Below are 57671 nucleotides of genomic sequence, written 5' to 3' on the forward strand. Positions count from 1 at the left end.
TGTCGCTCGGCTTTCCAGCCGATTGCGTTCATTCATCCGAATGCAAACCGCTTCATCGGCAGCCCGCCGTGGAACTCGCGAGTATGCGAGGGACAAAGGCAGCGACGAGTGTTTTTTGACAGACGAATAAGGGGACAGACGAATGAATCCAGAGCGACGATTCGGCTGTCCCACATTCGGCTGTCAAAAGTGCTTTGCGTCCGTTCCTTTCGCGAGAAATTGACTGGCACCCCGCCAACCTTTGCCGCGACTCAGCATTTCAAACCCGAGTACGATTCGGCAGGCGAATTGTTGTCGAGCCGAGTCACGATCGCCGTGCAGAACGGAGATCGTCCGATCTATTTCACCGGCATCATCGCGACGATGGAGCGACCAGGATTTGTGACGCTATCGATTCCGCCCGAGGAGCAGTGGAGCGACTCACTCCGTTGGCTCACACGAGAGCAGCAAGAGCGATTCGCTACCGCGGAATTTTTCAAAATGTTACAAACACAAATCACCGGCCGATATTTGAAACTCCCTCCACGTTCGCCACAGTCGTGAGCTGCATTTCGGAGGTTGCAGCTCAACGAGTCAGGAAATAACTTCGTAACCACAAACGAGCTGTACCTCGCCAGTAAAAAATGGATTAAAATCAAGGCAACCAGAAGCGAGTCTCCAGCGTGGAGTCTCCTCCCCATAAAGTACGTCACCGAGTCGTACATTGTAACATTAGGCGGACACACGCGTTTCCTTTCATTTTCTGGTACACACCGTATGATGACACGACATCGCTCGTATCGCTTCATTGAAGGTGTACTCCTCAGGCTCACCGGTGTTATCGCATTGCTGCTCGCGTCCCGCCCGAAGTGGGGCCATGGTCCGGATGACTTCTACCTAGGATATCCATACCGTTTCTATATCACCCAGTCTGATGTGGCTTATCCGTACGTTTCGGTTCCATGGTTCTTGCTCGATGTCACACTGTTTGGCGTCCCTCTGTTTGTGACCACTATCGTGATTTTGTACGGTGTGCGCAAACTTCTGCGTTTGGAACACGATCGCGAGCAAATTGCGGAACAATAGAGTGAGTGTCCGCCAACATGGTTTTTACGCCAGTCGCTGTGCGATCACCTTCGTTGTTTGGCGACGTGCGTTGGTGTTGGTAGAATTTCTCTCACTCAAAGTCACTCGCTTCGTTCATGGCGGTGACGGATGTTCTTCCCGTTGTCCGCACCTAACCGCAAGGACTCCTGTGGCTGACGTTTCCCTGCGATTGCTCGTCCTCAAGACTCACAACGTTGGCTCTGTGTGCGCGTTCTACGGTTCTCTGGGCCTGACCTTCACCGAAGAACAACACGGCAAGGGGCCGCTTCATCACTCGGCCCCGCTTGGCGATGGTATCATCGAGATCTATCCGTTGCCTGACGATCAAACCGTCGATTCGACGACGCGGCTTGGTTTCGCGATCGCTGACCCTGATGCTGCGGTCGAATCTGCTGCGTCACTCGGTGGTCGCGTCATCAAATCCGGTCGCGACACGCCATGGGGCTATATGGCATTGGTGGCCGATCCCGATGGTCGCACCGTCGAACTCTACCGCGCGTGATGCACTGAGCTTGCAACCGTCAATAAGTGGATGCTTTTCACGCGATTCGCCGATCCTGCAACATGGTTTTTACGCTAGTCGTCACGCGATCGCTCCGATCCCTCTCGCTTAGCGTTTCTGCTGATCAGCTCGATCTTTCGATTCAATTCATCTACGACGACACCCGTGCTGATGATGAGCTCGAAGTCACGTCTATTGTCGCCGCTGATTGGCCTGATCCCAGGCCCAATGTTCAAGGCGAGCCGCTTCGTGGCGGGAGGCGGCTGGATCGTCGACGCGACGTCGTTTTGCATTGCCAAACGCTCGTGGGGAGTGCGGCTCGATGCATCGCAGTGCCCCAGATCGCAGTGCCCCAGAGGGAGTGCTGCAGTCAGAAGAAAACAGGAAAATGGGTGACAGAAAAATGGTGATTCTGCATTTAGGGACTGACCATTTTTCTGTCCCTCATCTTCCTGTAAATTCACTTTTGCTTGGTTGATCAATGAAGCGATGCTTCGCGAGGTCAATTCCTACACACCAAACTGATTAGCAACCCACAGTACCTTGCCAGCAACAATGGAATAGAATCGAGGCAATCAGAAGCGAGTCTCCAACGTAAAGTCTCCTTCCCATAAAGTACGTCACCGAGTCGTACATATCGACGTTGGCGGACATTATTGCTTTGACTCCGATGGTTGACTTGTCAAATCCTGGATTTTGCGAGATGGTTAATTGGCCGCGGCTGTCATGGCTCGGTAGTCGAACACTCTGATGAAGCGACGTTGGTGCATCGATGCGGCTCATAGCTCTCCTGCTTACTTTGGCGTTTACTCATAGCTGCATTGGTGGTCAGCCGGCCGCGGGTGGCCGGGTTTATTCGGTATACTTCAACACCTCCTGTCAAATGCCGGTCTTCACGGTGAGTCCGGAATATGAGCCTCTGGTGAATACCCTTCAGTGGACGGTTGGGAACGTTCCAGAAGGGATGCAGCTAGTCGCCGCCATTGGACTGTTGGCGGATCGGTTTGGATTGAGTCCGACGCAAGCGATCGACCTTCAAAACGGCTTTGGCGAATCGTATAAGGCGATGAATAACGACCCTCAGTGCGAGGGGCTGACCTCCGCATTGGATGAAATCTTCGCAACGGATCCGGAGCGTCAGGGGCATTACTTTGTTTATGTCCCAACGGAGCCCTCTGTTGCTGCGCCGACCATCTTGTTTCTGCACGGCTACGGTGGCAATTTGAAATACTATATCTGGGCGCTGAAAGTGGCGTTTCCGGATTCCGTTATTGTTGCACCAACTTGGGGGATCGGTTGGCACGATGGTGATGTCGTTTATGTCGATGAAGTATGCCGGAATGTCGAAACGCAATTCGGGATCTCATTGGGGAACAAATGGGTCATGGGATTATCCGCTGGCGGCCCTGCCGGATTCCGTGTGATGAACAGGAAACCATCTGATTACCAAGGCTATATCTGCATTGCGTCAGGACTGTCTCAGCAGCGAGCTGCTGAACTGTCGTTTACGGAGCCCATCCTGATGCTCAACGGAATCAATGACGTCCGGTTCCCGATTCAATTTGTCAGGAGAGGCATTGCCGAGATGGAATCGCATGGTCTTTGTGTGGAACAGGTGGAATTAGATCGAGACCACTTCTTCCTGTTGACTCAACGTGTTGAGACGTTTCAGATTATTGAATCGTTTATACAGAAACACTCGGCAGTTTCCGTGACCTCGCCAAACATTGACAAGTCGCACTGGATGTTAAGATTGCTCCGACCATGGGGATTGGTTTTTTTGGGGCTGCCCATTCTCTGTTTAGTGGCATTCAAAAAATTGCGGGGCCGGCGCAAGAGGTTGTTGTGATTGCTCGGAACATATGTGTTCGTAGACTGGCACCGCGCCGGACAACATGGTTTTTACGCTGAGGCCTTCGGCACCCCTTCGTTTGTGATTCAAGCGGCGTCGGCGTATTATCAGCTTCTCGTAATTCAAGCTCCACCGCTTCGGTAACGGCTATGTCTTAAAACCCGCCCGTTGGCGGATCGAGTTCCGTTTTTCGTATCGACGTATGGCCGCAGATCACGACATCGAACCTCCAATCGCTCCGCGCGTCGCTCGCCGCGCGATGGTGCTTGCTGCTGTTGCGTGTCGTAGCTTATCGGATCACGATCCCGAAAATGCAGACGCAGAAGACTTGTGGCAACGTTTGAAGGATTGGATTCAGTCGCTTGACGTGGATTCTGAAATCGAACCCCACGAGACGCAGATCATCTACAACCCGCTGGGTTCCCTCTCGGACCAAGAGAAGCTTGCAGGCGCATGGGGCGTTGAGGGATTGGCTATCCTGGCTTGGGCGCTTGGGTTGCTTCCGTTTCCTGCGCACGATCAACAAGTGGACCCTTACGAGGTAACGGATGCTCTGGCATTGCTCAATCCAGAGGCCACGGACATTATCAATGCGGCGGATGTGCGGACAAGCAAGGAACTTTCCGCGTGTCGAGAGTTGCTTTATGCCATCCATTGCCGCTTGCGGCAATTCAATCGTGACCGATCATTTCATGACATTTCCCAATGGATTGAGAGCGAGTGGCTGCAAACGCTTGGAATTGACAGCGTCCTAGCATCGAATGGAGATTTGGCTGTTGGTGGCGTGCCTTTGACGGAAAGCCGCGAAAGTGCTCGGAGATCATGCGAGTCGGTGACTTTCGAAAGGCATCGCGCAGCAATCTGGCTGATGGGCGAATACGGCCCTATCTATTCGAAAGTTCCCGTAGACACATGATGCAGCGCCAACCAAATGCGTCGCCATTTCTGCTGGCGAGTCTTTTCTTTCGGAGTGTGGCGGATTCGTGCTGGGGTCGAACATTACCTACCATTGCGGGCGGTGCGGCAGACGCATGCCGGTGACAAAGCGACGGTTTGACTGTTTTGCACCCCAGCGTCAATACCGTAGGTGATGTCCTGCCCCGCAATTCCCTTTTTGGGTTGCCCATCCTGCCGAACAGCCTTGTTCGGGTGCATCTCGCTTGTTCGGGTGCATCTCGCTTGTTCGGGTGCATCTCGCTTGTTCGGGTGCATCTTGCGATTTTGGGGGGGCAAGCATCGCGAAGGAGTTGTGAATCGAGATCCGATGCCAGCGGTTGGATCTGCCAGTCATGGCGGGGGGGAGCGTCCATCCCGTTGCATCGAGCTGCATCGTAATTATGGTTTTGGAATCAAAGGTTCGCACAGAGCCGGTTGGTTTATGAATCAACGTTGATCCGCTGCTGGGGTTTGGAATTGATCTTTCCTTGCCTGGTCGTTGAGGGTCGGCGAAAAACAAAGAGATAAGTGAACTTGAATATCCCACCCTTTAAGACTGTCCATAATCCCCTGCCCCTCTTTGGACTGCTGCCCGCCCCTGCGTTGTTCGGCATCACAGTGGTGTTGTGTTGTGTTCTGCTGGGCTGTAATCGCACGGCTCCTGCCCCCCCCGAAATGCCTCCGCCGACCGTGACCGTTGCTAAACCGGTGACGAAGAAAATCGTCGAGTGGGACGCGTTTACGGGGCGACTAGAGGCGGTGGATTTCGTCGAAGTCCGTGCACGTGTCAGCGGTTATTTGAAGTCGATTCATTTTGACGAAGGCCAGATTGTCGACGCTGAGGATCTGCTGTTCGTGATCGACCCGCGCCCCTTCGAAGCGGAGCTGAATGGGGCGATCGCGGCATTGAATCAAGCCGAGTCGCAGTTAAAACAGGCCAACGCGGGTCTCGAGAACGCGAGAGCACAGCATCATCAATCCGAAGCGGGGCTACAGTTAGCGAAGACGCGAATCGAGCGAGCACGGACACTTGAAGCACAGAACGCGGTTTCGATCGAAGAACTCGATCAGCGTTCCGCCGAGTTTTTGCAGGCCGAAGCGGACTTGGAAGCCAGCAAGGCGGGGATCAGTTCGGCGGAAGCGGCGATTGCGACTGCCGAGGCAGCGATCGAATCGGCCCAAGCCGGCGTCGAAACCGCAAGGTTGAACTTGGATTACACTCAAATTCGTGCTCCGGTTAGCGGACGAATCAGCCGCCAATATGTGACCGAAGGCAACCTCGTCAGCGGTGGTACCGCGACGTCCACTCTATTGACCACGATCACCTCGGTCGACCCGATCTACTGCACGTTTGATGTCAACGAACAAGACGTCCTGAAGTACATTCGGTTAGCCCAAATCGGCGAACGCAAGAGTTCGCGTGAAGTAAAGAATCCCGTGTTCCTCGGCTTGGTGGACGAGTCCGGATTTCCTCACGAAGGCCACATGGACTTTGTCGACAACCATTTCGATGTCGACACCGCCAGCATGCGGGCACGCGGCGTGATTCCCAATCATGACCGAGTGCTGCTGCCCGGAATGTTCGCGCGGATTCGGATTCCTGGCAGTGCCGCACACCAAGGCGTGCTGGTGCCTGATTCGGCGATCGGTACTGACCAAGCGTCTCAGTACGTTTATGTCGTGGTGGACAACGTGATCCAGCGACGCAGCGTCAAGCTTGGTCCGATGGTCGATGGACTTCGCGTCGTGCGTGAGGGATTGGGCGGCAGTGAAACTTTGGTCATTCAAGGATTGTTGCAGTCGCGGCCCGAGATGACGGTTCAAGTCCAACAGGGGACGATCGAAGTCGTCGAGGACGGATTACCAGACGATTACCAGCCGTTGCCTCCAGAGAAGTGGATGTCGCGGGTGCCTGATCCTGAGCCGGTTTCCGGCTTGATCCAAGCCAACGCGACGATCGGTTTCGACTCGACACTGCCGCCTATGGGAGAAGCACGATGAAATTCCCCCATTTCTTTATTGAGCGGCCGATTTTTGCCACCGTACTTTCGTTTGTGATTGTACTGGTGGGCGGCATTACCTATTTCTCGCTGCCTGTTTCGCAATATCCACCGGTGGCTCCGCCGCAGATCGTTGTTCGTGCCAGCTTTCCTGGTGCGACCCCCGACGTGATCGCCGATACGGTCGCGACCCCGATCGAACAAGAGATGAACGGCGTCGACGACATGCTCTATATGGAGTCGTCTTCGAGTGCCGACGGCACAATGCAGTTGACGGTGACGTTCAAGCTCGGGACCGATCTTGATGATGCTCAGGTCTTGGTCCAGAACCGTGTGGCGGTCGCCGAGTCGCGGTTGCCCGAACAAGTCCGTCAAATCGGGGTGACCACCAAAAAGCTGATTCCCGACATGTTGATGGTGGTGCATCTGAACTCACCAGATGATAGTCGCGATCAGCTTTATATCAGTAACTACGCGTTCTTGAACGTTCGCGATGCGTTGATGCGGCTCGATGGGGTCGGCGATATCCGGATTGCTGGCGGCAACGAGTATGCGATGCGGATTTGGTTGGACATCGAAAAGATGACCCACGTCGATCTGACGGCCGGAGACGTCATCGATGCGATCCGTCAGCAAAATGTGCAGGTCGCAGCGGGAGTGATTGGCCAGCCGCCGATCGATCAGACGGGGGCGTTTCAGTTGAACGTGACGACCCAGGGACGGCTGCAAGAAACGGATGAATTTGGCAACATTATCGTCAAACGTGGCAGCGACGGACGCGTCACGCGGTTAAGTGACGTGGCGCGGATCGAATTGGGCGCTCAGGACTATTCGCGGCTCAGTTATCTGGACGGCAAACCGGCGATCGCGGTGCTGGTGTACCAGCGACCGGGGACCAATGCCGTCGATACCGCCGAAGAAGTGAAGCGGACCATGACTGAGATGGCTGCCGATTTTCCCGAGGGCATCGGGTACGAGATTGCCTACAACCCGACCGATTTTGTGGAAGAGTCGATCTCGGAAGTTTTTAACACGCTGTTCATCACAACGGCGTTTGTGGTGTTGACGGTCTTTCTGTTCCTGCATGGTTGGCGGCCGACGTTGATCCCCGTGATCGCGATTCCAATTTCGTTGATCGGTACCTTTGCTGCGATGCAGAGTCTCGGTGTCACGCTGAACACGTTGTCGTTGTTTGGGTTAGTACTAGCGATCGGGATTGTCGTGGACGATGCGATTGTGGTCGTTGAAAACGTCGAACGGCTGATCGCCCAAGGCATGTCGCCACGCGCGGCCACGCATAAAGCGATGGACGAAGTCGGCTCGGCGTTGATTGCGACGACGTTGGTGTTGATTGCGGTCTTTGTTCCGACCATCTTTGTTCCCAGTATCAGTGGCCAGTTCTATCAACAATTTGCACTCACGATTGCGATCTCGACTGCCTTTTCCACCTTCGTTTCGCTCACGCTCAGCCCCGCGTTGTGTGCGATATTGTTGAAACCCAAGGGAACCGAGAAACATGGCATCTCGAAAGTGGGCGACTTTCTGTTTGGTTGGTTCTTTCGACTCTTCAACCGCTTTTTTGATGTGACCAGTAATATTTACGCCGGGATCGTCGCGCGAATTGTTCGGATGACCGCGGTATCGCTACTGCTTTATGCCGGATTGCTGGTCGGCACTTGGTACAGCTTCGGAATGGTCCCCAAAGGCTTCATTCCACAGCAGGACCAGGGGTATGTGATCGTCAGCATTCGTCTGCCCGACGGTGCGTCGTTGGCCCGGACCGACGCAGTGACCCGCCGCGTTGCCGATCTTGGCGGCAGCATCGACGGGGTCGCGCATGCGGTGGGAATCGCAGGGCTTTCGGGGTCGACGTTTACGATCAGCCCCAATGCGGCCGTGACGTTTCTGCCGTTAGAAGATGCAAAAGAAAGAGCGGCACGCGGTCGCGGCATCGATGCGATTGTCGCCGATTTGCGACATAAAGTTTCGGACATCAACGAGGCTCAGGTCTTTGTGATTCCACCACCGCCGGTGCGAGGCATCGGTCGCGGGGGCGGATTTAAAATGTATATTCAAGACCGCCGAGGCGCCGGCACCGATGTGTTGAATCAGGTGACCGAAACGATGGTCGCACAAGCCAACCAACAACCCGGTATCACGCAGGCGTTTTCGAATCTACGCGTCAGCGTGCCGCAGATCTATACCGACGTCGATCGCGACAAGTCCGAAATGCTGGACGTGCCAGTGAACAACGTGTTCGAAGCGCTGCAGGTTTATCTGGGGTCGTTGTATGTCAACGATTTCAATTTTCTGGGGCGTACTTATCGCGTGACGGCGCAGGCCGAACCGGAGTTTCGAGATGAGCCAAGTGACATTCTACGTCTGCGGACTCGCAGTGCTCGCGGGGCTTCGGTTTCGCTTGGTTCGATCGTGGAATTAAAGCAAATTGCCGGTCCCGATCGTTTGGTGCGATACAATCTGTATCCAGCGGCCGACATCAACGGCAGCACGGTTCCCGGATTCAGTACCGGTCAGTCGCTGACGACGATGGAGGAGCTTGCGGCGGTCAATCTTCCTCCGGGCTTTGGTTTTGAATGGACGGAGCTTGCGTTTCAGGAGCGTCAGGCTGGAAACACGATCATGTTCCTGTTCCCGCTTGCGGTGTTGTTCGTGTTCCTGGCGCTGGCAGCCCAATACGAAAGTTGGCTGTTGCCGCTGGCGATCATTTTGATCGTGCCTTTGTGTTTGTTGTTTGCGATTCTCGGCGTCTGGTTCCGAGGAATGGAAAACAACATTTTGACCCAAATCGGTTTTATCGTGCTTGTCGGATTGGCGTGCAAGAACGCGATTCTGATTGTGGAATTCGCCAAGGCCGAAGAAGATGCAGGTAAGGATCGATTTCAAGCCGCGATCGACGCGTGTCGATTGCGGTTGCGTCCGATTTTGATGACGGCGTTTTCGTTCATCTTAGGAGTCATTCCCTTGTTGATCGCCACGGGGGCTGGATTCGAAATGCGACGCGTTTTGGGAACTGCCGTATTTAGTGGCATGTTGGGCGTGACCGTCTTTGGTCTGTTTTTGACTCCGGTGTTTTACGTCGTGTTACGTGGCTTCGCACGCAAAAAGTCAGTCGTGTTGCCATCCGTCGGCAACGCGGTGCTCAATGAGTCCGACGTCCCAGCATCGCAAGTGTCTGCTTCGGAAACTCGTGAGACTCACCTCGATTCGGCCGCCGCCGTTGCAGTCACGCCAGTTGCGAGTGAATCGGTAGCGAGTGAATCGAAATCCAGCGAGTGAATCGCGATTCCCCGAGTTGGCGACCCTTCTCAAGGGACGATTGAAGATTCGAACTCAACGGGCCAAGAATCGAGATAACCGAACGTGGCATTCGTGTTTACGAATACTTTCGGTTTTTGGGTGATCAAGGGTGCACGCATCCTTTGTCGTGTCTCGGGCTTTGTCGCATCTCGGGTTCGATTGCGAGATTTCTAGGCGGTTTTTTTGACGGTGATGAGTCGAACTACGTCCAGTGCCAGCCAAAACATCCCTCTTTTGCATGCTTAAGTGTAATGGAACGGGAGAGAAGGCTTTCTTATTTGCAATCTACGGAGAGATTCAGTACAATCCCCCCGGTCGGGTCGGCTAACGCGGCGCTTCCGAATCCCCCCAAGGGGCTTTTCAATTCGGATTCTAAACTCATCAATCGGGCAGCAGTGTAGATAAGGCAGGGAAGCATCACTTTCTAGATGATTTCCCAAAGCTTGAGCACGAAGGCGTTTTCACGCTCGACGGCTTTAGCTTGCTGCGTCTCTATCCGTAGGGACGCCGCGTCATCCGTTTACGGGACGCGACGGACTGCGAACAGGAGTCAAACTTAATGCGAAAAAGCAAGAGCCAGCCTTGGATGTTAGGACGTGTGCCACACGGTTTCTGGGACCTTGCCGAAAACCGTTTGGCCTACATGCATTGGCTCGGAGAGCAGCTCGGCTATGAGAAGCCCGATGATTGGTATGGGATTCAGCAGAAGCATTTCAAACAGAATTATGGCGGCGGCTTGTTGGCATCCCACTACAGTGACTCGCCACAGAATGCGGTCCGCGAGTTCATGCCAAGACGCAAGTGGCATTCGTGGTTGTTTTCTCGCGCTGCGAACGGGTATTGGCAAAAACCCGAAAATCGCCGTGAGTTCATGTTGTGGCTTGAAAAGCAACTGGGAATTCAGCGCAAGGAAGACTGGTATCGCGTGACCAAGAATGACTTTACTCGTCACGGCGGTTTAGGGCTGCTGAACAATTACTATGGTTGTAGCGTCGCGGCGGCGCTACATGAATTCAAGCCGCTGATGCAATTGGATGAATGGCGATTCGAGACCGTACCCCAAGGGTTTTGGAACTCCGCTGAAAACCGTAGTCGCTACATGGATTGGCTAGGTTTTAAACTCAAAATTCGCACGCCCGAGTTATGGTATGGCGTCACGGTGCACGATATCCGAGAAAATTACGGGTCTACGCTGTTGACCATGTGCGGTGGGTCAATCTATCGCATGGTCAGCGAGTACTTGCCAAATTTTCAGTGGAAACCGTGGCTGTTTCACTACACACCAAGCGGTTTTTGGGAAGACGACAAGAATCGAAAAGAGTATCTGCAGTGGCTCGGCAAGGAACTGGGATATCGCACTCCCAAAGACTGGTATCAGTTACGTGAGCATCACTTTCTGCGGTCGGGCGGCAGTTGGTTGTTTGCCAAGTACTACGGTTACTCGCCGCTGCGAGCTGCGACCGAGCGATACCCGAAATTCAAATGGAATCCGGATCGTTTCCGCTCGGCGAGTAAAGCTCGCACGGCCGAGAAATCTCGCCGCAATTCAGTGGCGGGCTGTGTCGCTTGAGCGATTGAGAACAGCCGCTGCTATTCCCGCCCGCTCGTCCAATCCTGCTATTCCCGCACGTCCCGCGTTACTGGCTCGACAGATCGAGAGAGCCACCGCATGTCGCCGCGGATTGAGCCGATTGTGCATAACTTCGATTGGCTTGTTTGGCACCGTCACTGCGGCGGATTTGTTCTTCGATCGCGCCTCGATTTTTCGTCAACTGTTGCTCGCAATCACTTTCGATTTGCATCAGATCCAGCAGCATTGTTTCGGTTTCTTCGTGTTGCGCTCGGCATTCGCTCCGCATTTCCCCGGACGCCCATTGCCGCGTTTCAGGATCGTCCCCGATCGCGGCATGTAGTCGTTTCGAAAGTTCACTGAGGGTGCTCAGCGGTTGTTGTTTCTGCGACAACAGCTGCATCAGTTCGTTCATGCGGCCGGATTGCACCGCCGCTAATTGAGCGTGCCCAAGTTCGAGCAATGCGACCGCTGCGGCGTGACGTTGTTGGACTAGGCTGGCAAGTTCATCACTGTTCATCGTATCGACGCTTGGGTTCAATGGATGGGGGTAATGGATCAAATTCGAGAATCACGCAGACCGGGTCGTACCGCAGACCGGGTCGTACCGCAGTTGGGCTCTAGACGCCACCGCCGGGATCACGCATGCCTGCGGTCATCCAAGCGATCATCTTTTCCCAGCCCGTGCGGTCGTAGCGGGTGGTTCGTTTAAACTCGTCGTCCAATTTTGGCGGAATCTGTTTCAGCACCACGCTCGCTTGCCGGATCAGCAGGTCGGCTTCGCGTCGTCGTCCCAGTTCGCGGACGCAGCGTGCTTGGCCAAGAATCGCCTCCAGAGCAGGCGGTTGGTTCATGTATCGCAGCGAAACGGTTCGGTACGCGGTAGCCGCTTCTTCGAGTTGCCCCATTTCTTTGAGCGTATCGGCTTCGGCCATCATGCAATTTCGCAGCAAGGCTTGCGCATCGTTGGTCAATTTCTGTTCTTCTTCGCGGCGCAAAATCCGTTCTTTCAAATCGCGGAACCCGGCCAACGCCGCATTCAATTCGGATTCGACCTTGGTTCGCATGGCGCGACGAGCCGCATCGAGAATGTCGGTCGATTGTGCTTCGAGTCGTGGCCACTGGGCCGCCAAAATATGCGAGCGTGCTGCCAGATAGGCGGCGCTGTCGGCACGCGGTGCGGGCTGATAACGCAACACGGCTTCATCCAATCGGCGAATTGCGGCGTCAAGAATCGGTTGGTTTTCTTGCAGCAATTTCGCTCGCTCGGGTGGATCGGCGTGTTCTGCGAGCAGGTGATTCTTGTAGCTTTTTTGATAAAGAATTTCGGCCAGGGTGAACAGCGAATCTCGCCACGCGGGACTTTGCGGTGTCAATTCACCATCTTGCAGATTGTCGATCAGGTAGGCACGTGCTTTTTCAATATCGCCAGTTTCCGAATACGCCAGCGCCATCAACAGTCGTGCATCGTAGCGAAGCGGGTCGCGTGGGTACTCGATGATCACCGTTTCCAAAGCTTCGATCGCAGCGACAGGCTCGCTCTCGGCCAACAACGCACGTCCCATCGCGATCAATCCACGGGGTTGGCGTTGTCGTTCCTCGTAGCGAAGGTAGGATCGCAGCAAGCGAATGCTCCGTTCAAAATGACGGCCTTGCTGATACGAATCGATTGCCGCCCACTGGGTTTTGATGTAACGGGTTGTGTCGAAGTCAAGCTCGGCGGCTTGGGTAAACGCATCGCCGGCTTGGCGAAAGCGTCGGCGCGCCAGTGAAGCGGCTGCGGACGAGACCTCGCCGTTTAGCTGGGTGCCTGCACGCAGCGTGCTGGCCGCCCACTCGCGAAAGGCAATGCCTTCCTGCATCAATGCCGCCGAACGCGTGAAAATCGGCGGCAAGCTGCGGGCCACATCAATCGTTTCTTGATAAGCAGATTGATCACGCAGTTTTTCAAGTGCGGCGATCAATCGGCGTCGAAATTCGACCAGCGAAACCATCGTCGGGTCAAAACCACGCAGATCACCCATCTCACGCATCATGTAACGAATCGTTTGGACTAGTTCGACACCAAGTCCGAGTGCCGCGAGCTGCTCGATCTCTTCGAGTCCGCTGATGATCGCAGCGCCACCAAATGGTCTCTGTTGGCGGGTGGCACTCCACTGCGATAGCGCTTGATTCGGCATGCCCTGGCATTGATAGGCTCGTCCCGCCCAGATCCTCGCCTCGGATGCGATCCGTGGCGAAGCTTCACGCTGCAGATCCAAAAGCGCCATCATGGTCGGGGCTAATGCGGCGATGACTTCTTCACGGCTATCCGATGGGTTGACCGGTTGTTTACCGTAACGCCCGATCGCTTTGCGGATTTGCACCACGCCTTTTGCTAATTTGAAACGATGTTGGAATCCGATATACGAGGCTTGTTTGGTGACATCGGCTGCGGCGATCGCTTGTCTTCCTCGCTCGATCGCCGCCTCGGCTTCGTCGTACCGTCCCAATCGCGTCAACGCATCCACTTGGATCAAGTTGGCTTCGAAACGCTGTTCCGGGCGGAGCGTTTTGTCGGCCAGGATCGCTTCGATCGTCTTGAGTGCGATCTCGGGTTTGGGTTCGCGGATGCGAAGCAGCGTTTCAGCCAAAAGCGGCAAGAGTTCCCGCCGCAGCGTCGGGTCCAATGTAATCAATTCTTCGAATAGGGCCGCTGCACGATCGAATTCGCCCAAAGAGAAATAGGATTCGGCAAGCAGTCGTTTGCCTTCGACCTCGCGGCCCACCGGCAAGCCCTTTTCTACGGCCGCTTTGAAATCGGGGATCGCGGCGATCAAGATTTCGCGGCGCTCACGGATTTCGTCGGTCCCGCGAGCCCTCACCACCTCGCCTGCACTGATCAGGAATTGACGCAGTTTTCGCCACTCGGCAAGCGGATCTTTGTTTTCGTCATCGCCGGTGGCCGCTTTTCCGCTGGTGTCGTCCTCGGGCAAGTCTTCCCCAAGATCTACCGATTGAGCAAGTCGGCCAGCAATGATGGCATTGCCAGCAATGTATTCACGTGAGGCGATTTTTAACGTTTCAATCGCATCGGGAGGACCGTTGCCGAACCAGATCGAGAAGACGGTGCCAAATCCCAAAACGGCGATCGCTGCAGCAAGCACCATCAGCGAAGTGGTGATCTTGTCACGACTCACCGTCGATTGGTTCGCATCGGTTGGATCTGCCTTTTTTTCAGCCACCTTTGACTCAGGACCGTTTGCTGGGTTGGGATGCGTGGGGGACGCGCTGCCGTTTCTCACCGGATTGTTTGAAAGGGTCTGCTAGAGATGGACCCTTTGACTCGTTGGGAATTAGCAGAAAACCGCCTGCGCGGTCAAGTTGTCCTCCCCCACACCTGCAAATCGCTTCGCGTCCGTATGGCTTCGCATCCTCGTTGTCTGACGTCCCCTTTTCTCTAGCGACCGAAGATGCTCGCTCCCGCTCGAATCGCGATCCGGCGAGGCACCACGGCAACCGAATCCATTTCGGCACATCGCAGCAAATCGGCTTCGTAGCCCGCTCGGACCAAATTTTTGCCCCCTCGTGATTGCGACAACCTGGCGGCCAACGCGGCAGCATGTGTCCGAGACGGTTCCCCCATGGCAGGGCCGAACCAGGATCGCCACATTTCGCTGGCGATCTGCGATTCGTCATTCAGTTCCAGCGTGGGCAGCTGATGTTGGTCGAATTGGGATTGAAAATGACTGACGATCGCTCCGGCGAACAATACGTCCTCGAGCGTCACGAAACCATCGGTCCCGGCACAGACCAAAGCAACGCTTGCATTTGGATCCAAGGATGCCGCGACAGCCCGTCGATTTAAAAAACTGCCCAACAAAACTTGTTTTGCTAGCGAAGCGGCTCCAATTGCCTTGGTGCCGTTGGTGGTGGTGACGACGAGATGGCGGCCGGCGACGCGGGGGGGCGAGTATTCGGCAGGTGAATTGCCGCAGTCAAAGCCTTCGATGGGCACACAGCTGCGTTCTCCGCACAGCAGCGGTCGCGGGGTGATGGCGTCGGCCATTTCGCGTGCGGTTTGGACATCACAGGTCGTCGTGATTTCTTTCGCACCATTGGCGATCGCTACGGTCATCACGGTCGTAGCACGCAGGATATCGATCACGACAGCGATATCGGTCGTTTCGTCGATCGGATTAGTGGAGGGAAGAAACGAGGTCGACAATCGCATTGAAAAAAAATTCCTAAAAATGATCCTGTTCGGGTTCGGCCCAGACGCGGGCTTCGTCCTCGAGCCAATCGACGTGAATCACGTTGGGGTTGCAACAGACCGGGCAATCTTCGACGTATTCTTGTCGGGTTCCGGAGGAAGGGTCCAGCGGAATGACAATTTCTTCGCCACAAGAATCGCAAACGTAAGAGGATTCGCTGTCCATTTTGACAATCCTGGCAGGTAAAAAGGGTGCCCGATGGTAAAAAGGCGGAACGTGTGCAAACGGCTTTGGGCGTTCTCGATGAAGTGCCGATGCTACCCTATAATCAAGCCGACGATGAGTATCCCCCGTTCTTTTCTTGAGTGCCATGCCCGGACCCGCAATCTCACGATCCGTTTCGTCCGGTAATAACGCGTCGGGCAGAAACGTCGATCCGACCGTGTTGCTCGCTCGGTTTGGTTTAACCCAATTTCGTCCCGGTCAACGTGATGTCGTTGACGCGGTCGCCCAGGGGCACGACGTGATGTGCGTGATGCCCACCGGGGGTGGTAAAAGTCTGTGTTATCAATTGCCAAGTTTAGGCCGCCCCGGGACGACGATTGTCGTGTCTCCGCTGATCGCGTTGATGAAGGACCAAGTGGATACGCTGAAGTCGCTGAACATCAATGCCAAACTGCTCAACAGCACGCTTAGCATGTCCGAGCAGGTTGATGTGATGCAGCAGATGTCACGAGGCGAGTTGGACTTGGTGTACGTGGCTCCGGAGCGACTTCGCAACACCCGTTTTCTCGAAGCGGTCGCGACCGCCGAGGTGACATTGTTGGCGGTCGATGAAGCCCACTGTGTCAGCGAGTGGGGGCACGATTTTCGTCCAGACTACTCGCGATTGGGACGATTCCGGGATCGTTATTTGGCGAATGTACAAACGATTGCATTGACAGCGACCGCGACGCCCGCGGTACGGCAAGACATCATCGATTTGTTGCGGCTACGCGAACCGAAAACGTTTGTCACCGGTTTTGCCCGCACCAACCTGCGATTCAGTGTGCAGCATTCCAAGGGAGACCGCGAGAAAGACGAGCAACTTGTCAAATACGTCAACCAATGTGAAGGCACGGGGATCATCTACGCGGCGACACGAAAACGTTGCGAGGAAATTGCGAGTTGGTTGCCAGAGAAAACACGACGTCCCATCGGAGCCTATCATGCGGGCTTGGAACCGATGCAGCGGCAACGCATCCAAGACGACTTTATGTCGGGAAAACTTTCCGCGATCGTGGCGACCAATGCGTTTGGAATGGGGATTGATAAATCCGACATCCGCTACGTGATCCATTACAACATGCCGGGCACGTTGGAAGCGTATTACCAAGAGGCGGGGCGTGCCGGGCGGGATGCAAAAGACAGCGATTGTTTGATGTTGTTTTCTTACAACGATCGCTATATCCAAGAATTTTTTATCGAAAACCGCTACCCTTCGCGTGAAACCGTATCGAAGGTTTACGAATTTTTGCTGTCTCGCGAAGAGGACCCGATCGAGTTAACGCTTGAGCAAGTTCGTGCGGCGATTGACGTCAAAGACGGCAGCGAAGCGATTGGCACCTCGCAAACCTTGTTGGCCAAGGCGGGAGTACTGAAGCGGCTGGACAGTTCGGCAAATAATGCGATTGTTCGCATCGATAGCAACGCGCCGACGATGCTGGATTTTCTGCCGCGAGAGGCAAAAATTCGCCGCCGCGTGATGATGGCCGTCGAAAAAGTGATTGGCAAACAACGCGGCGAAGATGTCTATGTGACCGTCAAACGATTGACCGAACTCGCCAACGTCGACCGCGACCAACTCGCCCGGACGCTTCGCGAATTACGGCGTTTGAAAGGGTTCGATTACGTGCCGCCATTCCGCGGACGTGCCGTTCATCTCGTCGAACGCGACATCCCCTTTGATTCACTCGAGATCGACTTCGAAGAACTCGAACGACGTCGTCAAGCCGAGCACGCAAAGCTGGATGCTGTGATCGGATTTGCGCGTAGCAATGGTTGTCGCCAACGTGTGATCTTGGATTACTTTGGCGATCCCGAAAGCAAGAATTGTGGCAATTGCGACCGCTGTAATCCCGAGGGACGGCGGGCCAACGCGGCGGTGGATCCGGCGGAGGTTGCCAAAGCATTTGCTGGGGTCGATCGCGATGGATTTGTGCGAGGCGTGCGTGTGGTGCTCAGTGGTGTGTTCCGCATGCATGCACGGTTTGGCAAAAATCTAGTGGCCCAGATGTTGTGTGGTTCGAAGAACAAGAAGTTGCAACAGTGGAAACTGCACCGGCTTAGTACATACGGTTTGTTGTCGCTGTTAAAACAGTCCGAAGTGGTGGCGGTGATGGATGCGTTAATCGAACGCGGGCTGCTCGTTCAACGCGAAGTCGATGACCGCCGTCCCACCGTCGATCTGAGCGACTATGGCAGTTTGGTGATGCACGCCAAAGAACCGATCAATGACACGTTGGGGATCAAGTTTCCGCTGGTCAAACGGTTGTCGGCAGCAGCGAAAAATCTCGAAGCCGCCGATGTTCATGAAAAATCGAGCCCCACTCTGGACGATCCCGAAACGTCCGAGGATGCCGCACCGCCATCGGCATCGGACGAATTGAAGTCCGAATTAAAGGATCGGCTGAAACGGTGGCGTCAAAAATCCTCCGCCGCGCTCGCGATTCCGGCTTATCGCATTCTGAGCAACGCGACGATTGACCGCATCCTCGATTCGATTCCTGGATCGACCAGCGAGCTCGAGAAGATTTCCGGAGTGGGGCCCGCGACGATTGAACAATTTGGTTACGACATCATCCAGTTGATCGAGTCGGTAGTCGCTGAGCATGCTTGTGCCACGCAGCCCACCCCGGATCCGTCGCCAGCCATCACACCGGCCAACATGCCCGCCATCACGCGGGCATCGGAATGGATCGAGCAGGATGCCGCGGACGACGACGAGGCCGAGCATCGGCAGCGAAATCACGAGGAGGACCCGATCGATTCGCAAAGCGATCGATTGGACAACCCGGTTGTGAGTAGCCCGGTTGTGAGTAGCCCAATTGCTAGCAGTGATCCGAACCTTCGTGACAAGGATGGCAGCGAGAACGTTGGTCCTAAGGAAACGAGTCACAAAGAGAAAAACGTCGATTTCGATGCTTCGTGTTTTCAAACCGAGCTTTTTGAATCCGAAAACGCGGACGTGGGGCGTGGGGACACTCCGCAGCACCGCCCCCCTGAGATTTTGGAGCTCGATTCGGTCGGCCCGCTCGGCACAGATCCGGCTTTGACCACCCCCGCCGCCGACGAAGCCGCAGACGCTTATTGGACTTGGCGGCTGTTCCGCGACGGGTACACCGTGTCTCAAGTGGCGTTAATTCGCCGTTGTCCCGCAGCAACTCTGGCTCGCCAGTTGGAAATTGCAGCTGCGGTAGGGCATCCCATTGACTCCGGTTGGCTGGAGGCGGCGCGTGCGGTGAAGTCTTAGCGGGCGAGCAAGCCCGCGCCCCGAGCAAGCCCAAGCCGAGCAGGCCCAAGCCGAGCGAAACCTGGTCTGCGGATGCTTCTGCCCCCCCCGCGACAACGATTTGAGCAATCCTCTCGGCGTGACGCGCAATTTACTGGCAGACTTGACGTCCACGGGAAACTACAGCGAAGCGCGAGCTTTGCAATTTTGGTCGGTTAGTCATCCAGCGTTACAGTCGATACAATCGGGCCGGACTACCTGCGATGCGACGAACCTTGGGGTAAGAAACGATTGCCCAATTGGCTTCTTGAGCAAGCATTTACAGTAAAAGGGTGTGTCGGGCTGAAACAATCGGCATGCAACGTGCACCCCAGTCAAATGGGGCTGCAGGTATGACAATTTTAACAACAAAAAACGCTCGTTAGCACGGGGGTTGGCGTGATCGCCAAGCCAATGCGGGATGACGAGTGAGCAAGAGAATAAACCTCCGGGTGAAGGCTGACAAAGGAAACCGATGGATAAAAGGTCCGACGAGAAAGATTCGGAAAAGGGTGGCAGCGGCGCGAACAAGCGTGGCAACAACACGTTTCTGATCGCGTTGGTGGTCGCAGGATTGATCGCCATGCTGTTCATGAATCGTGGTGCGAACATTGCCGAGGTGTCCACCAGCTTCTTCCTTGATGAACTCGCTAAAAACAACGTCGAAGCGGTCCAGATCGGGGATCAGCGAGTCTATGGAACGTTCAAGGTTCGCCCCGAAGCCCCGCCGGTGATCGAGGATGGCAAGCTAAAGCCGCAGGTCGATGACGAGGGTAAACCGGTCCGGTTGGCCAAAGAGTTCGTTTTCCGCCAGTCCAACGATGCGGGGGCGACGGTTCGATTGCAGGAGCGATTGGAGGCGGCCGATGTCGATTTTCGCGTTTTACCCCCTGATAATTCGCAGCAGATCATCAGCATCATCGCGTTTATCATTTTGCCATTGGGAATCGTTTTCTTTCTGTTCATGATGCTCCGCCGCACGCGAAGCGACATGATGGGAGGCGGTTTTTTGTCAGGATTCAGCAAGAGTCCAGCAAAGTTGTTCGAAGCATCCGACAAAATGATCACCTTCAACGAGGTGGCTGGACTCGAAGGAGTCAAGGCGGATCTGCAGGAGATCGTCGAATACCTCAAAACGCCTGAAAAGTTTCAGCGACTCGGCGGATTTGTCCCCAAGGGCGTGCTGTTAAACGGACCTCCTGGTACCGGTAAAACCCTGTTGGCTCGCGCCGTGGCAGGCGAAGCGGGGGTGCCGTTCTTTTCGGTTAACGGTAGTGAATTCATTCAAATGTTCGTGGGTGTCGGCGCCAGTCGCGTTCGCGATCTGTTCCGCACCGCCAAAGAAAACAGTCCTTCGATCATTTTCATCGACGAAATCGATGCGGTTGGACGACAACGTGGCGCCGGCGTGGGCGGAGGTCATGATGAACGCGAGCAGACGCTGAACCAGATTCTCGGCGAAATGGACGGCTTTACGCAAAGCCAGACGGTGATTGTGATCGCCGCCACCAACCGTCCCGACGTTCTCGACCCGGCCCTGCTGCGTCCTGGACGTTTTGACCGTCACGTCACCGTGGGGCGTCCCACGATGAAGGGACGTGAGGAGATTTTTAAGGTTCATGTTCGCGATGTGCCGCTCGGGGACGATGTCGACCTCAAGCGACTCGCCGCAGGAACGGTTGGTTTGACCGGTGCCGACATTCGGAACATGGTCAACGAAGCGGCGTTGTGGGCAGCTCGGCAAGATAAAAAACTTGTCGAAATGAATGACTTTGATTTCGCTCGCGACAAAATCCTGATGGGGGCCAAACGCGAAGAGGTCTTGCAAGAGAGCGAGAAGGAAAAGACCGCCTATCACGAGGCCGGGCACACGTTGACCGCATGGCATCTCGATGGAGCCCACGTGGTTCACAAGGTCACGATCATTCCACGTGGTCGCGCCCTCGGTGTGACACAGTACGTGCCCAGCGAAGATCGTTTAAGTATCAGCAAACGAGAGCTCGAACATCAATTGATCGTGTTGTTGGGCGGCCGTGCGGCCGAGAAAATTGTTTACAACGAAACCTGTGTTGGGGCCGAAAACGATCTCGAACGCGCCACCAGTATCGCGCGGCGAATGGTCACCCACTGGGGCATGAGTCCCAAGGTGGGGCCGGTCAGCTACAAGACCAGCGACGAAGATCCGTTCTTGGGCCGTGAAATTCACCAATCACGCCAATTCAGCGAGCATACGCAAGAATTGATCGACGAAGAGGTCGCAAGGATCCTGTTGGAAGCCGACCAGAAAGCCGAGCAGTTGCTGCGTGAACATCGCGGTGAACTCGAGACGATCACGCGTTCGTTGCTGGAGCACGAAGAGCTTGGCGAAGCAGAATTGACCGATCTGATCGGGGTCTCGATTCAAGTTCGCAATCGCAAGAAAGGTGATCCGCCACCGGTCGAGCAAACGCTTGCTCCGGAAAGTGGTGCTGACCATAGCCCCGGTTCGGCCGTCGGAGGTCATTCCAATTCGTCACCGCAAGAGAGTTAGCGGATGGCGTCTTAATGGCCAAAAAGAAACGCGGAAAACAACGCACTGACTTTCGTAAAAAGTATCAGGGGCGAGTTCGCCAAGGCGACGTGACGCGAACCTTCCAGCAAGGCGATGTGGAAAAGCTTGCGGATGTGGTGCATGGGGAACGCGTCAGCGGCAAAGGCGAGCTGACGCGAAAGCGGACCGTCAACAATCCGACGATCGAGCAGGACGCGGACGGCGTAACCTCGTCGCCGGATCAATCGCTGATCAAAGGACGTGTAATCAGCGTTCATGGGTTGCGCAGCAAAGTGCTCGGCGAAGACGGCGTGTTCTATGAATGCGCGATCCGCCAAGTGCTGAAATCGCTCAGTATCGAACAACGCGGGGTGATCGTCGCGGGCGACCGTGTCTTTTTTCGCGCCGAATCTCCCTCCGATGGCATGATCGAAAGCATCGATCCCCGCAGCGGCGTGATTAGCCGGACCAGCCGGGGGCGACAGCATGTGATCGCAGCGAACGTCGATTATCTGCTGATCATCACCAGCGCGGCACAACCGGGATTGAAACCGGCACTGATCGATCGGTTTTTGTTGACCGCCGAACATTGTGGGGTCGAGCCCGTGATCGTGATCAACAAATTAGATTTGATCGATCCGGTTCCCTTGCAGCCGATGGTGGGGGTGTTTGCAGCGATGGGCTATCGCGTGCTCATCACGTCGGCCGAAGATGGCACCAATGTCGGCTATTTGAGGGCGTTGTTGGCAGGCAAACAGACGGCGCTCGCAGGCCAAAGCGGGGTCGGAAAAAGCAGTCTGCTCAACGCGATTGAGCCTGGACTTGGGTTGGCGGTCTCAGCCGTCAGCCAGGATAACGAAAAGGGACGCCACACCACGACGGCCACAACGTTGATCCCCTTGGAAGGGGGCGGCGCTGTGTTTGATACCCCTGGAATTCGTCAATTTCAGCTATGGGACATTGGATCGAGCGAGGTTTCAGCGTTAATGCCCGATCTGAGGCCCTACGTGAGCGGCTGTCGCTATCCAAATTGCTTGCATCTAAGCGAAGATGGGTGTGCGGTCAAAGACGCGGTGGCGGATTCTCGCATCGATGCTCGGCGTTACGATTCGTACTGCCACCTGATCGAGGAATTGCTTGGCGAAGAAGCAACGTTTCGTTGACCGACTTGGCAGCGCCGACTAGACTAGAAAGCGTTGCGAAAGCAGACAAAAACACGCAAAAGTCATCGAGTCGAGCTGATGGAGACAGCTTGATCGCAGACACCTTTTCTCTCTCATTCTGCGTTGCATCAACCGTTGTTTGATGCCTTTGGACGCATCCGCGTTGGTGATCTTTTTATGGCTGACGAATCAATTCGAACGGATGCATCGACCATTCGTCGTGGCAAGGACGACGATTTGAGTGCCGGAGATGCTCCGCCCGAATCGAGTTTGATCAAGTCGGCGGAGATCCAGGAAATTGCCGAAGCGAGAACGGTCATTCGCGGATCCTCTCGCGCTCACGCCGATGAATCGGCCTGGAACAAGCTTGATCGCACGCCTGCCTCGGTCGCCAACGTCTTGCTTGGCAAGCGGTTGAACCATTTTCTGTTGGAAGATTTTATCGGCGGTGGCGGGATGGGGGCGGTGTTCCGCGCCCACGACGAGCAATTGGATCGGACCGTTGCGATCAAGGTGATTCCGTTCGTAGGCGATGATCCTGATCTTAAGCGTCGTTTTCGTAACGAGGCGCAAAGTGCAGCGAAGTTGGATCATCCACGAATCGCCAAAGTGTTCGATGTCGGCACGTACGATGATTGGCACTACATTGTTTTCGAGTACATCCAAGGAACGAATATTCGTGACTTGGTTCATCGCGAAGGCGTGATGTCGGCCGACCAAGCGGTCTTTTATACCTGCCAACTTGCCGACGCGATCCAACATGCCTCGGATCGCGGTATCGTGCATCGCGACATCAAACCATCGAATGTGTTGATCGGCGATGGGCAAACGATCAAGCTTGTCGATATGGGGCTGGCACGCTCTGACAATTTTGAATTGAGCGAAGACATGACCGCCAGCGGAGTGACGCTGGGGACATTCGATTACATTTCGCCCGAACAAGCCAACGACCCGCGAGATGCGGACTTGCGAAGCGATATTTATTCGCTGGGTTGCACGCTGTATTTCATGCTGACGGGGCAACCGCCCTATCCCGGCGGCACGATGCTGCAAAAGCTGATCAACCATGGCAAAACGCCGCCTCCGGATGTCCGTCAGTTGCGAAGCGAAGTCAGTGGTGATTTGGCGGCAGTCTTACAAAAAATGTTGGCCAAACGGCCCGAAGACCGCTATCAGACCGCGATGGATTTGATTGCCGATCTGCAAGAGGTGGCTCGCCGCGAAGGCTATGAACGCGTGCAAACCTTGGGACCGGTCACGGTCAACAACAGCGGTCCATTGATTCAATTGATCGAGCAACATGCACCGTGGTTGGTGGCGTTTGCGTTGTTGATGATCACCGCGGCATGGTTGTACGTGGCATCGGATCTTGCGCGAGACGATTTTGCGATCGTGGTGCCGCAGCGTAATAGCGTGGTCAATTTGTCGGTGCAACGTTTGCCCGATGTCTCGCCCGAAAACAGGGCGTTAAGTCCAGAAACTGCAAACGGTCGGCCGGGGGCCGCCGTCAATGGGAGTGCCGAGAGCGTGCCACCATCGACAAAAGGTGCTGCCACGACAACGCCGAGTGGTTCCAGTCGCGACCCCAGTGCTGCGGCGGTTGCATCAGAGCGTTCACCCTCGGATCCGCCTCGCATGCGTGATTTACCGGTCCCCGAAGAACTTGGCGGACCTGCGGCATCGAGCCCGACCATGAACGAAACGCTCGATCCGACGACAACGGCTGCTGCGGGCGATCGCCCTGCCAGCGAGCGTCCCTCTGCCGAACGTCCGCTTTCAAATCCAACAGCCAATCCAACCGAGTCGACTGCTGCGACAGGGATCTCGGTGCCCAGCACAGCCAATCCGCGAGCGATTCGCGTCAGTTTGTCGATCTCGGGTTTAGTCTCGGACGAGTATGACGCGGAAGACTATGCGTACGTCTCTTCGTTAACGCAAGCGATTGAGTTATCGAGCGAACTTGGCGTCGATCGGATTGAAATTGCCGAACCGATGATCCGCAGTGCTCCGATCAAAATTGATCGTGATGGTTTGGTGATCAGTTCGAGTGTCGGCGGCAGCATCGTGGTGTTTGATTCGTCCGATTTGCCTTCGATTCATCCTGTGGAACTGTTCGATATCGGATCCAACCGAATCGACTTAGAAGACTTGCATCTGGTGTGGTCGGTCCCGGTTTCGTCGATGGGGGGTGGATGTTTGTTATCGCTGCAAGACAATCGACTTGTTCGTCTGACCGATTGCAGCTTGACGATCAAAAATCCGGTACGTCATCCCGATGTCTATGCGATTGACGTGACCACCCATACCGATGAGGTCCGTTTTCAAACGATGGGCCGCACCCCTTTGCTCGCTGACTCACCGCAGTCCACGGGAACGGGGTTTGAAAATGAGGACACCTCGTCCGCTGCGGTCTCCGGCACGGTGACGTCGGGACCTTTGCCACTCGTATCGATCGAGATGTACAACGTCTGTATCCGTGGCGAGATGACGATGTTGCATATGGATGTAGCAGCGGAACTGCAGATGCGTTGGGAAAACGGTCTGCTGGCGGTCACCGGACGGATGATTGATACGGCCGGTGCGGTCCGTCAACCACCGCCATCGGCACGTCCGATTCAGTTATTGTTGGACCAAGTCATCGCGATGGCCCCGCGTGGTTTGGTGCGAATGCGGTTAACGGCGACCGGCCCCTACCCATTGCCGGTCGACCGTGACGCCCGCAACTGCGTGTTCATCGTCAATCCGGACATTGCGGCCGTCGAAGTCTCGGGACTCGATCCCCTTGAAAACGATCCCTCGCTGTTGATCCTGCGTGGGGAAGCGAACGCCTACGACACTCAGCCCGATCTGTCGGATCCGATGTTGCGATTGGTCGATTCGCAAGGAAACCAAGAGGTGGTGCGAATGGTCGATTTGAAAACAGAATCGCCACAGTGGGCGGAGGAACGTTCCCCAAGATGGGCGGTGGATTGGGCTTCAGGAAACTTAAAAACGCAGCCTGCCAGCAGCCTAATGCCGGGCGATTTTCGCCAATATGGCTCCGTTATTAGTGGTTTTGACGAGCGGTCTTTGACGATTATGACCCCTGCAGATCTAGTCGAATTAGACGAAGAAAATTGAGTTTGATTTGACTTTTGGTCCGATCTAGGACTTAATAGTGCATTGTGAGGCCGTATCAGCGGTCCCACTTCCTGCCTCGCTCCAAGCTAGAGCCTACCTTTAATATCCAATTCGCGGAGAAAATGAATGAAACGTTTGGCAATCTGTCTCGGTTTTTTGTGCTTACTCATGACGCCAGCCATGGCAATCAGCGAATTTGGAAAGCAGTGGAAGAGCGAGTACCTGGGCGAAGATGCCGATAAGGATTTCGTCAAGCTTGGCAAAAAAGCCAACTGTTACGTTTGCCACGTGAAGGGGGAAAAGAAAGAAGAAGCCCGCAACGAATACGGTAAAGCGGTCCACGAATACTTGAAGGCCGAGGATTTCCCCAAGGAATACATCAAAGATCATCCAGAAGAAGCCAAGAAGAAAATCATCGAAGGTTTCAAAAAGGCTGCCGATCACAAGAGCAAGGATGGCAAGAAGTTTGGCGAGAAAATCGAGAACAACGAACTTCCCGCGACCGACGCCGGTCTCTAATCACGCTCCACCCTGCTCGCTGATCCTAATGGCGAGTTCTGTTTGAGTTTTTTCGCTTGCCGACCGTTTGAGTTGGCAAGCGTTTTTTTTTTAGCTTCCTCACGATCACAGTAAAGCACACCATGAATTGGATGATTAAACCGCTCGCGTCGATGTCACTCAGCCTGATGTTGGTCAGTCTCGCCACCGCAAACGACTCGGCTGTAGCGGACGACTCGGCTCCGCACAGCGAGGCAGGGTTTGTCTCGCTGTTCGACGGCGAGTCGTTTGACGGATGGAAAAAGGCCGAAGAGAATCCCGAGTCCTGGGTGATCGAAGATGGCCAACTTGTTTGCAAGGGCGAGCGTTGTCATCTGTTTTATGTCGGTGACCAAGCTCCGTTTAAAAACTTTCATTTCAAAGCCGAAGTCATGACCACGCCCGGCAGCAACGCTGGGATTTACTTCCACACCAAATACCAACCCAAGGGCTGGCCCAAATACGGTTACGAGTGTCAGGTCAACGTGTCCCACCATGACCCCAAAAAGACAAGCAGTTTGTACTCGGTCGACGACGTCGCCGATCCCGGTGTGAAGGACAATCAGTGGTACACGCAAGAGATCATCGTCAAGGGTCGGCACATCGAGTTGAAGGTCAATGGCCGGACGCTCGTGGATTACACCGAACCCGAGGGCAAAGAATCCTTCTCGGGTGATTTTGAGCGTCGTTTAAATGATGCGGGCACCTTTGCCCTGCAAGCTCATGATCCCAAAAGTGTGGTCTATTTCCGCAACTTGCGGGTCAAGAAACTCGCCGACTAAGCGTCGTCGGTAGGCTACAAGTTGCTGCTGTCGAAGACTTCTTTGTCCGCTCGCGAGCCGATCGCGTGGCGGACTTTGTCATCCAGACTGTCGGTCAGAAATTTCACCGATCCGTCGCAGAACAGAGTCACGACGCCACCCACATGAAAACTGCCCGCGGAAATCTCGAGTTCCTGTTTGGGGGCGATGTCGAGGTTCAGTGGATGGTACAGCGACATCAATGCCTCCGAGAAATCTGATCCGTTCGCTTTCCCTTTGCGACGGTCGAACTCGGGATGGTAGACCGCAAAGTGGCTACAGATATCGCACTTCGGTTCGTCAATAAAGCGGGTTTCGGCGCACAGTACCGTGTTGCTCAACCCATCTAAAATCGCGGCAAACGTGATCGGGCCCGGCCAAGGCAATTTGGCCGGAACGTTGGGCGGGTCGAGAGGATGGCGTTCGAATTGACCGATTCGCAACACCCCGTTGCCTCGTTCCATTCCCAATAACGACGAGTTCGAATAGCTGTCTCGCAGCACGTCGGATCCGGAATTTCCCAGATAGCTATTCATCGCTCGGGCCACATCGCTGCCATCAATCGCCAAGCCGTTACTGTCAAACAGAAACGTCGGGCCGGGTTCGGTGGGGCAGCGGTACATCGGTACCAACGTCGTGGCGAGGGTGACCAGTTGTTTGCGATCCTCGAACGTCACCGCGCCATTACGCATCGGAGGCACCATTTCCCACAATGCATTTTGCTCGGCGAATGGCAAAATATCAGTGGTCCAACTGTAACCGTGACCGCCTTTGGCACCCCACGGCAACGACCTGTAAGCCGATTCATAATTGTGGCACGCCAATCCAATCTGTTTCAAGTTGTTCTGGCACTGCATTCGCCTTGCCGCTTCACGAGCCGCCTGGACCGCAGGCAACAACAATGCCACCAAGATCCCGATGATCGCAATCACCACCAGCAGTTCGATTAGCGTGAAACCGGTGGACGCAATCGACCCTGATCGCATCGATCTGTGTTTCTGCGGCGGTGGGGTGCGATTGGCTAACATTGCAAAAATGGCAGGCAGAATGATTCGGCGGTTCTTAGGGGGGGATGCGGCTCAGCTTGTAGTTTAACCAGATCCGTTGATTTTGGAGCCTAGCGAAACTTTTTTCGCGTCTCGGCAGTGACGCCCACCGAGATTAGAACGCGTGATTGGCCCCCAAAGTCCCCTCCTTTTTTTACGAGTTGCCGCGGCGAGCGAGGGGGAGCTACGGGGTCAGGGGTCGCGTCGGAGGTCCCCGCTGCTACGTCCCAGTTTTGCCGCAAAATACTTTTGCCAAGCCAGCTTGTCATAGCCAAAATCGACGTCGGGTTCGATCATTTTCAGCAGCGTCAACACCGGAGGATTTTCAAGATAACGGGTCACCACCTTGGGTTTTCCTCCCATCGCCAACCCGCCGCCTCCGCCGCTGCTCGAACCAACCTGCATCCCGGGGCCGGCGGGTCCCGTTTCGGTGTGCTTGGTGACCAAAGCATTGATATAGGTTTGTGCCAATTCAGGTTTGGGGAAATAGCTGAGCGCTCGCGCGGCCCGCAAAACATCGCCGTTGTCCGAGCTTCCCAGCATATTGACGTAGGTCGCGACCGCCGAACCGCTGCCGTATTGCTCGAGTTCCTCCATGGCGGCCTCGCGGATCACGTGGTCCGATTCCTGCACTCCCACCCGGACCAACGCTTCGACCGAGACCGAATTGTGGAAACGACCGAGGATTTCGACCCACAGCCGTTTCAGCCGTTGGTTGTGATTGCCCTGCAACAATTGTTTGGCGATCGCCGAAGCGGCCAAGGGATCGTCGATTGCTTTGAGCGTCGCGATGGCTTCGTCCCCCTTGCTGCCGCCACGCACCGCGACGCGAATCAGCCGGTCGACCTCTTTGATCCACTTTTTGGAGTCGACATTTGTTGCGTCCTGGATTTCTTCGATCGCGGCCGCCTCAGGCAACATCCACTTTCCCGCTACCGAGATCATGCCCCGCGATCGCTGCAGATCGCTGTAGCGAATCCACTTCCCATCCTCGTTTTTTACATAATCCAACGCCGCGCGCGCCTTGCTATGCTCGGGATCAAAGCGAATCGCCAATTGCATGTGAAATCGTTTGTAGGCGTCGGTGTTGTCTTTGATATTTGTGGCACACCAAATCGCTAGCTCATATTGTAAATTGGGGTCTTCGCCCGCGATCGCCACATTACGCAGGTATTCCTCCAGTTTGTCGGACGAAACCACACGTCGAACGCGGCTTTGGGGAATTGCGACGCTGATCTCGTCATCGACCGCGACGATGTCCATTTTCTTGTCATCCAGCCGCCGGACTTTGCCACTGACGTGCCCCCCGCCAGATATTTCGACCGTGTCGCCGCGAAGGGACGCTGGTTCCGTCAGCAGGCTCAGGGCTGCGAGGGTCGCCACAGCAAGGCTCAGACGCTGCCGGGAGCCCTGAGAGCTCGAATCTCGCTTTGTTCGCCGAATGAGTGCATGCATGGGAAATTCGGGTGTCAGAGGAGGATTTAATGTCGCCCGACGTCTCCGACGCTGGCAAGAACAACCACGCCGATGTCGGAGGCATCCAGAGTCATCCGGTGACATGGGGGCGACATCCGGCGACATGGGGCCGATGCCCCATTCTACACGCAGGAAAGCGTGTTGAGACGGGGCAATTTGTGAAGGTTCCTCCGGTTAGCGAAGCCTCGACCTCCCCAGCGGCCGAGGTGGGCCACCACGAATCCGCAGAATCGTTCAATTCTGAACTCACAAACGCCGACAATCATACTTGACTAAGTAGATCATGTTTGTAGTATTTGGAAAACCAAGTCCTCAAAAGCTGACTGAAAGAACGATGTCTGCAGCCCATGCCCATTCGCTGGACACCAAGTCGAGCTCGCAAATGACCCAACCCAAAGCAACCGATTCGAGTCCGCTACAGCTTTATTCGCTCGACTCGGGGGAGCCTCGTGGTGCCTTGGCCGCCGATCCGCCGCTGGAGCCCACCGATGAATTTTTGGCGGAGTTACAGCGCGACAGCGATTCGTTGGAAACCGCGACACCTCAAGAGATTTTGAAGTGGGCGGTCGACCGCTTTGCGCCGCATTTCACGATGGCGACGGCGTTTGGTCCCGAGGGAATGACGATCATTCACATGTTGGCCGAGATTGCTCCGGAAACGCCGATCTTTAATCTGGAGACCGGATACCAATTTGCCGAAACACTCGAGCTGCGTGAAACGGTCAAGAAACGCTATGGCATCGAAGTCGAGTACAAGTATCCCAAGACGACGGTCCAAGAGTACGAAGCGGCCAATGGCGGCCCGGTCTACAAGACCGACCCGAACCGCTGCTGCTTTGATCGAAAATTAAGCGTGTTGCATGAAGCCGCCAAAGGCTGGCATGCCTGGGCCAGCGCGATTCGTCGTGACCAGAGCCCCGATCGTGCCAAGGCTCCGATTGTCGGCTGGGATCGTAAGTTCCAGTTGGTGAAGATCAGCCCGCTGGCGAATTGGACCAAGAAAGAGGTGTGGTCGTTGATCACATCGGAAAACATTCCTTACAACCCGCTTCATGACCAAGGGTTTCCGAGTGTCGGATGTCAGCCTTGCACCCGAGCGGTGTTGGCTGGCGAAGACGAGCGAGCGGGACGTTGGTCGGGTTTTCAGAAAACCGAATGTGGTTTGCATTCGTCGTAATCGGAGACCGGAGTTATGGTTATTTCAGCACGCGTCCATTACGCCTGTCTCGCCATGCTCGAGCTCGCGATGCGAGCCGAGGATACGGCACCGGTGGCAGTCCGCGAGATCACGGACCAGCATAACATTCCTGGTCCCTTTCTCGTTCAAATCCTGCGGACCTTGCGAACGGCCGGTTGGGTGCAAAGCGTGCGTGGCAGCCAAGGGGGATACCGCTTGGCGATTGATCCAAAGCAGATCACTCTGCTTGATGTCGCTGAGGCGATGGGGTGTCAAGAAGGCCACACCTGCGGCGCAGAACAGGCCACCGAGACGGACGAGGCGCTGCAACGCGTTTGGGACAAAGCGAGCGAGGCGTCCCGGGAAATGCTCAGCAGTGTTCGCTTGAGCGATCTGGTCGAGCAGTGTCGTCACGGCGAAGCGACGATGTTCTACATCTAAGCCGCTCAGTTGCAGCGAGTAAAACGTTCGAATTAGACCGGGCGGGCCCCGCGCCGCCCCGCTAGAAACTCTACCCGGTGCTACTCGATCGGCAGCGCCGTATCGGACTCCGGCGCCGCGTCCTCTTCGTCATTCCCGTCATGATGGTCGTCGCGGAAATAGGTTCGCATCGAATGGGGCAACGGGTCGATCGCCAATTGGTCTACCAAGAAACCTTTCTTTTTCGCTTCTCGCAGCACGGCGACGACATCGCCGTAACCGCCGCCGACTTCCGCGATCCCTTCTATCACCATCGCCAGCGAACTGGGGACGATCAAGAGACGATCATCCTGGCCGGCCTGAAAGCGGCTGATGCGAAGGTATCCCGGTTTTTCGCTGTCGTTTTTCAAGATCAGCCCCGAGGGGCCCATCAAAAACGATCCAATTTGCAAAGCTTGCGGGCGTCCCATCAAAACGATTTCGGGTTTTTCGCGTAGCGAAACGATGACGGCCGCAGGACCATCGGGGGCGACTTCATACATTCGGAATGTGGTGCCAACGACTCGGCCGTTTAAATGTTGACGACCGTCCGGACGGCGACGAATGCTACAGAATGCACCGTAGCGAGTTTCCAGGCTGCTTTCGTTCATCAGGCGAGCCAAACCCTCAATTGCCAGTTGTTGTTCCATCCCCTGCAGGGCTAACAAGGCAGGATGGCGAAACGCACTGGTTTGCACTGCCGCTTCGACCAACGGTTCAATCGCTTCGGGGCGATCGAGATACGCCAACGCTTCGGCGGCATAGAAGCGGAGTTCAGGATTGCTGGATTTAATGCCTTGCAGCAGCGTCGGGATGGCGCTGTCTCCCAGGCCTTCGAGTTGCAGTGCGGCATCGGAGGACGTGGCCGGTTCGGACAATCGTTTGCCCAGGTTGACCAATCGGGTTTGCGTCGCCGAGGATTCCGGTGCGACTCCCATCGCACGGACCACCGCCATCATGCGGCCGATGTTGTCTCGGTAACGTGGATGGACTTCGATTTCGATGTAGTCGTCTTCGATCGCTTTGGCGATGCCTCGACGGGTGGTGCCATCAAAGAAATAGAAGCGTCGGTTAATGGCGTCCGTGATCGCCGAAGCCATTTTGACGTGTTGGAATTCAGGTCGCAGGATCAAACCGAGTTTACGGCTGATCTGGATTCGGCCGCCACCCAGGACTCGGCCTTCAATTCGATAGGCGGCGTCGGTTGCCGGATCATGGTCGGCGCGTGTCAGCACCGGACCGGTACCGACAATCATCACTTCACTTTGTCGCACGCTGCTCTGCAGTACCTGTTGATGGCGGAGTCGCGATTCGAGCATCCACCCGCCATGCAAATCGGTCACTTCGGTTCGTGGCGGCGAGCTGATTTTTAGGTCCACTGGATCGCCACGACGGGCACCGGGCGGGACGTAGGCACGCACGCGGACCAAGGCGGTTTCATTCAGCTCAAGAAAATGGTTCGGGTCTTGGACCTCATGACGACGCATTTCTTCGAGCAATTGATCGCGAAACACCGAAGGGATCGCCGCAGCACCGGTGCCAGCAAGTCCATTGATCGCGGCAACGCCATCGACTTGAATCGTGTTCATCCCCTGCACAATCGAAGCGTCACGGATCAAATCCGGCGGCTTAGGGACTTTCATCAATTCGCGAAGTCGGGCGTCCTTATCGTTCTCGTCGGCTCCGCCGTGCCAAAACGACGTGCATCCGCCGGCCGCAATCACGGCAACGCAGACTGCCATCAACACGTGGATGCGAACACGCCCGGGGACGGAATCGATAATGACTTTTGGCTTCCTGCCTTGCATCAGCTGACTCGGTGGCAATCGAGAAATGAACTAGATCTGGTGGGTGATAGCTTACGATGCCACTTGGGATCAATAGAAATGTGCGATCGGTGTTCTCCGGGCTCAAAATAAGGGCTGGTCGTCGTAGCGGAAGCCGTCAAGAGTTTCCGCGATCCAAGCATTGAGCCGTTACGTTTTTGCGTTAGGGCTGAAGTTTCGGGTTGTCGTGGTGCCGCGTCGCATCTCGCCGTGTCTTCTTGTCCAAATTACGCTGCAGAGCCTTACTTAAATCGATCCCCGACTGATTTGCCAAGCAAATCGTGACGAATAGCACGTCCGCCAATTCGTCGCCCAGATCCCCCAAATTCGTGCCTGGCTTGCAAGATTGCTCGCCACAGGTTCGCGACAGAATGCGAGCCACCTCGCCCACCTCTTCAACAAGCTGGGCCAGATTCGTCATCTCGTCGAAATAGCGAACACCAATCGTTTGGATCCACTGGTCCACCTGCTCCTGCGCTTGGCGGATCGTGAGCGAAGCAGGCTCGGGCGAACCCGGCTCACAAGTCGTCGTTTCCGTGCTCATTTTGCTAGCAACAAATAGGTGCCACTTTTGCCAGCGACTGCGATGTCGGTTTTGTCATCGTCGTTCAGCTGAGCGGTCACGATTTGCAAACCGCAGCCGACATGCCCCTCTTCGATCGTGTGTCGTGTGAACGTTTTCTCTTTGGGGTTCCAGTCGTAGTAATACAAGCAAGGCATCTCGTTTCCACCGGGGTCGTTCCCATTGTGTCCGTAATAACGTTTGCCGGTAATCAACTCGGACGCACCGTCGCCGTCCAGATCGGCCCAGGCGAGCGTATGCGGCTGGCTAAAACTGCGGTCAATTTCGTGTTCGGTGAATTCAATGGTGCCGTTTTCGTCGACTCCCGTGTTTTCTTTCCACAACAATCCGTAGTTGTGTCCATTGCCATAGATCAAATCGTTGTCGCCATCGTCATCCAAGTCGACGACGATCATCGGGATGCTGGCGTGCAGTTCCCAGTTGTCGTGAAATGTCCACTCGTTTTCCCACGCCGCAGATTCGGGTTGCTCGTACCATCCTTTGCCGGTCAGCACGTCCAGACGTCCATCATGGTTGATATCGCCGATGCCCATGCCGTGCGAATTGCCTCGTGCGGCCAATTGATGAGGGACAAACTCGTAGGCGGCCGGATCTTCTTTGCTCACCGGAGTGGTTTTCTTTACCAGTCGCCAAACCATCGTCGGCGCATCTTTGGCCCAACTGTTGACGATCCATTCGGGGACCCCATCGCCATCGAGGTCGTGCATCAATTGCGCCTCGTTTTGTGACTTTTGGGTATCGACCAGCAGGTGTTTGGGCCACATTTTTCCCAGTCGCAGCGCTTCGGGACCGGGGTTTTCGTACCAATAGACCTCGCTCGGTACAAACGACCCGGCGATCACATCAAGTCGTCCATCGTCGTTGACGTCGAACAGAAAATCGCCGTTGCTTTGCACGTAGCCGTTCCAGTCGTCAATTTGACGCAACGGGCGTGCGGCCCAATCGGTGGCGGAGAACCAGTAGCGGCCTGCGACCAAATCGGTTTTGCCGTCGCCATCGATGTCACCTGCGGCGATCCCTTCGTTGGCATCCAATGCGATCCGTCTGGCATGAAACGTCGCTGCGGGGGATTCTGCCGCCGCGGAGCTGGAGAACGCGAACAAAACCGTTGTCAGAGCCAGCAAGGTGCCGGAAATGACTGGAAAACATCTGTTTTTGGGGAGCAATGTGAACACTTCTTCTCCGCGGGTGGGTTGGGTTGGGTGAGGGGTGGGGATAGGCTAGGGAGGAAAGTATTAACGAGGAACGAAATTGAAGAGACGGGATTCAAAGCCGAGAAGTTCAAAGTCCGACTGGAAAACGAATAAATTTCTCACCTGATGTAATCCGATCGCTTGCAGCTGCAAAAACGAGTTTTATTGTAATTGCTGCAAAGACGCCTTTTGATTTCTTTCATTTCACGGCATGATTATACGTTCATTCACCCCTTGTGTGTGGGGCAGCCGTCCATGCACGAACCTCAAGCCACAATTCGAGCGATCGTTGAATCACATCACCGACACTAAGCCGCTTTTTCTTGAGGACATGAACATTGGCGACCGTTGGTCGAGCCCTTGGCGTGAAATCACGGGAGAGGATGTTGCCGATTTTGCCCGCTTGACCGGTGATCACGATTCGTTGCATTGCAGCGAAAGCTCGGCGTCGCCGTTCGGAGAACCGGTCGCTCACGGCTTGCTGGGACTGAGTGTGCTGGCGGGGCTAGGCAGCGATCATCCCAACGCATCCACGCTGGCCTTGGTCGGGATCTCGGATTGGCAATTCGAAGCTCCAATCTTCTTTGGCGACCGGGTACAGGTCGTCACCGAGGTCGTGCAAATTCAACAGCATGGCCGTCGTGCCGGCCGCGTAACCTGGCTTCGCCAATTGGTCAACCAGCATGGCCGGGTCGTCCAGCGTGGTAACTTCGTCACCCTGGTGGCGACTCGTTCACGAGCACGCCATTTGAGCAACGGGGAACACACACAACGTGGCTCGCTGCCACCTCGCTAGACTCGTAATCGCTCGCTCGCCCAATCCGATTGGCAGCAAGTTACTGCGGACCTTCATGCCGCGGAGCAAGGCATTCGTCCGAGGCACCTCTCCCGAGCGCAGCCTGGGAGCGATGTTTCAGCAGTCCTTAAACGACCGCGTACTTCGTTTGCACGAACCCGCAATCGAAAATCTTGGTGGTGAGGTGAGTTAGCTTGATGTCTTTTTCAAGCGGACCAAACAGTGGGATGCCGTCGCCTATCAGTACCGGGATGACGGTAAGGGTGATCTCATCGATCAAACCCGCATTGAGGAAACGTCGTACTGTGTTGCCGCCGTCGATATAGAGATGTTTGGCACCATCGCCGGACAATCGGCGATGGAGATCCGCCGGTGTTTCTGACGAGTGGGTAACGCATTTTGGGAAATCGGCAGGAAACGCTACCGGGGTTCGGCTCATCACAACCACGTTGGTATCGCCGTAGGGCCAGTCGCCGAAGGAGCGAACCTTCTCAAAGGTCTTGCGGCCCATCACCAGCACGTCAACCGAACTCATGAAAGCTGCGTAACCGCAATCTTCTCCGGCGGGAACAGTGCGGTTCGCTTCGTCGAGCCAATCCAGATTGCCATCGGGACGGGCGATGAACCCATCGAGGCTGGTGGCGATGAAAACAGATGCTTTCGCGGACATTGAATTTCCTTGCATCGATGACGGTCGCTTTTGGCTCAGCAAACGCTGCGTTGGGGGCACAAAAACTTCGCATTAATGTAGATTCTCATGCTGGTCGCGAAAGTCGTGCTCGAGACTTTGGGGCCGTCTCACCTGAGGCAGCTTTCGGCATCGGGTCGGCGCAAACAAAAAACGGCGTGAGTGGAATCACGCCGTTTAAATTTCTGTCTTGGTAAGCTTTGTCTTTGTAAGCTCAGCCCGCACGAAACTCACGCGTGAGTTTCGCTACCAAGATGTCGGGCTTGCCGCCGCTTTAAGCCACCGGCTTTTTCATGAATTCGCGTTCGACGGCGATCTTGCTGCCATCAGGCGTTGCATCGTTGTCGATATCGAACCACTCTTCCTTGAATTCCAGATAACCGCCCTTGCCCGCGTTTGCGTTCTTCAGAGCGACATTGGTGCCCAACGCGATGACCGCGTCGCCCATGGCAACCGCGGGGTAACAGCGGGGGCGGTTTTCTTTGTCGGGGTTGCGGATGCAGTAGGCCCAGTGCTCGATCTCTTCGCGGTAACCACGGCTGACCGGTCCCGAGTCGGCAGCTTTCGCCACGGGTGCGGCAAAGTCACCACTGGCGCTGGTGTCCAGTGCGTAGCCGCCGCTCTTCTTGGCGATCCCAACCTTGCTGCTGGTGTCGCTGTTGCGGTACAGCATGACGTCGGTTTCTTTGTCCAAGATCAGCGTGCCCTTGCTGCCCAGGACCACTTCGCCCCAGCCGCCGAATCCGTTTCCGTTGATCGACGAATAGGTGACGACGACCTTCTTGTTGGGGTCGGTGTCGTAGCCAGGAACCGGGCCGTTGCCGGGGTTCTTTTCGTTCGGATACTTTTCAACGCGGTCATAGTAGCCGACGTCGAAGGTTTCGGAGTACTCAGGGCCAGGGAACTCGTACATGCAGTAAACATGGTCACCGACTTCGCGATCCAGCGGCATGATGTGGCGGCCGCCGACGGCATGCACGCTAAGCGGATGCACCTTCTTGCCATCGTCACGCAGCGAGCTCAGGAAGATGCTGACGGCGTCGAGTTGATGGCTGCCAAGTTCGGCCATCAAACCGGCCCCGGTGCGATCAAACAGACGCCAGCGATGCAGTTCTTCCATCGCGGTGAAGATCTTGCCTTGCAACGTGAAATCTTTGTAGCCGAACTCCTTGGGGTCAACGTTTTTGTCTTGATCCCAGGCCGTCCACAAGGCGATTTCGTTCTGCAATCGCACGATCTCGTCGGGATCCTTTTCCGTTTTCAATTGATTGACACGGTGGGCCAAGTCGCGGGCGATGCGGTCGAATTTCTTGTCGCTACCGACGATCTTTTCACCGCCGGGAAGCGGCATCGACCAACTATCGCCACCGGGCAGATTGCCGCGGTGCCATTGGGCACGGATGTGGTGCAATTGGCCGAGAAGACCCCAGCGAATCAGGTTGATCGCGTTGTCATATTTCACGTTGTAATGACGTTGGTGACCGGTGGCCAAATGCAGCGGGTTGCCGTTTTGATCTTTGAGTTCTCCCGCCATTCGCGACATGACTTTGCACTGCGCGACGTTGTGTGCCATCAATTTTTCGGTCAGCACGTGCAGCCCTTTTTCCATCGCCAAAGCGGCCACGGGGGCGTGTAGCCAAAGCGGCAATGCGATGATCACCGCTTCGATGTCGGGGTTCTTCAGGCACTCCATGATCCCGCCGTTTTCGGCGTTGTAAACCTTGACGTTTCGCCGCGCCTCGGCTTCGTCCTTGTAGCCCGCGACGCTGATCAGTCCGGGACGCCGCACCAATGCCGACGAACTGGACCAATCTCCGTGGAAGGCGCGGTGTTCGCTGTAGGGGCGGATGTCGCAGATCGCTTTGACCTCGACGTAATCGGGGTTACAGCCACCGATCAAAACGTTGCCTTCGTCGCCGGTCCCAATCACCGCGACGCGGACCGGATCTTTGACTTTGCCGTAGCCAAAGTAGGCCGCCCCGAGTCCCGCACCGCTGACGGCACCCGCGGCAACAATGCCACGCAGAAAGTCACGACGATTGACGTCGTAGTAACTTCCCACGGCTTCGTAATAGTTGTCTTCGCCAACTTTTCGTTCTTCAGCAGAAAGTTTGTCGACCATCGTTCTGTACCTTGTCGCTATGTTGAGTCGTTGTTTTGAAAGAGTGGAAATGCGGATCCAATTGGATGCGGATCCGGATTAGGCTTCGGCGGGTTCCGGGCCGCAAAATTTGCGTACGATCAGATGTAGGAAATAATCCAGACCTGCGAAACGTCCTGCGCCCGTGCCGGCAAGGACAAGGCACGCCATCGCTTCGATCAGTTGGTAATAGGTCGATCCCGGGCCCGATGTGGGAGGATATTGGCTAAGGAAGACCGAAGCGAGGAAACCAGCGGCCGCTAACGCTGCGACCGGAGTGAACAGGCCAAACAACAGACACAACCCTACGGCGATGTCAAAGTAAGGCACCATCGCATCAATCACGCTGGTGTCGATCCGGGCCGAACGAGGCAGTGTCGGTTTGAAATCAGAATGAGTCGCGATCTGTTCCGGAGTCGCGATCGCCAGCAATGACGAGGAGTAGTTCTTCCAGATTTTTTCGATTTCATCCATCGCGCCAGCACCTTTGCTATTCCATTCTTTGCGAATGGTTTCGCGCTGTCCGCTTAAACTTGAAACTCCGCTACGCACGGGATCCCGATCCATTTTAGCTTGGCGTTCTTTTCCAAGCTCGTATTCTTCTAAATCGTTGGCGTGCTCTTCGATCGCCCAGTCATATTGCTGCAACGCACTTTTGTAGGCGTCTTGGGCTTGGCGATTTTGTTTTCCGTCGAATTTGTAGTGGTCGCTAACCAACGCCCACAAGTATTTCCATTCCTGGTCGACACGTTCGCGGTCTAATCGAATTTTACCCTCATTATCCCAGACAAGTCCACGATAATGTTCGGCAAAAGGTCCTTTTGCATTGGCAAAAAACGGTGTGGCGGTCCAATTCCCCGAAGAATACTTCTCGATCCCTTCGGTGTAAAAATGCCAACCCACCGTCAGACGCAAAAGCACCAACATGGTCATGCCGACCAATCCCAATAGTCTTGGAGAAAGCCCCCAGCCAACGGCCAAACGCAGCGGCAACAAAACAAGCTTTCTCACGGAAGGCAGACTCCAAACAAAGGGCAAGCAAGAACCCATCGTGAGGGTGTCCACGACAGGGAAAGGTGGGTTGGTAGGGGGGGGATTCTATCAAAAACCCGGTCACGCTGGGGGCTATTATGGCAAGTTGACCCTAAATCGCCAAGGATAAAGGCTGCAAAATTACAGCCGCAGCTTTTGTCACAGATCCGGTGCTAACGATCCGGCGCCATTGGTCCGGTGCTATTGATCGGCTGCTATTGATCGGCTGCTATTGATCGGGGATGCTGCGAGCGAGTTCGCTGCAGCGTCGATCCCCTGCCCTGCCCTGCTCCGACCTGCGCTGCTCTGCTCCGACCTGCCCGACCTGCCCCAAACACGGCAGCGAGCTACTTGACCAGTTCGGGCTTGGCGGCGTTAACCGAGCGAGTTTCTTTCAGCCCGGTGGTATCACGAGTGTAGCCGAGCACTTCATGCAATTGAGAAAACTTGTTTACCCCGGTGCTGAACTCAATCTCTTTGCCACTAAATTGACAAGGATGCTGATAGCCGCATGCGTAGGACAACGACAGCAGTTCCTTGCGGAAGCTTTTGATGAATCTTGCCATCCGTTCCGCCTTCTCGTCCACGTTCAATCCGGCTTGCAGCCAACGGTTCTGAGTGGCGACTCCGGCGGGACAATGGTCGGTGTGGCATTTGAGCGACTGGATGCAGCCGATCGCCATCATCGATTCACGGGCAATTTGAATGGCGTCACAGCCCATCGCAAAGGCGATCACAGCGCGGTCGGGAAACCCCAACTTGCCACTGCCAATCCAAACGATGTCGTTGGAAATGCCCGCTTCTTGAAAAATCGGATAGACCCGCGAAAAGCCGATTTTAAATGGCAGCGAGACGTGGTCGGCGAACGCCAGCGGTGCGGCTCCGGTGCCCCCTTCGCCACCATCGATCGTGATGAAATCGGGGCCTTGGCGTCGCTCTCGCATTCGTTGGGCCAGTTCTTTCCAGAAACCCCCGTTGCCGATCGCACTTTTGATGCCCACGGGAAGTCCAGTGCGATCGGCGATCATTTCAATCCAGTCGATTAATTCATCGACGGTGTCGAATTCCGAGTGAGCGTTGGGAGAAATGCAATCGACACCGACCGGGACATCGCGCGCGAAGGCGATTTCGGCAGTGACCTTTTTGCCCGGCAAAATGCCTCCTTTGCCAGGCTTGGCTCCTTGCGAAAGTTTGATTTCAATGCAGCGGATCGATGCGTTTTGCTCGACTTTGGCCGCGACAACATCGATCGAGAAGCGACCGTCACGGTCGCGAGCCCCGAAGTATCCGGTCCCTAATTGCCACATGATGTCGGCGCCATGGCAATGATAGGGGCTGACGCCGCCTTCGCCGGTGTTGTGAAAACAGTTTGCTTTTTTGGCACCGATATTCATCGCCGCGACGGCCTTGGATCCCAGCGAACCAAAGGACATCGCCGAGATGTTGATCACCGATTGAGGCTGAAAGGGACGAGCTCGGCCATGGGATTCGCCCATTACCTTTAGGCATGGAATGTACGTCGGGTCATCGCCCACGTGTTCCGCCTTGCTCTCGGGAAACGGAAAGACCGCATGTTTGATGATCGGGTAACCGATCCCGTAGATCTGTTCGGTGGTGCCAAAGCCGAAGTTATTGTTTTCTCCTTTGGCCGAGGCGTAGATCCAGCTCCGCTCGTCTCGATTAAACGGCATCTCCTCTTTGTCGTTGGCGACCCAGTACTGTCGCATCTCGGGACCCACCGTCTCTAGCCAATAGCGGATGTGACCCACGATCGGAAAGTTGTGCATGATCGTGTGCTTCTTCTGAATGAAGACATCAAACACAAACACCAACGCCAAGAAACCGGCAACGCAACCGAGCGAAAGCATTAGCCAGTGGTTGCTCATTGCGTCAAACATGGTGGAGACCTTGCAGAGGAAAAGAAGCGCGTTGGCATCGATTTCGGTCCGAATGGTCACGCGAATCGGTGTATCAACCATCGTAGCATGCCCCCCCGGTTCGTGTCGCAGTGAGGCATCGAGCCCAGATACCGAAAAATAAGGGGGCGAAGAATACGTGCAGGATCACTTGCTCAAAATGAGCAACCGCTGAAAATCCTCGGAAATTCAGAGATCGTGCGTTTTGAGTGAGAAAATTCCTTTGTCAAGTCGATGACCGAAGCAGGCGGGATTGCTAGGCTAACTTAGAGCCGAGTCTTGCCCTGGCACAAAGGAAATGGAGCCCCCCACTATGAACGCATCGATCATCACCGATTTGAGCCAAGCCGCTTCGCCGCAACCGAAGCCGTTTGTCCATCTGCATTGCCATAGCCATTACAGTCTGCTCGACGGAGCCGGCGATATCGGCCGGCTGGTGGATCGCTGTGTCAGCCATGGTATGAACGCGATGGCGCTGACCGATCACGGTAACTTGCACGGTGCGCTCGAATTTTATCGCAAGGCAAAAGGGGCCGGTATCAATCCGATTATCGGTTACGAAGCTTATATCGCGCCGGGCAGTCGATTCGATAAGGGGGGCGCTAGCAGTAGTAAGGACGCCAGCTATCACTTGACGCTGTTGGCAAAAAACCGTGTCGGTTTCGGAAACCTGGTCAAGCTCGCCTCGGCCGCCTCGCTCGAAGGCTTCTACTTCAAGCCGCGAATCGACAAAGAGATTCTGGAAAAGTACAGCGAGGGGCTGATCTGTTTGTCGGGCTGTGTCAGCAGTGAATTCAGCCGCGCCGTGATGAAGGGAGTCGATACCGCCGAGCATGAAAAGGAAGCACGGGAAATCGCAGGTTGGTTCCATAAAGTTTTCGATGATCGCTACTTCATCGAAATCATGAACAACGACGTGCAGATCCAAAAAATGCAATTGGAAGGTGCTGTCGATATCGCCAAGCGGATGGGGTTACCGTTGGTCGCGACAAGCGATTGTCACTACGTTGATCAAGAGGATTCTGAAGCCCAAGACATCATGTTGTGTATCAACACGGGGCGATTTCGGACCGATACGTCGCGGTTCAAGATGGAGAACGACCAGTTCTTCTTGCGTAGCCCCGATCAGATGTACGAAAAGTTCCCGGGGCTCGAGGACGCGGTCGCTCGCAGCCAAGAGATTGCCAATACGGTCGACATCGAAATCGAGTTCGGGAAACACTTCTTTCCCAATTTCGCGTGTCCCGATGACAAGGCGCCGATCGACTATCTGCGAGAGCTTTGCGTGCAAGGATTGCTCGATCGCTATGCGGGCGATCCCGAGCGAATCGTCGATGGCGAGTTGTCCGAAGAAGTGATCGCGCGTTTGGATCGAGAGCTTGGCGTAATCAAGAAACTCGGTTTCCCCACGTACTTTTTGATCGTTTGGGACTTTGTTAACTACGCCCGCGACCAAGGGATTGCCGCGACCGCTCGTGGTAGCGGTGTAGGGGCGATCGTTTGTTACGCACTTTACATGTCGCACGTCTGTCCGCTGCGTTACGACTTGCTGTTTGAGCGATTCTTGGATGAAAGTCGTACCGAGCCGCCTGATATCGATATCGACTTTGAAAAAGAACGTCGCACCGAGGTCATTGATTATGTGAAACGGCGTTATGGCAGCGAAATGGTTTGCCAAATCGGGACGTTCGGAACGCTGGCCGCCCGCGCGGCAATCAAAGACACCGGACGTGCGCTGGGGATGCCGCTGGGGCGAGTGAACCAGATCACTGAAATGGTCCCCGATGAGTTGAAGATCACGATCAAGAAGTCACTCGAAAAGAGTGCCGACTTGAAAATGACCTACGACGGCGATCCTGAAGTTCGTGAATTGTTAGACCTGGCGATGAAGATCGAAGGGCTGGCGCGAAACATCGGAACGCATGCCGCCGCCGTGGTGATCGCTGACAAACCGCTGCCCGAGTACGTGCCGCTCACCCGGGTGCCGGGCAAGCAGGACGTGATCACCCAGTGGTCGATGAATGACGTCGAAGCGTCGGGGCTGCTGAAGATGGACTTCCTCGGTCTTCGTAACCTGACGATCATGAGCCGGACCGTCAAATTGATCGAACAAACGACGGGCAAGGTCGTCGATCCGCTGAAGTTCCCGCTGGACGACAAAGCTTCGTATGCATTGCTGCAGCGAGGTGAGACCAAGGGCGTGTTCCAGCTCGAGTCGGGCGGGATTCGTGACCTGTTGACTCGGATGAAGCCTGACCAATTCAGCGACATCATCGCGACCGCCGCTCTGTATCGACCAGGTCCGCTCGAAGGCGGGATGGTTGACGATTACGTGAATATCAAACACGGTCGTCAAGAGCCCGAATACAAGCACCCCGTGCTCAAAGAAATTCTTGAAGAGACCAACTCGATCATGGTCTACCAAGAACAAGTGATGCGGATTCTGAACCGATTGGGGAATGTGCCTCTCTCCAAAGCTTACACTTGTATTAAGGCGATCAGTAAGAAGAAAGAGTCCTTGATCAACCAGAACCATGATATTTTCATCGCTGGAAGTATCGAAAATGGACTGGCCGAAAAAGATGCCGAAGATATTTGGAATCTTATCGTCAAGTTTGCGGGTTACGGTTTCAATAAATCGCACAGTACCGCGTACGCATTGATCGCGTTTCAAACGGCCTACTTAAAGGCGCACTACCCCGTCGAATTTATGGCAGCATTGCTGTCGAGCGATATTTCGGGACGTAACTTTAAGCGTAAAGATGCGTTGATCGAGCACATCGAGGATTGCGAACGGATGAACATCGAGGTCGTCAACCCCGATGTGAACCGCAGCGATTCTGACTTCTCGGTTGCCGATGGTAAAATCTTCTTCGCCCTTTCGGCCATCAAGGGGTGTGGAGGGGCAACGGCAATCTCGGTTGCCGAAGAACGCAAGAAGAATGGTCCGTACAAAGATATCTATGACTTCTGTGAACGTGTTGACCAATCGGCTTGTAACAAGTCGGCGATCGAAACGTTGATCAAAGCAGGCGCCATGGATTGCTTCGGTGCCAAACGAAGCCAATTGGTTGCGGTGATCGAACGGGCGTTGCAGTCCGGAGCCGCGATCCAAGCCGACAAAAAGAGCGGACAAGCCAGTTTGTTTGGTGCGTTTGATGACGAAGAGGAAGAAGAGGACGTCAAGGTGTCGGCCCCACTTCCGGAAATGGAAGAGTGGCCTGAACGCGAAAAATTGATTTATGAAAAGGAAGTTCTCGGGTATTATCTCGACAGCCATCCGTTGGCCGAGTTCGAGCCCAAACTAGCCACTTTCCGAACTCACACGACCGATAAACTTGGCGATATCAAAGATCGCGGCGAAGTCACGCTTGGTGGGATGATCAGTTCGATCAAAATCGCGCATACCAAAAACCCGAAACCAGGCGCTCCGTCAAAGTATGCGAACTTTGACCTCGAAGACATGCAGGGGGCCATCCGCTGTATCGTGTGGCCAAAAGGATTCGCCGACATCGGGCACCATGTTGTCCCCGATGCGGTCGTTTTGGCGAAAGGCAAAGTGGATCGCCGTGGCGGCGGAGACGAGGCCAACTTGATCGTCGACGAACTGATTCCCTTAGAAGGACTCGGTCAGCGGTATACGCACGGCATGCGGCTGCGGCTTGACGAGGCGACCCATACGCCCGAAACGATGACGCGGCTGCGCGAGATCTTGCGAGGCTATCCAGGATCGCAAGAAATGATGTTCAGCTTGGCGCTGAACGAAGGCGAGGTCGTGCATCTGAAGAGTGAAAAGTACCGCGTCGAGATCACCGAAGAACTTCGCAGTCGCGTTGACGACTTGCTCGGTGCCGGGCACTACAAATTGATGATGACGAAACCGTCGCGGTAATTCAAATGTGCGTCGCGGACCACGCCAAACGTTTCGTTGACCTTCTGAGCCGTGACGCGTAAGCGGCCGGGTCGCACGCTCGCACGTAGAAAAATACTTACGTAACGAAACTCGCCAAGAGTTTCGTTGGGGCTACGCCAAGCGAACGAAAGTCTTGACGACTTCCGCTACGCAAAAATAGCCAAAAACGGCGAACTAAAGCCACCGCTCAGAAAATTCAACCGCTTGCCGGTTTTCCTACAGATACTCTTGCTTCTTGACCAAGCCGGGCATCGGGATGCTGTAGCGGCCATCGGCGTTCGCTTGCAGCGGCGACTCGGAATCGAGCGTCAAGTCGGCGATGTTGGGAGCGAACTCGTGATCGTGGCTCATGAACTGCTCTAGCGTGATCTCTTGACCCGTGTGAGCCGCCATGCGTCCCATCGATGTCACAGCGCTGGCCATCACACCACGCTCGACTTCGTTATAAGGCGTGTCGTTGCGAATCGCTGCGATCAGATCGTCCCATTCCAATTGGTAAGGGTTCTCTTCGCGTTCGGGCCAATCCCACAGCAACTTGCTCTTGTCCATGTTGTGCCCCTCGTAGATCCGGCTCTTCGCAGGCGTGTGCGACGCCGACGAGATCACGGCCAATCCCTTGCTGCCGTGCGCGTAACTCGCGAATTCCTGCTTGCAGCCAGCGATCGTGCGTCCGTCCACCAACAACTTGGCGCCATCCGCAAACGTGTATTCCATCCCGTAGGAATCAAAGTTTTGGTCGATCATGTCGCCGCGATAATGACGGCCGCCGACCGAGTGGACGCGAACGGGCCAATCGTTTTTCATCCAACAAGCTTCATCAATGTTGTGGATCAAGAAATCGCTGACCGCACCCCCGCTGAGCCACAAAAATCCATGGAAGTTTTTGATCTGATATTGCAGTTCACTCAGATCGGTTGTGTTGGGCGGCACCGCTGCCGATGCGGTCGGTCCCGCCATCCGGTACGCACGCAACAGTGATACGTCGCCGATCTCGCCGTTCTGAATACGATCAAACAGCTCTTGGCGAACTTTACAGTGGCGGCACATCAATCCGACGCCGACCTTCAAATTTTTATCCAATGCCTTCTTGTTGATCTCTAACATTCTCGCCGATGTGGGGGCGTCGATCGTGACCGGTTTTTCCATGAACACGTTCAACCCCTTTTCAATCGCGTAGGTGTAATGCACCCAGCGGAATCCAGGAGGCGTCGCGAAAATCACCACGTCGCCGGGACGCAGGCAATCGATCGCCTTTTTGTAGCCATCAAAACCAATGAATTGACGTTCTTCGGGGACATCGACTTTGCTGCCGACCTTCTTGTGTTTCGATAGCGAGGTGTGCGTGCTGCGTAGGTTCTTTTCAAAAACATCCGCAAGTGCCACCAGTTGAATCGGTCCATTTTCAACCGACAAAGCGTTCAGTGCCGCACCGGTCCCACGGCCTCCACAGCCAACCAAGGCGACGCGGATCGTATTGTCCTCGGCCGCGTGCACGTGCTGAGCCGACGCGGCAACCAAGGTCGTCGCGGCAGCCACTTGGCTACTGTTTTTCAGAAATTCGCGGCGAGATGAACTGGGGGACTTGTTCTCTAATTTCATATCAGCGTTCCGGAGGATAGGGGGGGAGGAAGGAATGAGGGTGAGCGTGGATGACTATTCTTCGGGATCTAATTGCACAGGGGCGGTTTTGTCCCATTTGTTGGTTTTTTCGTCCGCCGTTGGCTCGGTCAGTGGCCGGACGACGCGGAACCCCACACCCTGGGCGTCGGTCAGATACCAGATGCTTTGCGGCAGCTGCGGATCCTGCTCTTTCCACTCTTCACTGGATCCTTCGCGAACGCCGCAGCGAAGCATGTCGGGGTCATCGTCCCAACCGCCACCGCGTACAACGCGTGGATAAAGTGTGCTGGGGATTGCCAACGGATTTTTGATTTTGGGGTTCTGTGAATAGAAGTCAGCGACGTATTGATCGAGCACCCATTCGGCAACGTTGCCGTGCATGTCGTACAGTCCCCATGGGTTGGGTTTCTTTTGACCGACTTCGTGATAGGCATCTTCGCTGTTGTCAAAATACCACGCGTAGTCATCAAGTTGTTCGGGATCATCGCCGAACGAGTAGGCGGTTTGAGTTCCCGCACGAGCGGCGTACTCCCATTCCGCCTCGGTGGGCAAGCGATAGTAACGGCCTGTTTTCGCCGACAACCATTTGCAAAACGTGCGTGCCGCGTGTTGCGTCATGCTGATCGCGGGATAGCGTTCCTTGCCCATCCCAAAACTCATGTCGGTGTAAGGTTCGGTCGGCTTGGATATTCCATCAACGATTTCGTCTCGCGGCGTTGCCGGGATCGACAACATCTGACGACGTCGTTGATCCATCTGCTCGCTCCAGACATCATATTGGTCCCACGTGATTTCGTACTTGCCCATCCAAAAGGGATCGACTGTGACTTCACGCTGCGGCCCTTCGTCCTCGTTGCGATCCGCTTCGCTCTCGGGCGTCCCCATCGTGAACGTGCCCCCTTTGATCGGAACCATTTCGATCGCTAATTCGGTATGCTCGATCGGTTCGGCGTAGGGTTTCATCTCCGCTTCGGTCGTCGCAACGGCGTCCGGGACATCCAGTACCGCGTTGTCCGCAGCGGCGGAAAAATGGGCAAACGCCACTGCAAAAACAGCGGCAGTCGGCAGTAGTAAACGGGTTTGAGGGGTCGAAAGCATCGTCCGAGTTGGGTTAAGGTGGGAATGAGGGGCGGAACTGTCCAGCGATTATAGCCACCGAGCGGAGCGTTGTGTATTAATTGTCCGCGACTTTTGCCTGGCGGAGAACGCTCCCCCGACGTCGGGGACAGCTGATTGAGTTAGCGGTTTTGGCTAACGCTGTAAATCATCCCGTAGCGGAACTCGTCAAGAGTTTCGGGGGGCATTCGGCAATGGAACGAAAGTCTTGACGACTTCCGCTACAAGGCCACTTACTCGTTTCAACGTCGACGCCGCTGGCTGTCGGCTCGACTACAAGTCGTTGTCGCGGACTTCGGCGAGCCGAGCGGCAAGTTTGCGTTTGAATCCTTCGACAACCGCAGCGTAGGCTTCGTCCGCCGCCAGATTGGTGTATTGCTGCGGATCGCGGCGGACATCAAACAACTCGATCCCCGCCGACGCATCTTCGTTGTACTGAATGTACGCCCAGTCGTTCTCACGCAGTAAGAATCCTTTTCGCATCGGAGCGACGCTGAAGGCGGCATCGCGAACCGTGACGCTCGGATCGTCCAGCATCGCCGAGATGTCTTTGCCTTGCAGTCGCTCGGGAACCGGCATTCCGCAAAGCGATGCGGTCGTTGGATACAGGTCGATCAGTTCGACAAGGCTGTCGCACACGGCCGGCTGTTTGCCAGGAACGCTGATGATCAGCGGAACCGACGCCGACTCGTCCCGCAGACTGACCTTGGCCCAAAAGTCGTGCTCGCCAAGATGGTAGCCGTGATCGCTGGTGAAGATCACGATCGTGTTGTCTCGCTGGCCCGAGGCATCTAGCGCATCGAGCACCTTGCCGACTTGGGCGTCCATGAACGCGACCGACGCGTAGTAACCACCGACCGCTTTCTTTTGACGACGAACATCCATTTGCATGTTCTCGCTGGTTTTGTAATTGATGCCAGCTTTAGGAATGTCGTCCCAATCGCCTTCGACTTTTTCCGGTAGCGTCATCGTGTCGAACGGTTTGAACGGTTCGTAATAAGGACGCGGCGAGACAAAGGGAACGTGAGGACGAACAAAACCAACGCCTAGCCAAAACGGTTCGTCGCTGTGTTGCTGGATCAGCTCGACCGCTTTGGCGGCGGTTTTGCCGTCGCTGTGGACGTCGTCGTCGCCATCCGCCTCGACGACCACAAATGTGTTGCCACCGACCACCGGCTTTTTGCCGTCGGGATTACGCTCGAGTGTTTCGCCGTCGCCTGCGGCTTTCCATTCAGGCCCTGGGCTGTTGAATCGTTCGGTCCAGGAGAGTTCGTCATCGGCTTCGTTCCCCCCTTTTTCAATCCCGCCAGGCACACCCATGTGAAAAATCTTGCTCACCCGCGCGGCGTAGTAACCTTGGTCCTTAAAGTACTGGGACCACATCGCACGGTCGCCAATTTGCGGGCGAGGATTCTTGTAACCCAGCACCCCAGTCGCATGCGGGTAGTAACCCGACATGAACGACGCGCGCGAAGGACCACAATAAGTGCCTTGGCAATACGCCCGCGTGAACCGCGTCCCTCGTGCGGCCAACGCGTCAATGTTCGGCGTCTGGCAGACCGTGTTTCCGTAGCAAGATAATGCGGTGGAGGTGAGGTCGTCCGAGATAATGAATAGGACGTTGAGTTTGGGTTGTTCCCTTGTCGCTGCTTCCTTGGCATCACTGACCCGTGACTGAACCCCGAAACACGCGAATCCGATCAACAGGGCGACGAGGCGGCTGAGAGAAGCATTCATTCAAAAGCACCGGAGGGCGGGAGTGATGGCGGGAGATGGGGAAGGGAGGGGAGCAGGCTCTAATGAATATAACCTTGGGGAGAGAGTCGTACCAGTTTTGCGGCGACTCGCTTCCAAAGTCCGGTTCGGCCCAGGATCGTGCCAATTTGAGTGATCTCGCACTCGTGGTCCATCGCCAACACCTTGTCGGCATCCGCTTGGCTCATGGTCAGGATCAACTCAAAGTCTTCGCCATCGCTCCAGGCGTGTTCAAACGGCGTGCAGCCACTTTTTTCGGCCAACATGATCGCGTCGTCGTGAATCGGAATCGCCGGAATGTTCAGCTCGACGCCCACTCCGCTGGCGGCACACAGACGATCGAGGTCCAGCGACAGCCCGTCGCTGATATCGATTGCGGCGTGCACGTCGACCATTTCCCGCAGTCGATTGGCGAGATCCACGCGGGGGGTGGGGCGTAAGTGTCGACCTAAGATGCTGCCGCCGACAAAACCGGTGACCAGCACCGCGTCGTTCTCTTTTGCACCGCTTCGCAACCACGGATCGCCGGCGGGAACGTCGCCGAGCAGCGTGATACTGACGTTCAATGGTCCGTCGTAGGTTGAGATGTCCCCCCCCGCGATCGCAACCTGGAATTCCGCCGCCGCTTGCAAAATCCCTTCGTAGACATCGCCGGCAATTCGCGTCGCATTCTGTTTCGGTAATGCCAAGGTCACCAGCGCCGACTTCGGCACCGCTCCCATCGCCGCGATATCGCTCAAATTAATCGCTATCGCCTTGTAACCGGCGTCCGCGTACGCATGTTCACTCGAATCAAAGTCGACGCCATCAATGATTTGGTCGGTGCAGGCGATCAGATTGGCTTGCGGAGGCTGAATGACGGCGGCATCGTCACCGATTCCCACTGCGACTTGAGGCAACGAGCGGCAGCGACCGCGAAGATAGGCAAGAAAGGACTGTTCCATGTTCAAATAGCGTGTTTTTAGAGGGAAGATTGGCGTTCGGGCAGCGTCTGTGGACTCGCAAATCGCCGATTGCGAGCGTGAAAACGGCTGGATTTATGTCATCCCGAGCAAATTGGGGCATGACGCCCCGAAAGTGTCCCCCGCCGATCCGCAACACACAATCCCATCAAGCCGCCCAATCGCCAGGCCTCAGGCCCCAGGCCCCAGGCTCCTCACTCCTCACTCCCAGCTCCTCACTCCCTTCTTTCCTCCCCACTTTCCCCCTCCTCGCCCGTGGAACATTGGCCGATTTTGTGTGAAACTAGAAAAACAGGGGGCTTCTTGCGAAAAATGCTGGACCATCCTTGGTGGACACTCCTATTATTCGGATGTCCCCAAGCCAAGCCACTGGCCGCATCCCTCTGACTGAACTCGTCAAAACACTCAGTCACGAATTGCCAACGAGACAAAGGGCTAGGGAGCTACCGGTTATGCCTGATTTTTTTCTCAACACGACCGTACAAGCTGGGCTTTCCGTTCTGGTCTTATGCATCCTGATTGCCGCCGGATTTTATCTTGTGTCAAGCTATCGGGACTACAACGCCAACGACGGGGAGACAGTGTACGAGACGCTAGCAAATTTGAAAGAAATGCATCTCCGGGGTGAGATTAGCGAAGAAGAATACCGAACTATAGAAGCGACAACCCAACGTCAACTAGCAGACCGAATGCAAAACGACCCTTCATCGTCTTCGGGCGGTGAGGGGACGAAAGCCTGAGTGATCTGAACAATCCGACCGAGACTCCTTTCCCGTTACGAAGTCAAGCAGCCCTTTGTGGTTGTCGATCTTGTAACAATCTCGAATCGGGGCGTTCCCGACTGGGGCATTCGTGAGGCATCAACCAATCTTGGGTGAAGCTTGTCGAATTGGCTCGGTAGTCTAGTCTTGAATTTGGGACAACCTTTTCGAACGAATGACCCTTCCATATCCATGCGGGCGTTCAATCGGAAAACTATATATTTCGTTTAATTAGAATCAAACCACAATCGGCTCGAGTCTTTCGAGGAAACGGATGGCCTGAGGGTGTCTGTTTTTTTCGGCCACGTTGCTGATCGTTACGTAGATTTACGTCACGTTCAGTAGCATTCTGGTCGGCGAAGACGTCACCAAAAGCATTCGAGCCCGTGGCCCTAACCGTTTGACGCGTTGTTGATCTCACGTGGGTGTGATCTACGGCGAGCGCAGAGCACAGGCTCATGAAACGCGCGTTAGTCGTTACTTCAGCCCACATTAGACCAACAACACAACCAGGAGCCGTGTATGACCTCGAAAGAAACCCCAACTTCGCGTCGTGGAAGTTCGACCAACAAAAAGAACGCGTTCTGTTCTTTCTGTCGCAAGAGCTACCGGGATGTGGGACCGCTCGTCGAAGGCCCAGGTGACGTTTACATCTGTGGCGAGTGTATCGAGCTGTGCCAGTCGATTCTTGATCAAGAACAGCGTCGACGTGGGCCAAGCAAGTCACTGTTTAGCGACATTCCCGCACCCAAGGATATTGTTGAACACCTCGACCAATACGTGATTGGTCAAGGCGCTGCGAAACGCGTACTCGCGGTCGCGGTGCACAATCACTACAAACGCCTCAACAGCGAGTGGGAAGGCAACTCGGACGTCGAAATCGAAAAGAGCAACATTCTGTTGGCCGGACCAACCGGTAGCGGAAAAACGTTGCTTGCTCGTTCGCTCGCCCGCATGTTGAATGTTCCCTTCGCTATCGGCGATGCCACCACGCTAACCGAAGCCGGTTACGTCGGTGAAGATGTTGAGAATCTGCTACTGAAACTGCTGCACGCCGCCGATTTCGACGTCGAAGCCGCACAGCGTGGGATTCTGTACATCGACGAAGTCGACAAGATCGGTAAGACCAGTGCGAATGTTTCGATCACACGTGACGTTTCGGGCGAAGGGGTTCAGCAGAGCCTCTTGAAAATGCTCGAAGGCACCGTGGCGAACGTCCCACCGCAAGGCGGACGCAAGCATCCCGAGCAGCAGTACATCCAATTGGACACGAGTAACATCTTGTTCATCGTGGGTGGAACGTTTGTCGGGATCGAAGACATCATCCGCAAACGCATGGGCCATCGCACGCTCGGGTTCGGTGGAGGTGCGGGACATCGCAACGAGCAAACCGATTCGGAATTGCTCGCCAACGTGCAAACCGAAGACATTTTGCAGTTCGGTTTGATTCCCGAGCTGATCGGACGATTGCCAGTGGTCAGCTACTTGCAGCCGCTCGACGAAGACGGTCTTGTGCGAGTGATGAAGGAGCCCAAGAACGCGTTGGTGAAACAGTATCAAGCACTTTTCCAAATGGAAAATTGCGACTTGAAGTTCACCGACGGAGCACTCCGCATGGTCGCTCAGCGAGCCCTCGAGAAAGGTGTCGGAGCTCGCGGGCTTCGAGGCATTCTCGAAGAGGTGATGTTGGACATCATGTACGATTTGCCAGGCCAAGAGGCGGGCAGCGTCTACACGATCGACGAGACCGTGGTCAGCGGATCACGCAAGTTGTTCCAGATGCCAACGACCAAAAGCGCCTAATCGAGCCGACGGTCGGTAGCAGATCCTAAGCACTGCATCACGATTCACAGCGAAGCGAAAACGCCATTGCAGCCACCGCAGGTTGCAGTGGCGTTTCGTCGTTATGAAAGGCCCAAAAAAGGTGTCGGACACCTTTTTGGCGATCTGGGGGGAATGTGGTTTTTGGGGGGTGTCATTCAGCGGGTTTGCCGAAGGTGGTGGCGAAGTCGATGTCGGACTCGCTAAGTCGATTCAGCGGGATCGTGATCGTTTGGCCGTTGTCCTTGCGTCGTAGCGTGACTCGGCCATCGGCGTGGCTAACCAGCACGGCGTTGACCTTGAAACTGCCGCTCGCATCGCTCCAGGTTCTTGGCATCAGCGTTGCCAGATAACGCAGCGTGTCCCAGCGAGTCGAGAGGCTCTTCAGGGCCGAGGTGACCTCGCGAGCTTGCTTGGCCTCTTCGGCATCTTCTGATTTTTCTTTCTCGGCAAAGCGAGCGAGGGTTTTGCTGAGCGTTTGCTGAAGCAGAGAATCATACGGCGGCGGCGCGGACACGTCGGCTCGCTGTTTCGTTTCCGCATCAAGCTCGGGCTTTCGGCCGACCAATTGCCGCTGCATCGCCAATTGATGTTGCGATTCGAGTCGTGGTAACACCTCGGCAGACAAAGCTTCGTTGGTGGGCAGGAATCCATTGTCAAAAAACGCTTGCCGCCATTCGTCCAGATAGTGGTAGCCCACGCGGACAGAAAACGGACCGGGGGCATCAAAATACGGCGCCCCTTCGAATTTGAAATCGCTATTGCCGCGATACGGCATCGACAACTCCGTCGAAAATTCACCAAAACCGCTTCCGGAAAGCAATATTTTGATGCCAGCAGTGGTGCCTCCGGCTTGCTCGAACTCGCGATCAAACGCGACAAGTCCCTCGCCGCTGGCTTTTCGCGGAGTGATCACCGACAACACGGACGCTTCGGTCGTGCGAACATCGTCGTTGCCAAAGTTCGCATTGAACTCAAACGTGTCTTTGTAACCGAACGACGGCTCGGCGCTACCGGCCGGAGGAAGTCGCATCAGCGGCACCCTGGCGATCTGTCCCAACAGCAGTGGCAAATTTCCGGGGCCCACGATTTGGGTGATTTCGCCCTGGGGCGAAACCAAGATTTGGCCTTCGCAGAATTGAAACAGTCCTGGATAGTGATCGACTTTGGTGATGAAGTCTTGATCGGCAAGACGACTACGCAGTCGCATCCGCTTGTGCATTTCTGCGGCATGTGGAGGCAAACCGGGTGGCACGGCGATGTCTTCCTCCGGCGGTCGAGCTAGTCGCGCGCGCTTTGATTCGATCCAGTGCTGCAGCGACGATCTGCTCCAGGGTTTCGATCCGTAGAAGGGGACGCTGTAATAGGTCGCCGTCCAGCCGGCAGCGTCCGATTGAGTCACATCGAACCGCAGACGACAACGTTGGTTCAAGACTGATTTGGGACCGCGGTTGCCGGACACATCCACCACACGAACTTCGATTCCGTACTGGTAGCTTTCGCCTACGACCGGTCGGTACACTGCGTCTTGAGCGGCCGCACTGCCCCCAAGCACCGCCCCCAACAAAATCATGCACGTCGCAACCGCAATTGGCCGAGTGCGACTGGTTTTAGCGGAGCATGTTCCGCTCATCGAATTTCCTCGGCCAATCGTTCCATGTCCGTCCGCAGCGACCGCATGTATCGCCGCCACTCCAGTTCCAGAGTCGTGCGATCGCCAAAGCACTCATCAAACGTGCTGACCAACTTCTCCGCTTTTGCTTTGAGCGTTTCGGCGTCCGTGACTTCGATGTCGATATTCTGGATCTCGCGATAGAATTTGATCAGTTGGTCAAACCGCTCGTGAAACAAGAAATGGGTCAGCGCCCAAGCTTGGCCATAGGCGGGCAACTGATTACCCAGCATGCCTTCGATGGTAAAACCGAGATCCGAGACAATAAACTCAATGCCACCGCGAATGGGATCGCCTTCGAGGACGCGGTAGTACGCAATACGGTCTCGGTCGACGACCCCCACGCCGCTCCAGCGTGCCATCTTGGAAGACTCGAAAAACGAGGCCAGCCCTTCGTGAACCCAACGCACAAACACGCCATCGCTGGGGAACAGATCGGTATTGCCCGCCAATTGATGGACCGCTTCGTGTGATACGACGCTGACGTCTTCGCTTTCCCGCTCGATGTCGATGAGCAGTTCGATCGTGTTGGCGAACCGGATCAGCTCGCCGCCGCCCTGCACACGATTTCGGCGGATGTCTTTTTCCATCCCATCAAACATTTCGTTCAGCTTTTGCAGCTGTTGAAACATTGGGGTGGTGCCGGAATCGTAAAAGATCGAAATGTTCTCTTTGGGCAGATAGAACCCCGCGACTTGTCGCAATCCCATCCCCAGCCGTTTTTCCATCTGCATGAAATCGGCATGTTGGCTAAACAGCACGACGGCCAACGGATCGGTCGGCGGACGCAGGAACAATCCCTCAAAAGCAAACGTCAGGAAATACGATTCGTAAACCTTTTCGAGCAGTTCCAAACGCATTTCCGGACGCGTTTTTCGCGTGCGAGGATCCTTCTCGTTGTCGCCATCATGCAACAAGAAAAAGTGTTTGCTGCGGGACAGTTGCATCGATTTGCCGCCGACCAATTCGCGAGCATTGGCTTCGATCGTTGAGTTGTTAGTGACTGGTCGATTCAGATAGTACATCAAGCCGGCGAGTTTACGGATCTTCGCGTGGCTGGAGTCCAATTTCCAAGCGGCACTGAGCAGCGATTTGCACTCGTCAAGCAATCCATTGTGCAGTGCCCATTTGGCGGTTTCGAGCATCGTGTCGACGTCCTTGCTTTGCGTCGCCTCACGCAGCTTTTTAGCAAACACCGCCTCGTTCGTGGGCAGTTTCAGGACTTGGATGTCTTTGGCGTTAAAATAAAGCGAACCACGCGGATGGCGGTGCGTGGCAGTTCCGCCGGGATTGTACGTCACACTGCCTTCGAGCATGATCGACAGGTCGCTGCCGGGAAGTGTGTAGAGTGTGTAATCCGCTCGGCAGGGAGTTAGCGAAACGAAGAGAGCCACACAACAAATGAATGCCGCGTGAACGGCGATGTTCGAAAAGAAATGGACGCAGGATCTCATGCGTAATGGCCTCGGAGTGAGCATTTGGTCGCATCCGAGTATGGGGGGCACGCAAGGCAAAGTCAAGCAAACAGTGCTTCAACCGCTTGTCCTTTTCCATCTTTGGTCACGTAGAATGGGCGTGCTTCGATATCAAAGCCGGTTCGCGGGCTGATCCCCATCGCCGTCATGATTGTGGCATGCAAATCCTCGATCGAAACGGGATCTTCGATCGCCACCAGCGGACGTTCCGGCGCGGTGGCTCCGTATAGAAAACCCGACTTCATGCCACCGCCAAACAGCAACACGCTTGATCCCGCAGTGAAATGCCGGTGTAGTCCATAGTGTTTCATTTCAGCGACCGCATCCACTTTTTCGCGAGCTTGGTCGTTGGCGTTGGATCCGGGTTGACCCTCCATCAACGCATCGCGGCTAAATTCCGAGGCCACGATGACAAGGGTTCGGTCGAGCAGTTTGCGTTGTTCCAAATCAAGGATCAATTGTGCGATCGGTTGATCCACTTCGCTGTGCATGCGGGCCATCGTCGTATGGCCGTCATTATGAGTGTCAAAATGCAAAAAGGGGACGTATTCCGTGGTGACTTCGACGAATCGTGTTCCGGCTTCGACCAATCGGCGGGCTAACAAGCAGCCTTGGCCAAAGCGAGTGGAGTTGTACTTTTGGGCAACCTCGCTGGACTCAAGTGAGATGTCAAACGCTTTACGCTCTTTGGAACTGAGCAGCCGATAGGCGTTGTCAAACGATCGCAGCATCGATTCCTGGTGATAGTCGCTCATGAATTCCCGCTGCGGGCTTTGGTCAACCAATTTTCGAAACAATTTATTGCGATTGGCAAACCGCTGAGCATCCATGCCTTTGGGAGGCCGAACCGATACCGCCGCGCGATCCGGGTACGGCAAATTCATCGGCCCATATTCACTGCCGAAAAATCCCGCGGTGGTGAATGCTTTTAATTCCTCGCTCTCGCCCACCCCTTCGAGTCGTTGTCCAATGTTAACAAACGCGGGCATCACTTCGTTGCGCGGCCCCAGCACACGGGCCATCCACGAACCGATATGGGGCGCGGCAACCGTCTGCGGCGGAACGTAGCCGGTGTGCCAATGGTATTGGTGCCGCGAGTGCAGGATGC

Annotated in this window: 41 protein-coding genes (1 of these 41 running past the window's edge); 21 read left to right on the forward strand and 20 right to left on the reverse strand. The window is 55.3% G+C overall.

Going from position 1 to position 57671, the window contains the following annotated elements:
* The first annotated feature begins 189 nt into the window (after positions 1-189).
* From ABD971_RS29985 to ABD971_RS30020, 8 genes are all read left to right on the forward strand, one after another.
* A complete protein-coding gene (locus ABD971_RS29985) occupies positions 190-543 on the forward strand; it encodes a hypothetical protein (protein ID WP_345327381.1) in 354 nt (117 codons plus the stop codon).
* A gap of 282 nt (positions 544-825) precedes the next feature.
* Positions 826-1065: a hypothetical protein gene (locus ABD971_RS29990; protein ID WP_345327382.1), complete on the forward strand. Its 240-nt coding sequence runs from the start codon at positions 826-828 to the stop codon at positions 1063-1065.
* A 1-nt stretch (position 1066) separates the two neighbouring features.
* On the forward strand, positions 1067-1588 hold the full coding sequence (locus ABD971_RS29995; protein ID WP_345327383.1) for a VOC family protein: 522 nt from the start codon (positions 1067-1069) through the stop codon (positions 1586-1588).
* A 922-nt stretch (positions 1589-2510) separates the two neighbouring features.
* Positions 2511-3437, forward strand: a complete 927-nt coding sequence (locus ABD971_RS30000) for an alpha/beta hydrolase (protein WP_345327384.1) — start codon at positions 2511-2513, stop codon at positions 3435-3437.
* A gap of 205 nt (positions 3438-3642) precedes the next feature.
* Positions 3643-4356, forward strand: coding sequence for a DUF4272 domain-containing protein (locus tag ABD971_RS30005; RefSeq protein ID WP_345327385.1), 714 nt, complete (start codon positions 3643-3645; stop codon positions 4354-4356).
* Between the two features lie 554 nt (positions 4357-4910).
* A complete protein-coding gene (locus ABD971_RS30010; RefSeq protein ID WP_486348656.1) occupies positions 4911-6377 on the forward strand; it encodes an efflux RND transporter periplasmic adaptor subunit in 1467 nt (488 codons plus the stop codon).
* Entirely contained in the window at positions 6374-9673 is a 3300-nt protein-coding gene (locus ABD971_RS30015; RefSeq protein WP_345327386.1) for an efflux RND transporter permease subunit, read from the forward strand. The genes ABD971_RS30010 and ABD971_RS30015 overlap by 4 nt, the downstream gene beginning before the upstream one ends.
* 580 nt (positions 9674-10253) lie before the next feature.
* Positions 10254-11264 (forward strand): hypothetical protein, encoded by a 1011-nt coding sequence (locus ABD971_RS30020; RefSeq protein ID WP_345327387.1) that lies wholly within the window; start codon positions 10254-10256, stop codon positions 11262-11264.
* A gap of 67 nt (positions 11265-11331) precedes the next feature.
* Here ABD971_RS30020 and ABD971_RS30025 read toward each other — a convergent pair whose 3' ends face one another.
* From ABD971_RS30025 to ABD971_RS30040, 4 genes are all read right to left on the reverse strand, one after another.
* Positions 11332-11784 carry a flagellar export chaperone FlgN gene (locus ABD971_RS30025; RefSeq protein ID WP_345327388.1) on the reverse strand — a complete coding sequence of 151 codons (453 nt, stop codon included), beginning with the start codon at positions 11782-11784 and terminating at the stop codon, positions 11332-11334.
* Positions 11785-11884: 100 nt separating this feature from the next.
* Positions 11885-14488, reverse strand: coding sequence for a tetratricopeptide repeat protein (locus ABD971_RS30030; protein ID WP_345327389.1), 2604 nt, complete (start codon positions 14486-14488; stop codon positions 11885-11887).
* A 215-nt stretch (positions 14489-14703) separates the two neighbouring features.
* On the reverse strand, positions 14704-15477 hold the full coding sequence (locus tag ABD971_RS30035) for a 2-phosphosulfolactate phosphatase (RefSeq protein ID WP_345327390.1): 774 nt from the start codon (positions 15475-15477) through the stop codon (positions 14704-14706).
* Between the two features lie 13 nt (positions 15478-15490).
* Positions 15491-15682: a CPXCG motif-containing cysteine-rich protein gene (locus ABD971_RS30040; RefSeq protein WP_008699114.1), complete on the reverse strand. Its 192-nt coding sequence runs from the start codon at positions 15680-15682 to the stop codon at positions 15491-15493.
* A 145-nt stretch (positions 15683-15827) separates the two neighbouring features.
* On the opposite strand from ABD971_RS30040, the gene ABD971_RS30045 reads away from it, so the two are divergent.
* The 6 genes from ABD971_RS30045 (at position 15828) to ABD971_RS30070 (ending at position 27118) form a co-directional block, all read left to right on the forward strand.
* Complete coding sequence (locus ABD971_RS30045; RefSeq protein ID WP_345327391.1) at positions 15828-18968, forward strand: RecQ family ATP-dependent DNA helicase; 3141 nt, start codon at positions 15828-15830, stop codon at positions 18966-18968.
* Positions 18969-19461: 493 nt separating this feature from the next.
* Positions 19462-21516: an ATP-dependent zinc metalloprotease FtsH gene (ftsH, locus tag ABD971_RS30050; RefSeq protein ID WP_339937073.1), complete on the forward strand. Its 2055-nt coding sequence runs from the start codon at positions 19462-19464 to the stop codon at positions 21514-21516.
* 14 nt (positions 21517-21530) lie between these two features.
* A complete protein-coding gene (gene rsgA / locus ABD971_RS30055) occupies positions 21531-22679 on the forward strand; it encodes a ribosome small subunit-dependent GTPase A (RefSeq protein ID WP_345327392.1) in 1149 nt (382 codons plus the stop codon).
* Positions 22680-22856: 177 nt separating this feature from the next.
* Positions 22857-25799, forward strand: coding sequence for a serine/threonine protein kinase (locus tag ABD971_RS30060; protein WP_345327393.1), 2943 nt, complete (start codon positions 22857-22859; stop codon positions 25797-25799).
* A gap of 126 nt (positions 25800-25925) precedes the next feature.
* Positions 25926-26318 carry a hypothetical protein gene (locus ABD971_RS30065; RefSeq protein ID WP_339937077.1) on the forward strand — a complete coding sequence of 131 codons (393 nt, stop codon included), beginning with the start codon at positions 25926-25928 and terminating at the stop codon, positions 26316-26318.
* 122 nt (positions 26319-26440) lie between these two features.
* A complete protein-coding gene (locus ABD971_RS30070) occupies positions 26441-27118 on the forward strand; it encodes a 3-keto-disaccharide hydrolase (RefSeq protein WP_345327394.1) in 678 nt (225 codons plus the stop codon).
* Positions 27119-27132: 14 nt separating this feature from the next.
* Here the strand turns inward: ABD971_RS30070 and ABD971_RS30075 are convergent, their stop codons facing one another.
* Complete coding sequence (locus tag ABD971_RS30075; protein WP_345327395.1) at positions 27133-28122, reverse strand: DUF1559 family PulG-like putative transporter; 990 nt, start codon at positions 28120-28122, stop codon at positions 27133-27135.
* A 252-nt stretch (positions 28123-28374) separates the two neighbouring features.
* On the reverse strand, positions 28375-29565 hold the full coding sequence (locus ABD971_RS30080; protein ID WP_345327396.1) for a HEAT repeat domain-containing protein: 1191 nt from the start codon (positions 29563-29565) through the stop codon (positions 28375-28377).
* A gap of 101 nt (positions 29566-29666) precedes the next feature.
* On the opposite strand from ABD971_RS30080, the gene ABD971_RS30085 reads away from it, so the two are divergent.
* The 3 genes from ABD971_RS30085 (at position 29667) to ABD971_RS30095 (ending at position 31276) form a co-directional block, all read left to right on the forward strand.
* On the forward strand, positions 29667-29930 hold the full coding sequence (locus ABD971_RS30085; RefSeq protein WP_345327397.1) for a hypothetical protein: 264 nt from the start codon (positions 29667-29669) through the stop codon (positions 29928-29930).
* A gap of 62 nt (positions 29931-29992) precedes the next feature.
* Positions 29993-30835 carry a phosphoadenylyl-sulfate reductase gene (locus tag ABD971_RS30090; RefSeq protein ID WP_339937083.1) on the forward strand — a complete coding sequence of 281 codons (843 nt, stop codon included), beginning with the start codon at positions 29993-29995 and terminating at the stop codon, positions 30833-30835.
* 15 nt (positions 30836-30850) lie between these two features.
* Positions 30851-31276, forward strand: a complete 426-nt coding sequence (locus ABD971_RS30095; RefSeq protein ID WP_339937085.1) for an RrF2 family transcriptional regulator — start codon at positions 30851-30853, stop codon at positions 31274-31276.
* 80 nt (positions 31277-31356) lie between these two features.
* Here ABD971_RS30095 and ABD971_RS30100 read toward each other — a convergent pair whose 3' ends face one another.
* The 3 genes from ABD971_RS30100 to ABD971_RS30110 all read right to left on the reverse strand — a co-directional run bounded on the left by ABD971_RS30100 (position 31357) and on the right by ABD971_RS30110 (position 34878).
* A complete protein-coding gene (locus ABD971_RS30100) occupies positions 31357-33102 on the reverse strand; it encodes a flagellar basal body P-ring protein FlgI (protein ID WP_345327398.1) in 1746 nt (581 codons plus the stop codon).
* A 181-nt stretch (positions 33103-33283) separates the two neighbouring features.
* Positions 33284-33664: a nucleotide pyrophosphohydrolase gene (locus ABD971_RS30105; protein ID WP_345327399.1), complete on the reverse strand. Its 381-nt coding sequence runs from the start codon at positions 33662-33664 to the stop codon at positions 33284-33286.
* A complete protein-coding gene (locus tag ABD971_RS30110; RefSeq protein WP_425571394.1) occupies positions 33661-34878 on the reverse strand; it encodes an FG-GAP-like repeat-containing protein in 1218 nt (405 codons plus the stop codon). The genes ABD971_RS30105 and ABD971_RS30110 overlap by 4 nt, the downstream gene beginning before the upstream one ends.
* Before the next feature lie 307 nt (positions 34879-35185).
* Between ABD971_RS30110 and ABD971_RS30115 the strand changes: the two genes are divergently transcribed.
* Positions 35186-35692: a MaoC family dehydratase gene (locus tag ABD971_RS30115; RefSeq protein WP_339937093.1), complete on the forward strand. Its 507-nt coding sequence runs from the start codon at positions 35186-35188 to the stop codon at positions 35690-35692.
* Positions 35693-35819: 127 nt separating this feature from the next.
* Here ABD971_RS30115 and ABD971_RS30120 read toward each other — a convergent pair whose 3' ends face one another.
* The 4 genes from ABD971_RS30120 to ABD971_RS30135 form a co-directional block, all read right to left on the reverse strand.
* A complete protein-coding gene (locus tag ABD971_RS30120) occupies positions 35820-36362 on the reverse strand; it encodes a dihydrofolate reductase family protein (RefSeq protein ID WP_345327400.1) in 543 nt (180 codons plus the stop codon).
* A 292-nt stretch (positions 36363-36654) separates the two neighbouring features.
* Positions 36655-38502, reverse strand: coding sequence for a Gfo/Idh/MocA family protein (locus tag ABD971_RS30125; RefSeq protein WP_339937096.1), 1848 nt, complete (start codon positions 38500-38502; stop codon positions 36655-36657).
* A gap of 78 nt (positions 38503-38580) precedes the next feature.
* Positions 38581-39531, reverse strand: a complete 951-nt coding sequence (locus tag ABD971_RS30130) for a DoxX family protein (protein WP_339937098.1) — start codon at positions 39529-39531, stop codon at positions 38581-38583.
* A gap of 368 nt (positions 39532-39899) precedes the next feature.
* Positions 39900-41450, reverse strand: coding sequence for an FMN-binding glutamate synthase family protein (locus ABD971_RS30135; RefSeq protein WP_339937100.1), 1551 nt, complete (start codon positions 41448-41450; stop codon positions 39900-39902).
* 331 nt (positions 41451-41781) lie between these two features.
* Between ABD971_RS30135 and dnaE the strand changes: the two genes are divergently transcribed.
* The gene (gene dnaE, locus ABD971_RS30140) at positions 41782-45360 is read left to right on the forward strand and encodes a DNA polymerase III subunit alpha (RefSeq protein ID WP_345327401.1); all 3579 of its coding nucleotides are present in this window, start codon (positions 41782-41784) and stop codon (positions 45358-45360) included.
* Between the two features lie 237 nt (positions 45361-45597).
* On the opposite strand, the gene ABD971_RS30145 is transcribed toward dnaE, so the two are convergent.
* The 4 genes from ABD971_RS30145 to thiL form a co-directional block, all read right to left on the reverse strand.
* Entirely contained in the window at positions 45598-46980 is a 1383-nt protein-coding gene (locus tag ABD971_RS30145) for a Gfo/Idh/MocA family protein (protein ID WP_339937104.1), read from the reverse strand.
* Between the two features lie 54 nt (positions 46981-47034).
* Positions 47035-48099, reverse strand: a complete 1065-nt coding sequence (locus ABD971_RS30150) for a formylglycine-generating enzyme family protein (RefSeq protein ID WP_345327402.1) — start codon at positions 48097-48099, stop codon at positions 47035-47037.
* 291 nt (positions 48100-48390) lie between these two features.
* A complete protein-coding gene (locus tag ABD971_RS30155) occupies positions 48391-49854 on the reverse strand; it encodes a sulfatase (RefSeq protein ID WP_345327403.1) in 1464 nt (487 codons plus the stop codon).
* 59 nt (positions 49855-49913) lie between these two features.
* Entirely contained in the window at positions 49914-50816 is a 903-nt protein-coding gene (gene thiL, locus ABD971_RS30160) for a thiamine-phosphate kinase (protein WP_345327404.1), read from the reverse strand.
* A gap of 470 nt (positions 50817-51286) precedes the next feature.
* Here thiL and ABD971_RS30165 point away from each other — a divergent pair, with 470 nt between their 5' ends.
* Both ABD971_RS30165 and clpX read left to right on the forward strand, forming a co-directional pair.
* Positions 51287-51574: an SHOCT domain-containing protein gene (locus tag ABD971_RS30165; RefSeq protein WP_339937112.1), complete on the forward strand. Its 288-nt coding sequence runs from the start codon at positions 51287-51289 to the stop codon at positions 51572-51574.
* A gap of 543 nt (positions 51575-52117) precedes the next feature.
* Entirely contained in the window at positions 52118-53398 is a 1281-nt protein-coding gene (clpX, locus tag ABD971_RS30170) for an ATP-dependent Clp protease ATP-binding subunit ClpX (protein WP_339937114.1), read from the forward strand.
* Positions 53399-53570: 172 nt separating this feature from the next.
* On the opposite strand, the gene ABD971_RS30175 is transcribed toward clpX, so the two are convergent.
* The 3 genes from ABD971_RS30175 to ABD971_RS30185 all read right to left on the reverse strand — a co-directional run.
* On the reverse strand, positions 53571-55049 hold the full coding sequence (locus ABD971_RS30175) for an SHD1 domain-containing protein (RefSeq protein WP_345327405.1): 1479 nt from the start codon (positions 55047-55049) through the stop codon (positions 53571-53573).
* Positions 55046-56542, reverse strand: coding sequence for a DUF1570 domain-containing protein (locus ABD971_RS30180; protein ID WP_345327406.1), 1497 nt, complete (start codon positions 56540-56542; stop codon positions 55046-55048). Before ABD971_RS30180 ends, ABD971_RS30175 begins: the two co-directional genes overlap by 4 nt.
* Before the next feature lie 62 nt (positions 56543-56604).
* A protein-coding gene (locus tag ABD971_RS30185) for a DUF1501 domain-containing protein (RefSeq protein WP_345327407.1) crosses the window boundary here: on the reverse strand, positions 56605-57671 show its 3' portion. It continues 388 nt past the right edge of the window; only the last 1067 of its 1455 coding nucleotides appear in the window; its start codon lies off the right edge, out of view; the stop codon is at positions 56605-56607.

The sequence above is a fragment of the Novipirellula rosea genome (assembly GCF_039541335.1).
Classification (GTDB): Bacteria; Planctomycetota; Planctomycetia; order Pirellulales; family Pirellulaceae; genus Novipirellula; species Novipirellula rosea.

Bases quoted from the DNA above. Each gene is read 5' to 3' on its own strand.
- ABD971_RS30005 (WP_345327385.1), top strand. From the start codon at position 3,643: ATGGCCGCAGATCACGACATCGAACCTCCAATCGCTCCGCGCGTCGCT.
- ABD971_RS30015 (WP_345327386.1), top strand. From the start codon at position 6,374: ATGAAATTCCCCCATTTCTTTATTGAGCGGCCGATTTTTGCCACCGTA.
- ABD971_RS30020 (WP_345327387.1), top strand. From the start codon at position 10,254: ATGCGAAAAAGCAAGAGCCAGCCTTGGATGTTAGGACGTGTGCCACAC.
- ABD971_RS30025 (WP_345327388.1), bottom strand. From the start codon at position 11,784: ATGAACAGTGATGAACTTGCCAGCCTAGTCCAACAACGTCACGCCGCA.
- ABD971_RS30035 (WP_345327390.1), bottom strand. From the start codon at position 15,477: ATGCGATTGTCGACCTCGTTTCTTCCCTCCACTAATCCGATCGACGAA.
- ABD971_RS30040 (WP_008699114.1), bottom strand. From the start codon at position 15,682: ATGGACAGCGAATCCTCTTACGTTTGCGATTCTTGTGGCGAAGAAATT.
- ABD971_RS30045 (WP_345327391.1), top strand. From the start codon at position 15,828: ATGCCCGGACCCGCAATCTCACGATCCGTTTCGTCCGGTAATAACGCG.
- ftsH (WP_339937073.1), top strand. From the start codon at position 19,462: ATGGATAAAAGGTCCGACGAGAAAGATTCGGAAAAGGGTGGCAGCGGC.
- rsgA (WP_345327392.1), top strand. From the start codon at position 21,531: ATGGCCAAAAAGAAACGCGGAAAACAACGCACTGACTTTCGTAAAAAG.
- ABD971_RS30060 (WP_345327393.1), top strand. From the start codon at position 22,857: ATGGCTGACGAATCAATTCGAACGGATGCATCGACCATTCGTCGTGGC.
- ABD971_RS30065 (WP_339937077.1), top strand. From the start codon at position 25,926: ATGAAACGTTTGGCAATCTGTCTCGGTTTTTTGTGCTTACTCATGACG.
- ABD971_RS30070 (WP_345327394.1), top strand. From the start codon at position 26,441: ATGAATTGGATGATTAAACCGCTCGCGTCGATGTCACTCAGCCTGATG.
- ABD971_RS30075 (WP_345327395.1), bottom strand. From the start codon at position 28,122: ATGCGATCAGGGTCGATTGCGTCCACCGGTTTCACGCTAATCGAACTG.
- ABD971_RS30085 (WP_345327397.1), top strand. From the start codon at position 29,667: ATGTCGCCCGACGTCTCCGACGCTGGCAAGAACAACCACGCCGATGTC.
- ABD971_RS30090 (WP_339937083.1), top strand. From the start codon at position 29,993: ATGTCTGCAGCCCATGCCCATTCGCTGGACACCAAGTCGAGCTCGCAA.
- ABD971_RS30095 (WP_339937085.1), top strand. From the start codon at position 30,851: ATGGTTATTTCAGCACGCGTCCATTACGCCTGTCTCGCCATGCTCGAG.
- ABD971_RS30100 (WP_345327398.1), bottom strand. From the start codon at position 33,102: ATGCAAGGCAGGAAGCCAAAAGTCATTATCGATTCCGTCCCCGGGCGT.
- ABD971_RS30105 (WP_345327399.1), bottom strand. From the start codon at position 33,664: ATGAGCACGGAAACGACGACTTGTGAGCCGGGTTCGCCCGAGCCTGCT.
- ABD971_RS30120 (WP_345327400.1), bottom strand. From the start codon at position 36,362: ATGTCCGCGAAAGCATCTGTTTTCATCGCCACCAGCCTCGATGGGTTC.
- ABD971_RS30125 (WP_339937096.1), bottom strand. From the start codon at position 38,502: ATGGTCGACAAACTTTCTGCTGAAGAACGAAAAGTTGGCGAAGACAAC.
- ABD971_RS30135 (WP_339937100.1), bottom strand. From the start codon at position 41,450: ATGTTTGACGCAATGAGCAACCACTGGCTAATGCTTTCGCTCGGTTGC.
- dnaE (WP_345327401.1), top strand. From the start codon at position 41,782: ATGAACGCATCGATCATCACCGATTTGAGCCAAGCCGCTTCGCCGCAA.
- ABD971_RS30145 (WP_339937104.1), bottom strand. From the start codon at position 46,980: ATGAAATTAGAGAACAAGTCCCCCAGTTCATCTCGCCGCGAATTTCTG.
- ABD971_RS30150 (WP_345327402.1), bottom strand. From the start codon at position 48,099: ATGCTTTCGACCCCTCAAACCCGTTTACTACTGCCGACTGCCGCTGTT.
- ABD971_RS30155 (WP_345327403.1), bottom strand. From the start codon at position 49,854: ATGAATGCTTCTCTCAGCCGCCTCGTCGCCCTGTTGATCGGATTCGCG.
- thiL (WP_345327404.1), bottom strand. From the start codon at position 50,816: ATGGAACAGTCCTTTCTTGCCTATCTTCGCGGTCGCTGCCGCTCGTTG.
- ABD971_RS30165 (WP_339937112.1), top strand. From the start codon at position 51,287: ATGCCTGATTTTTTTCTCAACACGACCGTACAAGCTGGGCTTTCCGTT.
- clpX (WP_339937114.1), top strand. From the start codon at position 52,118: ATGACCTCGAAAGAAACCCCAACTTCGCGTCGTGGAAGTTCGACCAAC.
- ABD971_RS30175 (WP_345327405.1), bottom strand. From the start codon at position 55,049: ATGAGCGGAACATGCTCCGCTAAAACCAGTCGCACTCGGCCAATTGCG.
- ABD971_RS30180 (WP_345327406.1), bottom strand. From the start codon at position 56,542: ATGAGATCCTGCGTCCATTTCTTTTCGAACATCGCCGTTCACGCGGCA.